The 54,890-nt window shown below is 74.6% G+C and carries 55 protein-coding genes and 1 riboswitch (1 of these 56 running past the window's edge); of the genes, 24 read left to right on the top strand and 31 right to left on the bottom strand.

The features are described from left to right. Positions 1–161: 161 nt before the first annotated feature. Positions 162–950, bottom strand: coding sequence for a S1 family peptidase (locus ACIGG8_RS10745; RefSeq protein WP_396547028.1), 789 nt, complete (start codon positions 948–950; stop codon positions 162–164). 231 nt (positions 951–1,181) lie between these two features. Here ACIGG8_RS10745 and ACIGG8_RS10750 point away from each other — a divergent pair, with 231 nt between their 5' ends. The 3 genes from ACIGG8_RS10750 (at position 1,182) to ACIGG8_RS10760 (ending at position 4,475) form a co-directional block, all read left to right on the top strand. After that, a complete protein-coding gene (locus ACIGG8_RS10750; RefSeq protein WP_396547029.1) occupies positions 1,182–2,042 on the top strand; it encodes an EI24 domain-containing protein in 861 nt (286 codons plus the stop codon). 541 nt (positions 2,043–2,583) lie between these two features. Beyond that, positions 2,584–3,243 (top strand): transglycosylase SLT domain-containing protein, encoded by a 660-nt coding sequence (locus tag ACIGG8_RS10755; protein WP_396547031.1) that lies wholly within the window; start codon positions 2,584–2,586, stop codon positions 3,241–3,243. 227 nt (positions 3,244–3,470) lie between these two features. Next, positions 3,471–4,475: a glycosyltransferase family 2 protein gene (locus ACIGG8_RS10760; protein WP_396547033.1), complete on the top strand. Its 1,005-nt coding sequence runs from the start codon at positions 3,471–3,473 to the stop codon at positions 4,473–4,475. Positions 4,476–4,481: 6 nt separating this feature from the next. On the opposite strand, the gene ACIGG8_RS10765 is transcribed toward ACIGG8_RS10760, so the two are convergent. Then, on the bottom strand, positions 4,482–5,168 hold the full coding sequence (locus ACIGG8_RS10765; RefSeq protein ID WP_396547035.1) for a hypothetical protein: 687 nt from the start codon (positions 5,166–5,168) through the stop codon (positions 4,482–4,484). Positions 5,169–5,290: 122 nt separating this feature from the next. Between ACIGG8_RS10765 and ACIGG8_RS10770 the strand changes: the two genes are divergently transcribed. After that, positions 5,291–8,212 carry an FAD-binding and (Fe-S)-binding domain-containing protein gene (locus ACIGG8_RS10770; RefSeq protein WP_396547037.1) on the top strand — a complete coding sequence of 974 codons (2,922 nt, stop codon included), beginning with the start codon at positions 5,291–5,293 and terminating at the stop codon, positions 8,210–8,212. Here ACIGG8_RS10770 and ACIGG8_RS10775 read toward each other — a convergent pair. Continuing rightward, complete coding sequence (locus tag ACIGG8_RS10775) at positions 8,204–8,764, bottom strand: hypothetical protein (RefSeq protein ID WP_396547039.1); 561 nt, start codon at positions 8,762–8,764, stop codon at positions 8,204–8,206. The two genes, ACIGG8_RS10770 and ACIGG8_RS10775, sit on opposite strands and share 9 nt — an antisense overlap. Before the next feature lie 127 nt (positions 8,765–8,891). Here ACIGG8_RS10775 and ACIGG8_RS10780 point away from each other — a divergent pair, with 127 nt between their 5' ends. Continuing rightward, positions 8,892–9,302 (top strand): PaaI family thioesterase, encoded by a 411-nt coding sequence (locus ACIGG8_RS10780; protein WP_350524973.1) that lies wholly within the window; start codon positions 8,892–8,894, stop codon positions 9,300–9,302. A 293-nt stretch (positions 9,303–9,595) separates the two neighbouring features. On the opposite strand, the gene ACIGG8_RS10785 is transcribed toward ACIGG8_RS10780, so the two are convergent. Both ACIGG8_RS10785 and ACIGG8_RS10790 read right to left on the bottom strand, forming a co-directional pair. Beyond that, positions 9,596–10,045 carry a CBS domain-containing protein gene (locus ACIGG8_RS10785; protein ID WP_396547042.1) on the bottom strand — a complete coding sequence of 150 codons (450 nt, stop codon included), beginning with the start codon at positions 10,043–10,045 and terminating at the stop codon, positions 9,596–9,598. Positions 10,046–10,121: 76 nt separating this feature from the next. Further along, on the bottom strand, positions 10,122–11,114 hold the full coding sequence (locus ACIGG8_RS10790) for a slipin family protein (RefSeq protein WP_396547044.1): 993 nt from the start codon (positions 11,112–11,114) through the stop codon (positions 10,122–10,124). Between the two features lie 190 nt (positions 11,115–11,304). Here ACIGG8_RS10790 and ACIGG8_RS10795 point away from each other — a divergent pair, with 190 nt between their 5' ends. Then, the gene (locus ACIGG8_RS10795) at positions 11,305–12,093 is read left to right on the top strand and encodes a uracil-DNA glycosylase (RefSeq protein ID WP_396547046.1); all 789 of its coding nucleotides are present in this window, start codon (positions 11,305–11,307) and stop codon (positions 12,091–12,093) included. Between the two features lie 34 nt (positions 12,094–12,127). Here the strand turns inward: ACIGG8_RS10795 and ACIGG8_RS10800 are convergent, their stop codons facing one another. Further along, complete coding sequence (locus ACIGG8_RS10800) at positions 12,128–13,006, bottom strand: CHAD domain-containing protein (protein ID WP_396547047.1); 879 nt, start codon at positions 13,004–13,006, stop codon at positions 12,128–12,130. Between the two features lie 176 nt (positions 13,007–13,182). On the opposite strand from ACIGG8_RS10800, the gene ACIGG8_RS10805 reads away from it, so the two are divergent. From ACIGG8_RS10805 to ACIGG8_RS10815, 3 genes are all read left to right on the top strand, one after another. Continuing rightward, the gene (locus ACIGG8_RS10805) at positions 13,183–13,857 is read left to right on the top strand and encodes a hypothetical protein (protein WP_350524978.1); all 675 of its coding nucleotides are present in this window, start codon (positions 13,183–13,185) and stop codon (positions 13,855–13,857) included. Between the two features lie 174 nt (positions 13,858–14,031). Further along, the gene (locus tag ACIGG8_RS10810; protein WP_396547050.1) at positions 14,032–14,847 is read left to right on the top strand and encodes a DsbA family protein; all 816 of its coding nucleotides are present in this window, start codon (positions 14,032–14,034) and stop codon (positions 14,845–14,847) included. A gap of 89 nt (positions 14,848–14,936) precedes the next feature. Then, complete coding sequence (locus ACIGG8_RS10815; RefSeq protein ID WP_396547052.1) at positions 14,937–15,587, top strand: vitamin K epoxide reductase family protein; 651 nt, start codon at positions 14,937–14,939, stop codon at positions 15,585–15,587. A 7-nt stretch (positions 15,588–15,594) separates the two neighbouring features. On the opposite strand, the gene ACIGG8_RS10820 is transcribed toward ACIGG8_RS10815, so the two are convergent. The 4 genes from ACIGG8_RS10820 to ACIGG8_RS10835 all read right to left on the bottom strand — a co-directional run bounded on the left by ACIGG8_RS10820 (position 15,595) and on the right by ACIGG8_RS10835 (position 18,004). Beyond that, complete coding sequence (locus ACIGG8_RS10820) at positions 15,595–15,795, bottom strand: hypothetical protein (protein ID WP_396547054.1); 201 nt, start codon at positions 15,793–15,795, stop codon at positions 15,595–15,597. A 103-nt stretch (positions 15,796–15,898) separates the two neighbouring features. Further along, complete coding sequence (locus ACIGG8_RS10825) at positions 15,899–16,987, bottom strand: serine hydrolase domain-containing protein (protein ID WP_396547056.1); 1,089 nt, start codon at positions 16,985–16,987, stop codon at positions 15,899–15,901. A gap of 57 nt (positions 16,988–17,044) precedes the next feature. Then, on the bottom strand, positions 17,045–17,563 hold the full coding sequence (locus ACIGG8_RS10830) for a GNAT family N-acetyltransferase (RefSeq protein ID WP_396547058.1): 519 nt from the start codon (positions 17,561–17,563) through the stop codon (positions 17,045–17,047). Positions 17,564–17,587: 24 nt separating this feature from the next. Further along, positions 17,588–18,004, bottom strand: a complete 417-nt coding sequence (locus ACIGG8_RS10835) for an ankyrin repeat domain-containing protein (protein WP_396547060.1) — start codon at positions 18,002–18,004, stop codon at positions 17,588–17,590. Between the two features lie 411 nt (positions 18,005–18,415). Between ACIGG8_RS10835 and ACIGG8_RS10840 the strand changes: the two genes are divergently transcribed. The 3 genes from ACIGG8_RS10840 to ACIGG8_RS10850 all read left to right on the top strand — a co-directional run bounded on the left by ACIGG8_RS10840 (position 18,416) and on the right by ACIGG8_RS10850 (position 20,996). Then, positions 18,416–18,610: a hypothetical protein gene (locus ACIGG8_RS10840; protein ID WP_188300502.1), complete on the top strand. Its 195-nt coding sequence runs from the start codon at positions 18,416–18,418 to the stop codon at positions 18,608–18,610. Positions 18,611–18,718: 108 nt separating this feature from the next. Continuing rightward, complete coding sequence (locus tag ACIGG8_RS10845; protein ID WP_396547062.1) at positions 18,719–20,338, top strand: hypothetical protein; 1,620 nt, start codon at positions 18,719–18,721, stop codon at positions 20,336–20,338. Positions 20,339–20,621: 283 nt separating this feature from the next. Then, positions 20,622–20,996: an RNA polymerase-binding protein RbpA gene (locus ACIGG8_RS10850; protein ID WP_196949106.1), complete on the top strand. Its 375-nt coding sequence runs from the start codon at positions 20,622–20,624 to the stop codon at positions 20,994–20,996. Positions 20,997–21,154: 158 nt separating this feature from the next. On the opposite strand, the gene fxsA is transcribed toward ACIGG8_RS10850, so the two are convergent. The 5 genes from fxsA to ACIGG8_RS10875 form a co-directional block, all read right to left on the bottom strand. Next, positions 21,155–21,733 carry an FxsA family membrane protein gene (fxsA, locus tag ACIGG8_RS10855; RefSeq protein WP_396547064.1) on the bottom strand — a complete coding sequence of 193 codons (579 nt, stop codon included), beginning with the start codon at positions 21,731–21,733 and terminating at the stop codon, positions 21,155–21,157. 55 nt (positions 21,734–21,788) lie between these two features. Further along, complete coding sequence (gene lnt / locus ACIGG8_RS10860; protein WP_350524986.1) at positions 21,789–23,435, bottom strand: apolipoprotein N-acyltransferase; 1,647 nt, start codon at positions 23,433–23,435, stop codon at positions 21,789–21,791. Positions 23,436–23,547: 112 nt separating this feature from the next. Then, positions 23,548–24,006: an N-acetyltransferase gene (locus ACIGG8_RS10865; protein WP_396547066.1), complete on the bottom strand. Its 459-nt coding sequence runs from the start codon at positions 24,004–24,006 to the stop codon at positions 23,548–23,550. Positions 24,007–24,137: 131 nt separating this feature from the next. Further along, complete coding sequence (locus ACIGG8_RS10870) at positions 24,138–25,778, bottom strand: amidohydrolase (RefSeq protein ID WP_396547068.1); 1,641 nt, start codon at positions 25,776–25,778, stop codon at positions 24,138–24,140. A gap of 31 nt (positions 25,779–25,809) precedes the next feature. Further along, positions 25,810–26,250, bottom strand: coding sequence for an Lrp/AsnC family transcriptional regulator (locus tag ACIGG8_RS10875; RefSeq protein WP_350524989.1), 441 nt, complete (start codon positions 26,248–26,250; stop codon positions 25,810–25,812). Positions 26,251–26,479: 229 nt separating this feature from the next. On the opposite strand from ACIGG8_RS10875, the gene ACIGG8_RS10880 reads away from it, so the two are divergent. Continuing rightward, the gene (locus ACIGG8_RS10880) at positions 26,480–26,974 is read left to right on the top strand and encodes a hypothetical protein (protein ID WP_350524990.1); all 495 of its coding nucleotides are present in this window, start codon (positions 26,480–26,482) and stop codon (positions 26,972–26,974) included. Between the two features lie 209 nt (positions 26,975–27,183). Here ACIGG8_RS10880 and ACIGG8_RS10885 read toward each other — a convergent pair whose 3' ends face one another. Then, positions 27,184–28,347, bottom strand: coding sequence for an acyl-CoA dehydrogenase family protein (locus tag ACIGG8_RS10885; protein ID WP_396547071.1), 1,164 nt, complete (start codon positions 28,345–28,347; stop codon positions 27,184–27,186). Between the two features lie 210 nt (positions 28,348–28,557). Here ACIGG8_RS10885 and ACIGG8_RS10890 point away from each other — a divergent pair, with 210 nt between their 5' ends. Further along, complete coding sequence (locus ACIGG8_RS10890) at positions 28,558–29,214, top strand: uridine kinase (RefSeq protein WP_396547073.1); 657 nt, start codon at positions 28,558–28,560, stop codon at positions 29,212–29,214. Between the two features lie 389 nt (positions 29,215–29,603). After that, on the top strand, positions 29,604–31,661 hold the full coding sequence (locus ACIGG8_RS10895) for an AAA family ATPase (RefSeq protein ID WP_396547286.1): 2,058 nt from the start codon (positions 29,604–29,606) through the stop codon (positions 31,659–31,661). Positions 31,662–31,729: 68 nt separating this feature from the next. Here ACIGG8_RS10895 and ACIGG8_RS10900 read toward each other — a convergent pair whose 3' ends face one another. The 10 genes from ACIGG8_RS10900 to ACIGG8_RS10945 form a co-directional block, all read right to left on the bottom strand. Further along, the gene (locus ACIGG8_RS10900; RefSeq protein ID WP_396547075.1) at positions 31,730–32,716 is read right to left on the bottom strand and encodes an NAD-dependent epimerase/dehydratase family protein; all 987 of its coding nucleotides are present in this window, start codon (positions 32,714–32,716) and stop codon (positions 31,730–31,732) included. 191 nt (positions 32,717–32,907) lie between these two features. Continuing rightward, positions 32,908–33,954, bottom strand: a complete 1,047-nt coding sequence (locus tag ACIGG8_RS10905) for a hemolysin family protein (protein WP_396547077.1) — start codon at positions 33,952–33,954, stop codon at positions 32,908–32,910. Beyond that, positions 33,951–35,294: a hemolysin family protein gene (locus ACIGG8_RS10910; RefSeq protein WP_396547079.1), complete on the bottom strand. Its 1,344-nt coding sequence runs from the start codon at positions 35,292–35,294 to the stop codon at positions 33,951–33,953. Before ACIGG8_RS10910 ends, ACIGG8_RS10905 begins: the two co-directional genes overlap by 4 nt. A gap of 264 nt (positions 35,295–35,558) precedes the next feature. Beyond that, the gene (locus tag ACIGG8_RS10915; RefSeq protein ID WP_350524995.1) at positions 35,559–35,999 is read right to left on the bottom strand and encodes a PH domain-containing protein; all 441 of its coding nucleotides are present in this window, start codon (positions 35,997–35,999) and stop codon (positions 35,559–35,561) included. Positions 36,000–36,204: 205 nt separating this feature from the next. Beyond that, positions 36,205–37,053, bottom strand: coding sequence for an ATP phosphoribosyltransferase (gene hisG / locus ACIGG8_RS10920; RefSeq protein ID WP_350524996.1), 849 nt, complete (start codon positions 37,051–37,053; stop codon positions 36,205–36,207). A gap of 97 nt (positions 37,054–37,150) precedes the next feature. Beyond that, entirely contained in the window at positions 37,151–37,423 is a 273-nt protein-coding gene (locus ACIGG8_RS10925) for a phosphoribosyl-ATP diphosphatase (protein WP_097238956.1), read from the bottom strand. A gap of 102 nt (positions 37,424–37,525) precedes the next feature. Further along, complete coding sequence (ribH, locus tag ACIGG8_RS10930; protein WP_396547082.1) at positions 37,526–37,999, bottom strand: 6,7-dimethyl-8-ribityllumazine synthase; 474 nt, start codon at positions 37,997–37,999, stop codon at positions 37,526–37,528. 58 nt (positions 38,000–38,057) lie between these two features. Next, positions 38,058–39,329, bottom strand: a complete 1,272-nt coding sequence (locus ACIGG8_RS10935) for a bifunctional 3,4-dihydroxy-2-butanone-4-phosphate synthase/GTP cyclohydrolase II (RefSeq protein WP_396547084.1) — start codon at positions 39,327–39,329, stop codon at positions 38,058–38,060. Further along, positions 39,326–39,973, bottom strand: coding sequence for a nicotinamide riboside transporter PnuC (locus ACIGG8_RS10940; protein WP_396547086.1), 648 nt, complete (start codon positions 39,971–39,973; stop codon positions 39,326–39,328). Before ACIGG8_RS10940 ends, ACIGG8_RS10935 begins: the two co-directional genes overlap by 4 nt. After that, a complete protein-coding gene (locus ACIGG8_RS10945) occupies positions 39,970–40,680 on the bottom strand; it encodes a riboflavin synthase (RefSeq protein WP_350525000.1) in 711 nt (236 codons plus the stop codon). The genes ACIGG8_RS10940 and ACIGG8_RS10945 overlap by 4 nt, the downstream gene beginning before the upstream one ends. A 215-nt stretch (positions 40,681–40,895) precedes the next feature. Beyond that, positions 40,896–41,023: riboswitch (FMN riboswitch) on the bottom strand. 243 nt (positions 41,024–41,266) lie between these two features. On the opposite strand from ACIGG8_RS10945, the gene ACIGG8_RS10950 reads away from it, so the two are divergent. Next, entirely contained in the window at positions 41,267–41,515 is a 249-nt protein-coding gene (locus ACIGG8_RS10950) for an SCO4226 family nickel-binding protein (RefSeq protein ID WP_350525001.1), read from the top strand. A gap of 40 nt (positions 41,516–41,555) precedes the next feature. Here the strand turns inward: ACIGG8_RS10950 and ACIGG8_RS10955 are convergent, their stop codons facing one another. Beyond that, positions 41,556–41,873 (bottom strand): antibiotic biosynthesis monooxygenase, encoded by a 318-nt coding sequence (locus ACIGG8_RS10955; protein WP_350525002.1) that lies wholly within the window; start codon positions 41,871–41,873, stop codon positions 41,556–41,558. Between the two features lie 144 nt (positions 41,874–42,017). On the opposite strand from ACIGG8_RS10955, the gene ACIGG8_RS10960 reads away from it, so the two are divergent. Continuing rightward, on the top strand, positions 42,018–42,713 hold the full coding sequence (locus ACIGG8_RS10960) for an MSMEG_1061 family FMN-dependent PPOX-type flavoprotein (protein ID WP_396547089.1): 696 nt from the start codon (positions 42,018–42,020) through the stop codon (positions 42,711–42,713). A 127-nt stretch (positions 42,714–42,840) separates the two neighbouring features. On the opposite strand, the gene ACIGG8_RS10965 is transcribed toward ACIGG8_RS10960, so the two are convergent. Then, on the bottom strand, positions 42,841–43,029 hold the full coding sequence (locus tag ACIGG8_RS10965) for a YegP family protein (protein WP_396547091.1): 189 nt from the start codon (positions 43,027–43,029) through the stop codon (positions 42,841–42,843). A 168-nt stretch (positions 43,030–43,197) separates the two neighbouring features. Between ACIGG8_RS10965 and ACIGG8_RS10970 the strand changes: the two genes are divergently transcribed. From ACIGG8_RS10970 to ACIGG8_RS11000, 7 genes are all read left to right on the top strand, one after another. Next, positions 43,198–43,620: an HIT family protein gene (locus ACIGG8_RS10970; protein ID WP_396547093.1), complete on the top strand. Its 423-nt coding sequence runs from the start codon at positions 43,198–43,200 to the stop codon at positions 43,618–43,620. A gap of 202 nt (positions 43,621–43,822) precedes the next feature. After that, positions 43,823–44,890 carry a serine hydrolase domain-containing protein gene (locus ACIGG8_RS10975; protein WP_396547094.1) on the top strand — a complete coding sequence of 356 codons (1,068 nt, stop codon included), beginning with the start codon at positions 43,823–43,825 and terminating at the stop codon, positions 44,888–44,890. Between the two features lie 374 nt (positions 44,891–45,264). Next, positions 45,265–46,071, top strand: coding sequence for a hypothetical protein (locus ACIGG8_RS10980; RefSeq protein WP_396547096.1), 807 nt, complete (start codon positions 45,265–45,267; stop codon positions 46,069–46,071). 85 nt (positions 46,072–46,156) lie between these two features. Next, positions 46,157–47,356 (top strand): alpha/beta hydrolase family protein, encoded by a 1,200-nt coding sequence (locus ACIGG8_RS10985; RefSeq protein WP_396547098.1) that lies wholly within the window; start codon positions 46,157–46,159, stop codon positions 47,354–47,356. A gap of 160 nt (positions 47,357–47,516) precedes the next feature. Continuing rightward, on the top strand, positions 47,517–48,005 hold the full coding sequence (locus ACIGG8_RS10990) for an Imm21 family immunity protein (RefSeq protein ID WP_396547100.1): 489 nt from the start codon (positions 47,517–47,519) through the stop codon (positions 48,003–48,005). Between the two features lie 38 nt (positions 48,006–48,043). Beyond that, positions 48,044–51,769 (top strand): SpoIIE family protein phosphatase, encoded by a 3,726-nt coding sequence (locus tag ACIGG8_RS10995; protein ID WP_396547102.1) that lies wholly within the window; start codon positions 48,044–48,046, stop codon positions 51,767–51,769. A gap of 112 nt (positions 51,770–51,881) precedes the next feature. After that, entirely contained in the window at positions 51,882–52,286 is a 405-nt protein-coding gene (locus ACIGG8_RS11000; RefSeq protein ID WP_396547104.1) for a nuclear transport factor 2 family protein, read from the top strand. 58 nt (positions 52,287–52,344) lie between these two features. Here the strand turns inward: ACIGG8_RS11000 and ACIGG8_RS11005 are convergent, their stop codons facing one another. The 3 genes from ACIGG8_RS11005 to ACIGG8_RS11015 form a co-directional block, all read right to left on the bottom strand. Continuing rightward, positions 52,345–53,454, bottom strand: coding sequence for an S-adenosylmethionine:tRNA ribosyltransferase-isomerase (locus ACIGG8_RS11005; RefSeq protein ID WP_396547106.1), 1,110 nt, complete (start codon positions 53,452–53,454; stop codon positions 52,345–52,347). Continuing rightward, the gene (locus tag ACIGG8_RS11010; protein ID WP_396547108.1) at positions 53,451–54,236 is read right to left on the bottom strand and encodes an SDR family NAD(P)-dependent oxidoreductase; all 786 of its coding nucleotides are present in this window, start codon (positions 54,234–54,236) and stop codon (positions 53,451–53,453) included. The genes ACIGG8_RS11005 and ACIGG8_RS11010 overlap by 4 nt, the downstream gene beginning before the upstream one ends. Before the next feature lie 89 nt (positions 54,237–54,325). Then, a protein-coding gene (locus tag ACIGG8_RS11015; RefSeq protein ID WP_396547109.1) for a pseudouridine synthase crosses the window boundary here: on the bottom strand, positions 54,326–54,890 show its 3' portion. It continues 491 nt past the right edge of the window; 565 of the gene's 1,056 nt are visible here — the last part of the coding sequence; its start codon lies off the right edge, out of view — the gene reads right to left on this strand; its stop codon occupies positions 54,326–54,328.

The raw sequence follows: 54,890 nt of genomic DNA on the forward strand, positions 1-54,890 counted from the left end.
CCGGGTCCGCCGCCCCCCCCCCCCCCCCCCCCCCGCGGGCCCCCCCCCCCCCCCGGGGGGGGGCGGGGGGGCCCCGGGGGGGCCGGGGGGGGGGGCCCCCCCCCGGGGGGGGGGGGGGGCCCCCCCCCCCCCGACCGGTCCGAGCGGCGCTACCGGCCGGCTCAGAGACCGGCAGCCGCGGCGGCGATGTCCGCCGCGTAGGTGCTCACCTGGGTGTAGACGCCCGGGTAGCCCGCGCGGGCACAGCCGTTGCCCCAGCTGACGATGCCGACCTGGACCCAGCGGCCCGCCGCGTCCTTGTGGACCATCGGGCCACCGGAGTCACCCTGACAGGTGTCGACGCCGCCCTGGGCGACGTACCCGGCGCAGAGCGAGCCGGCGGTGTTCAGGCCCGGGTAGGCGTCGGCGCAGGCCGCGTCGTCGACGAACGGCACGGTGGCCTTGAGCAGGTAGCGCTGCTGGGCGCCGCCCTCGCGCGCGGCGCCCCAGCCCATGATGGTGAAGGTGCCGCTGTCGTACGCGGCGGAGGTGGCGATCGGCAGGGTGGCGACCTGACCGCTGCTCACCGGCGAGGCCAGCTTGATCAGCGCCCAGTCGTTGCCGTTCTCCGCGCCCGTGAAGGCCGGCGCCTGGTAGACGTACGAGGAGCGGACCTTGACCGCGCTTCCGCTGCGCAGGTCGACCGCGCCGACGGTGGCGGTGATGCTGCTGTCGGCGCCGGTGCCGTCGACGCAGTGGGCGGCGGTGAGCACGATCTGCGAGGTGTAGAGCGCGCCGCCGCAGCCCATCGAGAGCCGCACCATGAACGGGAACTCGCCCTGCGCCGCACGCGTGCCGCCGACCACGGTCGGCGACGGCGCGGGCGAGGCGGCGGCCGGCAGCACGAGCGCGCCCGCGCCGAGCACCAGACCGGCCAGCAGGCTGAAAGCTCTGCCGAGTTGACGCTTCATCAGGTTCCTCCTTGCAGGTGGGGGAACACCGAGAGTGGCCCGGCCGGAGGCGCGGCAGGAGGGGGCCGACCTTGCCGAACGAATCTGGCAGGAACACGGCAACCCAAGGTTCCGGGTGCGGCAGGCGCGGGGCTCGGAGTGCGACGGGCGCGGCGCCCGGGGTGCGACGGGCGCGGGGGCTCCGGGTGCGACGGGCGCGGGGCCCGACCCGGGCCGATAGGGTGGTCGCCCATGCGTGATCTTGTGGCGGGGACGAAGTACCTGATCGAGGGCCAGAAGTGGGTCGCCCGGCGCGGCCGGTGGTGGGGTTTCGGCATGCTGCCGGCCCTGCTCGCCCTGATCGGCTACGTCGTCGCGCTCGCCTTCCTCGCCGCCCGGTCCGTGGACCTCGCGGACTGGGCCACCCCGTTCGCCGACCACTGGTCCTCGCCCTGGCAGGGCCTGCTGCGCGACGCGCTCGCCGCGATCGTCTTCGGCGGCGGCCTGCTGCTCTCCCTGCTCACCTTCACCGCCGTCACCCTGCTGGTCGGACAGCCCTTCTACGAGGCGCTCTGCGCCAAGGTCGACGAGACCGAGGGCGGGGCGCCCACGCCGCCGGACACCCCGCTCTGGCGCGAGCTGCTGATCGCGGTGCGCGACAGCGTGTACGTCCTCGTCCGGGTGGCCGCGTTCGGCGTGGTGCTGTTCGCCTGCGGGTTCATCCCGGTGCTCGGCCAGACGGTGGTCCCGGCGCTCGGTTTCCTGGTGTCCGGCTTCTTCCTGACCGTCGAGCTGACGGCCGTCGCCCTGCAGCGGCGCCGGGTGCCGCAGCCCGAGCGGATCCGGCTGCTGCGCTCCCGGCTCGGGCTCGCGCTGGGCTTCGGCACGCCGCTGGTGCTCGCCTTCCTGGTGCCGCTGGTGACGGTGCTCGCCATGCCGGGGGCCGTCGCCGGCGCCACCCTGCTGGCCCGGGACCTCGTCCCGCCCGCGGAGGAGGAGGCCGCCGCGGCGGAGGAGGACGCTGCGGAGGGGCCGGAGCCGGGCGCTCGCCCCGCCGCTCCTGCCGCTCCCGCAGCGCAGCCCGTCCCCGGGAACCCGTACGCGACCCCCTGAGCCGTGACCGTCCGGTCACCCTGCGCCGACCTCGCGCGGGCAAACGTGTGAGGCCGCCCACAGGGGGATCGGCGTCTACGACTCTCGATAGTGGACGGGTGCCCGGCGGGCTCCGGCCGGGCCTCGGCGCCCCGCACCTCCCGAGCCGGACCCGGCGGTTTCCGGCCTGAAGAACGCAGGCCACCGCGCGTGTCGCCCCTGCGTTCCTCTGATGTCACCCGTGCGCAACCCTCGGAAGCGCAATTCGGACAAATGCCATCAAATCCACCACTCGACCCCGCTGCGCCCTCTTCGTGGCCACTACAGTGCGTAGTAGCACGTGCCTTTGCCGCCCGTCGCGAGCCCTGCCAAGAATGGCCTGTCGCCAGGCAGCCCGGCCGGTCCGCACCGGATCCGCCGCGCAGCCCGCCCGCCCCGCCGCTTCCGCCGGGGCGCCACGGCCGTCCCGGACGGCCGCGCGGGCCCCGCTCACCCGGAGCCCGCGCGATGCCCCGTGTCCGGCACCACCGGCACGGCCCCCGACGGAGAAGGAACGCCCGCCTTGCAGCTCAGCCATGCCCGCCGAAACTCCCTGATCACCGGCGTCGCCACCCTCGTGGTCGCGAGCGCCGCCACCGCCGCGCTCGCCATCCCGCAGGCCGGGAACACCGTCGAGGCCGCCGCCCCCGCGGCCGCCGTCTCGGTGGACGGCAAGCCGGTCGCCGACCAGGCCCAGGCTGACACCGCTGCCGCTGCCCAGCAGGCCGCCCAGGCCAAGGCCGAGGCGGACGCCCAGGCGGCGGCCCAGGCGCAGGCGCAGGCGCAGGCGCAGGCCGAAGCCGACGCGAAGGCCCAGGCGGACGCCAAGGCCAAGGCCGACGCCGCGGCCGCCGCCTCCCGCTCCCAGGAGCGCCCGAACCTGGCCGCCACCTACTCCGGCACCCCGCAGCAGATCGCCGCGCAGATCGTCCCGGCCGGCCAGCTGCAGTGCTTCAGCAACATCGTGTTCCGCGAGAGCAGCTGGAACCCGCTGGCCGTCAACGCCTCCTCCGGCGCCTACGGCCTGGTGCAGGCCCTGCCGGGCTCCAAGATGGCCTCGGCGGGCGCCGACTGGCGCACCAACCCGGCCACCCAGATCAAGTGGGGCCTGAACTACATGAACACCCGCTACGGCAGCCCCTGCGCCGCCTGGTCGTTCTGGCAGGCGCACCACTGGTACTAGGCCGACCAGCCAGGGATCCGGGGCCCGCGACGCACCGCCGCGTCGCGGGCCCCGGCACGTTCCGGCCACGAACGACGCTGGCCCGCCGCTTCCGAACCTGACGTGGACGCGTCCGGAAGACGACGTGAAGATCTGGCGGACGGTCGTACGGTTTGCGGCCAATTGCTCGGAATTACGGACCGTCAGGGCTTTGCCACGGTTCGCGCGCCCTCTTACGCTCCGGCGTCATGCCCTCACCCTTGATCAGCGTCGTACTCCCCGCCTACGACCAGCACGAACAGCTCGCCGACTGCCTCGACTCGCTGCTCGCGCAGTCCCTGGCGGACGTCGAGGTGATCGTGGTCGCCGACCGCTCCCCCGAGACCGCGGGCGGACTCGCCGACGCGTACGCCGCGCGGCATCCGCGGGTCTCGACGCTGCACCTGAACGCGGCGGTCGGGGTCGGGGTGAGCCGGAACGCGGGGGCGGCGCGGGCGTCCGGCGAGTACCTGCTGTTCCTCGACGCCGACCACCTGCTGCCCCGGGACGCGCTCCAGACGCTCGCCGACCGGCTCAAGCAGACCGGCCCGGTGGACCTCCTGCTGTTCGGCCACTCCCGCCGGCACAAGGACCGGGACTGGCCGGGCGGGGCCGAGGCGCTGCTCGCCGAGGCCGGCCCCGAGGTGTCCGGCCCCTTCGACCGGCCCGAGCTGTTCGGCGCGCCGCCGCTGATCTGGGACCGGCTGATCCGCCGCGGCCACTGGGAGGAGCTGGGGCTCACCTTCCCGGACGGCCGCTACGAGGAGGTCCCCGTGGTGCACGCGGCCCTGCTCGGCGCGCAGAAGGTCGCCGTGCTGGCGCGCGAGTGCGTCCAGCTGCGCCGCCGGGAGACCGTCCACCCGGTCGGCGGCCCCGGCAGCAGCGTCTTCGACCTGTTCGACCAGTACGAGCGCAGCTTCGCGCTCCTGGAGGACCAGCCGCACCTGTACGCGGTGCGCGAGGCGCTGTTCATCCGGATGGTCCGGCACTACCTGTTCGTCTTCGACCTCGCCGGCTGCGTCTCCCGGTCCGAGCGCCCGCAGTTCTTCCACCGGGCCGCCGAGCACCACCGCCGCTTCCAGCCGCCGGGCCACCGCCGGCCGGGCGGCCGCGAGGGGATCAAGTTCTCGCTGCTGGCCGGCGGCGCCTACCCGGCGTTCGAGGTCGCCAAGCTGTCCCACATCGCGAAGGGCACGCTCACCGGGCGCAAGTGACCCGCCTCAGGCGTGCGCGGTGCCGCCGTCCGCGGCCATCGCGGCGGCGATCCGGCGGGCGCGCTCGGCCGTCACCCCGGCGGGCAGCGGCGGCAGCACGTCCATCCACAGCGGCAGAGTGGAGCCGCGCAGCTGCGGCATCCCCGCGGGCCGCCCGATCAGCCACAGGTGCAGGTGCGCGGCGCCGTCGCCCCAGCGGTTCACGTGGACCCGGCCGATGCCGCCGAGCGACAGCACGGCCCGCTCCACCCTCTGCAGGATCGGGCCGAGCCGCGCGGACAGCTCGGCCGGCAGGTCCAGCAGGTCGTGGTGGGCGCGGGGCTGGAGCAGCAGGACGGCGGGCAGCCCGGTCGGCTCGTCGGGGCCGCTGAGGCGCCAGTGCTCGTCGGTCCAGAGGAAGTCGGAGTCCGGGCGGGCGCACTGCTTGCAGCTCTCCGGGCCGTCCTCGCCCTGGCGGGGCGGCTCGGGCAGTTCGGGGGCGCGCAGCCGCCGGACGCTCAGCTCGCCCTCGTACGGGAAGATCTCCCAGGACGGCGCACCGTCCGCCGGGAAGGGCAGCGGCTCGCCGATCGGGAGGCGGGCGAGGTAGGCGGTGGCCCCGGCCGGGTCGTGGGCCTGCTCGTCGGCGCGCCCGCCGGCCGCGGGATCGGCCGGGGAGCCGTCCGGGAAGCCGGCGGTGGAGTCGGTGATCATGAGCGCCGAGACTGCCACATGACACCCCGTCGGCGGTACCCCCGTCGCGCCCGGTACCCGGGCGGCGCCCCGGCTGCGATCATCGGCGGAGCCGTGTCGCCGCACCGACCGGGAGGTCCCTGGTGAGCCGTCCGTCCGCAGCCCCCGGGGCCGAGCTGGCCCGCGAACTGGCCGCCGTACTGCGCGGGGAGGTCCGCTTCGGCGCCGCCGAGCGGACCGTGTACGGCCACGACGCCTCGAACTACCGGCAGTTGCCGCTCGGCGTGGTCAAGCCGGCCGACCCGGACGACGTGCGCACGACGCTGGCGCTGTGCCGCGAGCACCGCGTGCCGGTGGTGGCGCGCGGGGCCGGGACCAGCATCGGCGGGCAGGCGATCGGCCCGGGCGCGGTGGTGCTGGACTTCCGTCGCCACCTCGGGGAGGTGCTGGAGATCGACCCCGGGGCCCGCACCGCGCGCGTCCGCCCCGGCACCGTGCTGGACGACCTCCAGCGCGCCGCCCGGCCGTACGGGCTGCGCTTCGGCCCGGACCCGTCCACGCACAGCCGCTGCACCATCGGCGGCATGATCGGCAACGACTCCTGCGGCTCGCACTCGCTGGCCTGGGGGCGCACCGCCGACAACGTGGAGCGGCTGGAGCTGCTGCTCGCCGACGGCACCGAGCTGACCGTCGGCGGGCGGCTCGGCGGCCGGGAGCGCGCGGCACTGCGTGACCTGCCCGGGCGGCCCGGTGAACTCCACCGGCAGCTCCAGGAGTTCACCGACCGCAACCTCGCCACCATCCGGCAGGGGATGCCGCAGCTGCCGCGCCGCACCTCCGGCTACCCGCTGGACGCGCTGCTGCCCGAGCACGGCCACGACCTCGCCCGGGCGCTGACCGGCACCGAGGGCACCTGCGCGCTGCTGCTCGGCGCCACCGTCCGCCTCGTCGAGGACCCGCCCGCCCGCGCCCTGGTGGTGGCCGGCTACCCCGACGAGGGCGCCGCCGCCGACGCGATCCCCGCGCTGCTGCCGTTCGGCCCGCTGACCGCCGAGGGCATGGCGGCCGACCTGATCGCCGCGCTGCTCGCGGCCGGCCCGCGCCCGCCCGCGCTGGACCGGCTGCCCGCCGGCGAGTGCTGGCTGTTCCTGGAGACCGGCGGCGCCACCCCCCTGGAGGCCTACCAGGCCGCCCGCCGACTGGCCGACGCGGTGCGCCGCGAGCGCTCGGCCACCGTCGCGCTGGTCACCGACCCCGCGGAGCAGCGCGGGCTGTGGGCCGTACGGGAGGCCGGCGCCGGGATCGTCACCCGGCTGCCCGACGGAGGGGAGGCCTGGCCGGGCTGGGAGGACTCCGCCGTCCCGCCCGAGCGGCTCGGCGACTACCTGCGGGCCCTCCGCGCCCTGCTGCGCCGGCACGGCCTGCGCGGCGTCCCGTACGGGCACTTCGGCGAGGGCTGCGTGCACCTGCGGATCGACTTCCCGCTGGACGAGCCCTACGGGGTGCCGGCTTTCCGGGAGTTCCTGGAGCAGGCGGCGGACCTGGTGGTCTCGTACGGCGGCTCGCTCTCCGGCGAGCACGGCGACGGGCAGGCCCGCGCCGAACTGCTGCCGCGCATGTACCCGCCCGGGATCATCGACCTGTTCCGCGGGTTCAAGCGGATCTGGGACCCGGAGAACCTGCTCAACCCGGGCGCGCTGGTCGACCCCCGCCCGCTCGACGCCGACCTGCGCTTCGTCACCGCGCCGCTCCGCCCGCTGCCGCTTGCCCTGCCGTACGAGCAGGACGGCGGCAGCCTGGCCAGGGCGGTGCACCGCTGCGTGGGCGTCGCCAAGTGCGTGGACCCGACCACCGGGGTGATGTGCCCGAGCTACATGGCCACCGGCGAGGAGCGGCACTCCACCCGGGGGCGGGCGCGGCTGCTCGCCGAGATGCTGCGCGGGCTGGGCGCGCCCCCGGGCCGCCGGACCGACGGGGCGATCCCCGACGGCTGGCGGTCCGAGGAGGTCCGCGAGGCGCTGGACCTCTGCCTGAGCTGCAAGGGCTGCGCGAGCGACTGCCCGGTGCACGTCGACATGGCGACCTACAAGGCCGAGTTCCTGTACCAGCACTACCGGCACCGGCCGCGCCCGCGCTCGCACTACTCGATGGGCTGGCTGCCGCTCTGGCTGCGGGCCGTCGCGCTCACCCCCGGGGCCGCCAACACGCTGGCCCGCTCACCGTTCGGCGGCCTGCTCAAGCGGCTCGGCGGGATCGACCCGCGCCGGGTGCTGCCGGTGTTCCCGCCGGAGACCTTCACCGCCTGGTACCGGCGGCACCGCGCCGCGCACCCGGCCCAGGCCGGCGCCCGCCCGGTGCTGCTGTGGCCGGACACCTTCTCCGACCACCTGCAGCCGGGCGTGCTGCGCTCGGCCGTCGAGGTGCTGGAGCACCTGGGCTTCGACGTCCGGCTGCCCTCGGGCCCGGTCTGCTGCGGCCTCACCTGGCACTCCACCGGCCAACTCGGCACCGCCCGGAGGGTGTTGCGGCGCAGCCTGCGGACGCTGGCGGCCGACGAGCTCCCGGCCGACACCCCCGTGGTCGGCCTGGACCCGAGCTGCACCGCCACCCTGCGCGAGGACCTGCCCCGCCTGCTCGGCGCGGACGGCCGCCCGCTCGCCGAACGCACCCGCACCTTCGCCGAGTTCATCGACGAGTACGCCCCCGACGCCCCGCTCCCCCGGATTCCGCTGGAGGCCGTCACCCAGACCCACTGCCACCAGCACGCGGTGCTCGGCAGCGCCGCCGACCGCCGGGTGGAGGCCCGACTCGGCCTGGACAACCGGGTGCTGGACTCCGGGTGCTGCGGCCTGGCGGGCAACTTCGGCTTCGAGCAGGGCCACTTCGAGGTGTCCGAGGCGATCGCCGAACGCGTCCTGCTGCCCGAGCTCCGGGCCGCCGCGCCGGGGACGGTGGTCCTGGCCGACGGCTTCAGCTGCCGCACCCAGATCGCCCAACTCGCCGATGGGCGGCAGGCGTTGCACCTGGCGGAGCTGATCGCCACCCATCTGCGGCGCTCAGACTGACACCGTGTGCCCGCTGCGACGCTCAGACTGACACCGTGTGCCCGGCACCGCGTGCCCGGCGAGGAAGGCCCCGGCGTGCGCCGCCGCCTCCTCCCGGGTCGGGTAGCCGGCGGCCGCCTCCCCCACCGCGCCGTCGGCGCCGGTGGCCGTCCAGCGCCAGCCGTCCACCGCCTCGTCCAACTCCGCGGCACCGCCGAACAGTTCGAGCGATCCGGGCCGGGGCCCCGGGCGGCCCACCGCGTCCGGCCACTTCTTGCGGGCGCCCTGCCGGGTGATGCCCCAGGCCGCCCCGAGCTGCTCGTAACTGGCGCCGTAAGAACCGGCAGTGGCGGCCGCGAGCGCGGTGAGCCGCTTGACCTCGGCGTCCACCAGCTTCCAGGCGGACAGCACCGAGAGCGTGACCTCGACCGGCTCCGCGGCCCACATCCGCTCCTCGGGCAGGCCGCCGGACGCGCGCGAGCGTACGGCGGCGGCGGCGAGGGGGTCGAGCGCGTCGAGCAGGGCCTTGGCCAGCTCCGCCTGCTGCTCCGGGGTGATCTCCACGGTCGTCATGCCGACAACCCTAGTTGTCAAACTTGCGCTTGACAACCAAAGTTACCGACCGGATCGGCCCGAGCCCCACGGATCCCGGAACTCCGATCTCCTGACAGCGCGCCGACACCCCCGCCACAATGGCGCGATGACCCTCACCACCGCCGAGGCGGACAAGCTCCTGGCCGACCACTTCGCCCCCTGGGTGCAGGCCCTCGGCCTGTCCACCGCCGAGACCGGCGAGCGCCACGCCGTCCTGCGCCTCCCCTGGTCCGACCGGCTCGCCCGCGAGGGCGGCGGGATGTCCGGCCAGGCGCTGATGGCCGCCGCCGACACCGCGTGCGTGGTCGCGGTCTCGGCCGCGAACGGCGGCTTCGGCCCGATGACCACCGTCCAGCAGTCCACGAGTTTCCAGCGCGCGGTCGTCGGCCGGGACGTCCTGGTGCACGCCCGGATCACCAAGCTCGGCCGCCGGATCGCCTTCCTCGACATCACCCTCACCGCCGAGGGCACCGACGAACCCGCCGCCCACGCCACCGCCGTCTACGCCCTGGGCTGACCCACCCGGCTGTCACACCCGCGTGCCCACCGGTGTCCTGACGCCGGCATCACGTCATCACGGTCGTCGACGCCGAGAACCCGCCGCTGCGGGCGTTCTTCGGCACCCAGGGACACCCGATGCTCCAGCAGGTCCACGCCGGCTCAGGACCCGGGCGGACCGGGAGCACTCTCCCTGGAGGCCCACGGCCGCTCCGCCCCGACCCCGCGGCCTGACCCACCCGTCCACCGCGGCGTGGAGCGCCCCCACCCCGGCGGGGTGGGGGCCTCGGCAGCCCGCGTGCGTCGGCGGCGTCAGCCCAGCGCGGCCTTCGTCGGCGCCTCCTCCGCGCAGACCGCCGACACGAACTCGGCCACCCTCGCCTGCGGCATGCCGCGCGCGATGTCCGCCTCGCTGATCATGCCGACCAGCTTGTGCTCCGGGTGGTTGATCACCGGCAGGCGGCGCACCTGGTACTGCTCCATCACCCGCAGCACCTGCTCGCAGTCCTCGTCGGCCTCCACCGTCATGGGCCGCCCCTGCGCCAGCTCGCCCGCCGTCACCGACGCCGGGTCACGGCCCTCGGCGACGCAGCGCAGCACGATGTCGCGGTCGGTCACGATGCCCAGCAGCTTGTCGCCCGGGCCGCAGATGGGCAGCGCGCCCACGTCCCGTTCGCGCATGATCCGGGCGGCGGCCGCGAGCGTCTCGTGCTCGCGGATGCACTCCGCGCCCGGGTGCATGATGTCGCCGGCTCTGGTCATGGTCCGCCTCCTGACCTGGCTTCCTCCCCCCTCTCCATCGTGGTCCGGGCGCAGGACCGACGCCACCGGACGCGGCTCAGTGCTCCGGTTCCGCGTGAGCGCGGGCGTCGCGCTCGGTCCCCCCGTCCGGCGAGTTCGGCTCCTCCAGCGGCGAGCGCTCCAACAGTTCCTCCAGCGGCGGGATTTCGTGCTGAGGCGGTTCGGCTTCCACTTCCTCCTCGGGGACCTCCCCGCTCTCCACGGCCTGCTCCGCGGCCTTCGCCCCGGCGGCCGCCGCGGCCGCCGTCAGCAGGTTCCGCTGCTGGGCCTCGGTCGCGCTCTCCAGGAACCGCAGCAGCTCCACCGGGAAGGGCAGCACCAGCGTCGAGTTCTTCTCCGCCGCCACCTCCACCACGGTCTGCAGCAGCCGCAGTTGGAGCGCGGACGGGGTCGCGCTCATCACCGCGGCGGCGTCCGACAGCCGCTCCGACGCCTGGTACTCGCCGTCCGCCGTGATGATCCGCGCACGCCGTTCCCGCTCGGCCTCGGCCTGGCGGGCGATCGAGCGCTTCATCGACTCCGGCAGCGCGACGTCCTTGATCTCCACCCGGTCGATCTCGATGCCCCAGCCCAGGGCCGGGCTGTCGATCATCAACTCCAGCCCCTGGTTGATCGGTTCCCGGTTGGCCAGCAGGTCGTCCAGCTCGCTCTTGCCGATGATCGAGCGCAGCGAGGTCTGCGCGACCTGGGAGATCGCGAAGTTGTAGTCCTGCACGTTGACCGTCGCCTTCACCGGGTCCACCACCCGGTAGTAGACCACCGCGTCCACCCGTACGGTCACGTTGTCCCGGGTGATGCCCTCCTGCGCCGGGATCGGCATCGTCACGATCTGCACGTTCACCCGGCGCAGCCGGTCCGCGACCGGCATCAGCGCCACCAGCCCGGGTGCGCGCACCTCGTCGCGCACCTTCCCGAATCGGAACACCACGCCCTTCTGGAACTGCTGGACCACCCTGATGCTCATGGCCGCCCAGATCGTCCCCAGGGCCGCCAGCCCTCCGAGAGCCCCCAGCACCGCATCGACGATCATCGCGGCCTCCTCGCGGCCTGCGCCCACCGGCGCCTCCGACCACCGCCCGCCCGGACAGGCGGCGGCGCCGGAGCAACTGCTTCCACGCTACGTCTGCCCGGCCACGACCGGATCGAACCCGACCGGACCATGACGGAACCGGGCAAACCGCAAGCACCGGGGCGGGCGCTGCCCACCTAGGATCAGGGCCATGCCGATCACGGCCCCGCCGCCGTCCCCCGCCGACGACCCCGGCCACCCGCGCCACCCCGCCGAAGCCGCCGCCCGCGCCGACGGACTCGCCGCGCTGGACCGCGTGGTCACCGGCTGCCGGGCCTGCCCCCGCCTGGTCGAGTGGCGCGAGGAGACCGCCAGCACCAAGCGCCGCGCCTACCGGGACTGGGACTACTGGGCCCGCCCCGTCCCCGGCTTCGGCCCGCCCGACGCCCCGCTCGTCCTGGTCGGACTCGCCCCCGCCGCCCACGGTGCCAACCGCACCGGCCGGATCTTCACCGGCGACCCCTCCGGCGACCTGCTCTACGCGACCCTGCACGACCTCGGGCTCGCCAACCGCCCGCACTCCGTCCGGCACGGCGACGGCCTGGAGCTGTACGGCGTGCGGATCACCGACCCGGTCCGCTGCGCCCCGCCCGACAACAAGCCGAGCACCGCCGAACGCGACACCTGCCGCCCCTGGATCACCCGCGAACTGCAGCTGATGCGCCCGACCGTACGGACCGTGGTCGCCCTCGGCGGCTTCGCCTGGCAGGCCCTGCTCCCGGTGATCGCGGACGCCGGCTGGCAGGTCCCCCGCCCGCAGCCGGTCTTCGGCCACGCCGCGCTGGTCGACCTCCCCGCCCGTGACGGCGGCCCGCCGCTGCGCCTGCGGGGCTGCTACCACGTGAGCCCGCGCAACACGAACACCGGCCGTCTGACCACCACGATGCTCCGCGACCTGCTGCGCGACGCGGCCCGCTCGGCGGGGCTCGACCCGCGGTAGGGCCCGTCTTCAAGCCCCCGACGCCGCGGGACCGCTATCCGAACCGCGTCAGCTTCCGCTTGCCGGCCCGCTGCCACACGCCCGGCAGCCGCTCGCGGGCCGCGGACTCGGCGGCCAGCTGCCGGCCGTACAGGGCGCCGTAGCCGAAGGGCTCGGCGGCGCCCACCGGCTGGGCCGCGAGGGTGGCGGCGGCGACCACCGCGTCCTGGTGCTCGCCCAGGACCTCCTGGACGGCCTTCATCCGTGCCGTGAAGCGCTCGGCCCGTGCGCCGGCCGCCGGAGCGGCGGTCTCCCCGGCGTAGCGGGCGCGCTTGGCGGCCTTGCGGGCCTCGTGGAGGGCGTGGTCGCGTTCGTCGGCCGCCGCGGCCAGGGCCGTCCGGACGCGGCCGGCGGTGCGCTCCTGTTCGCGGGCGGCGATGCGGGACAGCTCGGGCAGGGCCGGCCGGCCGGCGCGGCGGCGCAGCGGCGGGTCGGCGAGCAGGGTGGCGAGGGCGTCGCCGAGGGCGCGGCGGCGGGGGCTGTCGAGGGCGGCGACCACCTCGGGCCGCACCCGCCGGTACTCACGCTCGCCCCACTGCTCCAGTGCGGCGGCGACCCGCTCCGGGCCGCACGCGGCCGGCAGCTCGCGGGCCTGGGCCGCCAGCCGCTCGGCCAGCACCTCAAGGTCGCGCGCGCCGCCGAGGGCGGCGCCCAGCCAGCGCAGTTCCGTGACCAGCTGGTCCGTCGCGCCGGGGGTGAACAGCCGGCGGAAGGTCCGCAGGGCGCTGCGCAGCCGCCGGCAGGCGACCCGCATCCGGTGCACCGCGTCCGGCTCGTCGGCCCGGACGGCGTCGTCCAGCCCGGCCAGTACGGCCGCCTGGGCCTCGACGCGGGCCAGCACCACCTGCCCCACCGTAGTCTCGGGTTTCGCCATGCGCCTTCATCCCCTCGTCGGGGTCCGTCCACTCGTCGGGGTCGCCGGGAACGATTCCAGGCTAGTCCGGCCGCGGCCGCTGTCGACCCCGCGTCCCGTTGAGGGCGCGTCAGGCGAAAGCGCAAGGGTCCATGCGCCCTCGTCCCGGGTGTGAGCCTCATGGCATACTCCGGAGCGTGACGACCTCGACCCATGCGACCAGGGCCCTGCGGGCCGCGGTGTTCACCGCGCTCGCCGTGCCGATGGCCGCGTTGGGCCAGGTGGTCATCACGGGCCGTCCGCTGCCGCTGTCGCTGGTGGCCTCCGCGTGCGCCGTCGTCTTCCTGGTCGCGGCCGCGCTGGCCGGCGGGGAGCGGCGGATGCTGCACATCTCCGCCGTGATGGTGCCGGTGGAGCTGCTGCTCAACACCACGTTCAACCTGGGCCAGACCGCTTGTGGGCCGGTGCTCTCCGGCCAGTCCCCCGCCCGCGGGGTGAACCTGCTGGTCTGCGGCGGCGGTTCGATGGACGGGTCGCTGCTCTCGGGCCCGCTGGGCCACGCCGGGCAGTTGGCGCCGGTGATGACCCAACTTCTGCTCCTGCTGGTGCACCTGGTGATCGCGCTGGCGGCCGCCGCCTGGCTGCGGCTGGGCGACTCGGCCCTGTCGGGCCTGGCCCGGGCGCTGCGCGCGCTGCGCCAGTCGGTGGCCCGGCCGCTGCGCGCCCTGCTCGTCCTGCTGGTCCCGGCCCCGGCTCGCCCGGTGCTGCGGGTGCCGCTGCCGGTGTCGGACCACGCGCGGCCGCGCCGCGAGGACGTGGTGCTCAGCCCGGCGCCCCGGCGCGGCCCGCCGGCCTTCGCGCCTGCCTGCTGATCGCTTCCGTACCGGGCACTCCCCGGACGCCGATCACCTTTCCGTGGCCCCGTCATGACGACGGACGCGGTACGCCCGCAGGCAGTGCGCACGACTCCCGCGTTCCCCGACCCCGCCGCACCCGGTGCGGTTCCCCGCGCGCACCCGCGCGCCGCGTACAGGAGTTGACTTCCCATGGCTCAGGCCCCCAGCAAGCAGCAGGCCAACCGCACCAGTGTCCGTGAGCGGATCCAGGAGGCGCAGCGCCGCGAGCAGCAGGCCGCCAAGCGCCGTCAGCGGATCGTCGTGACCGTTTCCGCGGTCGCCGTGCTCGCCCTCGCGGGCGGTGCCGCGGTCGCGATCGGCTCGGCCTCGAAGAAGGACGACAAGGCCGCCGCGGCCGCCACCTCCGCCCCGCTGGTCGTCCCGGCGAACGCCGGGGGCCCGGACGGCACGGTGATCACCTACGGCAAGGCCGACGCGCCGCACACCATGGAGGTCTACGAGGACTTCCGCTGCCCGGTCTGCAAGCACTTCGAGGCGGCGAACGGCGAGACCGTCAAGAAGCTGACGGAGGACGGCCAGATCAAGGTGGAGTTCCACCTGGCGGCCTTCCTGGACAAGAACCTCGGCGGCAAGGGCTCGCGCACCGCGCTGGCCGCCGCCGGCGCCGCGCTGAACGAGGGCGTGGACAAGTTCAAGCAGTTCCACGACGTGCTGTACGCCAACCAGCCGGACGAGCGCCAGGACGGCTTCGGCGACGTGAACCACCTCCTGGACCTGGCGGGCCAGGTGCCCGGGCTGAAGACCGACGCCTTCGTGAAGGCCGTCACCGACCGGACCTACGCGCCGTGGGCGGCGAAGGTGGCCGACGCGTTCAACGACAGCGGGGTGACCGGCACGCCGACCGTCAAGGTGGACGGCAAGCCGGTGACCCTGTTCGCGGGCAACGCCGTCGTCCCGCCGGAGCAGTTCACCGCCCAGGTCAAGCAGGCCGCCGGCCTGCAGTAGGCCGGCCCGCTCCTCCGCACGGCACCACCGGCCCGGCCGAAGTCCCGGCCGGGCCGGCTCCTCCCAGCCAGCCACCGGAGTGTGCTGCCATGTCCTCCGCCACCACCGTGCACCCGTCCCGTCCCGCTCCCGACGCCGCCGACCGGGCCCCGATCGGGGCGGGCCGGGCCTACGCGGTCCTGCTGTTCCTCGGCGGGCTGATCGGTCTGGCGGCCTCGGCCGTCCTGACCTTCGACAAGCTCCGCATCCTGGAGAACCCCTCCTACGTCCCCAGCTGCAACATCAATCCGGTGATCAGCTGCGGCTCGGTGATGCGCACCGAGCAGGCGGAGGTGTTCGGCTTCCCGAACCCGCTGCTCGGCCTGGCCGCCTTCGGTGCCCTGGCCGCGATCGGGGCGGGCTTGCTCTCCGGTGCCGCGTACCGGCGCTGGTTCTGGCTGGGCCTGCACGCGGGCACCGCGCTGGGCGTGGTGTTCGTGCACTGGCTGGTCGACCAGGCGCTGTACGACATCGGTGCGCTGTGCCCGTACTGCATGGTGGTGTGGGCGACGGTGGTGGTGCTGTTCTGGTACACCACGCTGCACAACGTGCGCACCGGGGTGATACCGGTGGGCCCGCGGCTGCAGGTGGTCGTGCGGGAGGCGGCCCGCTACCACTGGGCGCTGCCGGTGCTGTGGGCCGCGGTGATCGCGCTGCTGGTGCTCAACCGGTTCTGGTACTACTGGAGCACGCTCCTCTGACCGTTCGTCACCCCACGTACCCCGCCGAGTGCAGCAGCGCGGCGGCGCCGGTCCGCCGGGCCTCCAGGGCCGCGGTGAGCCGGCGGGCCGCGCCGGGCTGCAGCAGGACCCCGCCCGCCGTGTCGGTGATCAGCACGCTGCAGCCGACGTAGGCGCGCACCGGCCGGGCGAGCCACTCCTCCTCCGAGAGTGCCAGGGTGTCCGTCATCGCGCCTCCTCCGCCGGGTGCCGTCCTCGGGGAGAATCTGCCGCGATCCCGGCCCCGCAAACGGCGGTTCGCACTCGATCACCCGAACGAGTGCCGTCGGCCCTCAGCCGAACACCAGCCGCCGGTAGGCGTTGCGCAGGTCGGTCAGCGGCTGGGTGCCCCGGTCGTAGTGCACCTTGTTGGTGAGCAGCAGCGCCCAGCGGCCGAGCCGCCGGGAGACCCAGAAGCCGGTCCCGGTGAAGCCGTAGTGGACGAAGGTGGCGTCGGCGGGCTCGGTGCCGGGGGCGTACAGCCAGGACAGGCCCCGGGCGGGCCGCAGTCCGCCGGTCTGCTCGCGCAGCGACTCCTCGATCCACGCCCCGCCCCAGGCGAGTCCGGGCGGCGGGGCGAGCACCGCGGTGAGGAAGCGGGCGAGGTCGCGGGCGGTGGAGAAGGCGCCGGCGTTGCCGGAGACGCCGCCGAGCAGCCGGGCGGACGGGTCGTGGACGACGCCGCGCAGGTGGGTGCCGGTCCGCTCGTCGTACTCGGTGGGCGCCGCGCGCTCGGCGAGCGCGGCGTCGAGCGGCCCGTACCGGGTGTCGGCCATGCCGAGCGGCTGCCAGGCCCGGCGCGCGGCGAGGGCGTCCAGCGGTTCGCCGGCGAGGTCCTCGACCAGGTGGGTGAGCAGCACGGCCGCGCGGTCGGTGTACTCGACGGCGGTGCCGGGCGCGCGGTGCAGCGCCGCCGCGACCACCCCGGCTCGGACCGCCGCGCGGTCGCGCCCGTAGAGCTGCTCGAAGCGGGTGTACGGGAGCATCCCGGCGGTGTGGGCGAGGAGGTGCCGGGCCGTCACCGCGCCCGCGGGCCGGCCGGCGGCCGGCGGCCACCAGCGGCCGAGCGGCTCGTCCAGCGGCAGCAGCCCGGACTGCCACAGCGCGCCGGCACAGGGCCAGAGCGCGACGATCTTGGTGAGGCTGGCGAGGTCGTACAGCGTGTCCGGCCCGGGTGCGAGCCGCGCGTACGGGCCCTGCCCGAGCGGGCCGTGGCTGCCGCCGCCGAGCGTGCCCCCGGCGTCGCCGACGGCCCAGACGGCGCCCGCCCCGACGCTGCGCACGCCCGCGTGGACCAGCCGGTCCAGCTCCGCGCCGGGCGCGGCCAGGGCGGGGAGCCGGTCGGCTCCGGGTGCTCGGTGGCTCGTCCCTCGCTGGCTCATCCCGTCCCCCAGGGGCTGTCGTCAGGGCGACGGGAGCCTACCCGGCGGGGCGGCCGCTCAGACCGCCGCGACGAGCTCCTTGCCGAGGCAGACCGCCAGCGGGTGGTCCTTGTAGTACCCGAACTTGGTGATCGCGACGTAGCCCTCGGACTCGTAGAGCGCGATGGCCTCGGGCTGCTGGGTGCCGGTCTCCAGGATGAACCTGGTGCGGCCGGCCTCGACCGCGGTCCGCTCCAGGTGGCGCAGCACCGCCCGGGCCAGGCCGCGGCCGCGGGCGTCCGGGACCACGAACATCCGCTTCAGCTCGGCGTCGCCGTCGAGCAGCCGGTCCGGCCCGCCGGCCTCCTTGGCCCGCCAGCCGCCGCAGGCGACCGGGCGGCCGTCCAGGTAGGCGATCAGGAACAGTCCGGCCGGCGCGTCGAAGTCCTCGGCGTTCATCTCGGTGAAGTCGGGGTCGCCGTAGCGGCGGACGTACTCCTGCTGGACCTCGGCCGACAGGGCCTGGGCGTCGGGGTGCGCGTAGCCGGTGATGCGGAAGTCGACGGTTCCGGTGTCCTCGGTGGCGATGGTGTCCATGGTTGAAAAGCCTACGATCCCCGCTCAGCGGGCCTCGAACCGGGCGACCAGGTCCTCCTTGCCGAACATCCGGGCGGTGTCGAGGGCGCTCGGGGTGCCGGCGTGCGGGTCGGCGCCGCCGGCCAGCAGGGCGGCGAGCACGTCCTCGGCGCCCTTGAAGACGGCGCCGGCCAGCGGGGTCTGGCCGCGGTCGTTGGCGAGGTTCGGGTCGGCGCCGTGCCGGAGCAGGGCCTCGACGGTGGCGGCGTGGCCGTGGTACGCGGCGAGCATGACGAGGGTGTCGCCGCGGTCGTTGGTGAGGTCGGCCGGGGCGCCGGCGCCCAGGTAGGCGGCCAGGGTGTCGGCGTCCCCCGCGCGGGCGGCGTCGAAGAGCTTCCCGGCCAGCGCGATCACCTCGGCGTCGGGGGCGTCGGCGGGCTGCTGGCTGGCGGCGTCGGTCATGGCGGGCGGCCTTTCCGGTCTGGTCGTCGGGCGGTCACGCGGCTGCGCCCAGGGCACGGTAGCGGCTGGCGCCGGAGCGGACCAGCCGGTGTCCGTGATCCGGATGACGGCCCGGGCCGGCGCGGACGCGCGTCCGAGCGGGTGGCACAGCCATTCGAGCGAACTTTCCGGACCCCCCGGAAACTTCCCGACCGCCCCCCGGGAATGCCTGGGCGCACCGAATCCCCGGGGCTTCCCCGCGTCGACCGGCCCCACCCCGGCCGGTTCGCACACCGCCGTCCGGCTTCCGGAACGGCATTGAACGGCAGAACCACCCGTTTGCCCCGTTCCATCATCTATTACTTTTTGTCACGATTAATGCACTTTCCGTAACACCCACCCCCGCTTGTCCCCCCTCCCGAGGAGCGGAACGTGATCCTCTCGATTTCCGGAATCGTCCTGTTCGGCACCATCGCCTTTCTCTTCTTCCGCAGGGACGGGCTGAAGGTCTCCCACGCCATCGTCTGCGCCCTGCTCGGCTTCTACATCGCCGGCTCGTCGATCGCCCCCAGCATCACCGCGGGCGGCGCCAGCCTCGCGAGCCTGCTCAGCGGCATCAGGTTCTAGCCGCCACCACCCCGTAACGGCCCGGGCGCGGATCCCACCGCCCCGGGCCCCGTCGTACCCCACCTCCGCACCCCACCCGTTCGTCCCACCCGCCCGGGGAGTCAAGGAATGTTGCCGCTGCACCGCCACCTCAGCAAGGGCCGCGAGATCGCCCGGACCGCCGGGGACCACGCCTCCGACATGTTCGCCCCGCTCTCCGTCATCGGCCGCGGCATGCGCCACCACGCCGCCTGGGCCAAGGGGCGCTGGCAGACCACCCCCAAGGAGCGCCGCGGCCCGACGCTGTTCCTGACCGCCGCGATGCTGGTCGGCATCTACCTGCTGCCGCACGGCCTGCTGTTCGCCCTGGTCGGCCTGATGGCCAGCGCCGCCTGGGCCGGCCGGGCGCCCAAGGCGCCGTCCGCCCCGGCCGCGCCGGACGTCGCCGACGTCAAGCTCGGCGCCCTCTACGCCGCCCTCACCCCGTACCTGTGCGGCCCCGACGACGCCAACCCGATGTACCACTTCGAGGGCAGCTACAAGGACGTCTTCGGCTCCTGGGAGTTCGACGGCGAGGGCCGGCTCTCCCGGCTCGAACTCGGCTACCCCGCGTACTTCACCGACACCGAGCCGGCCGCCCGGGCCCGGATCGAGCAGGTCGTCCAGGGCAAGGCCGGCCGGGCCCGGGAGTACCGCTTCGACTGGGACGAGGAGTCCAACCGGCTGCGGATCACCGCGCTCGCCCCGCTGCCCACCGACATCGTCGCCCAGCGGTTCGTGGCCGCCCCCGGCGAGATCGTGCTGGGCTTCACCGACGAGGACGGCACCGCCCGGACGATCCCCGTCACCCGGGGCGGCACGACCGTCCAGCAGCCGCCGGTGGTCTGGCGCACCGGCCCGCGCTCCTCCGAGCCGCACCTGCTGGCGCTCGGCGTCGCCGGCTACGGCACCTCCAGCCTGCTCCGCTCGATCGCGCTGCAGGCCCTCCCGTACGCCGACCTGGTGGTGGTCGACGGCGCGGGCACCGGCGAGCACGCCTGCCTGGTGAACCGGCCCGGCGTGCACACCGTGGAGACCAGCCTGCACGGCGCCCTGGCCGCCCTGGAGTGGGCGGCCCAGGAGACCGAACGCCGGCTCACCGCGCTCAACGCCGCCCGGCGCGCCGGCTCCACCCCGCCCGAGGACGCCACCCGGCCGCTGTGGCTGCTGCTGGACCACCCGACCGAGCTGAGCGAGCTCGCCCAGGCCGAGGGCCGCCCCGACCCGCAGGACCTGCTGGAACTCCCGCTGCGGCACGGCCGGGCCGCCCGGGTCACCGTGGTGATCGCCGAGGACGTCGAGGCCCGGGACCGGATCACCCCGACCATCCGCTCCACCACCCGGGCCCGCGTGGTGCTCGGCCCGGCCGGGCCGGACGAGGCCCGGGCCGCGCTCGGCGCGCCGCTGGACATCGTGCCCGCCGCGCACGCCCCGGTCGGCCGCGGCTACGCCCGGGTCGGCAACGCCACCCCGGCCCGGCTGCAGGTGCCGGCGACCGTCGACCCGCTGGACGACGAGGCCCCGGCCGCGCTGCGGGACGCGGTGATCGCCCTGCTGCCGCACCGCGACACCCGCACCGAGGCGGCCGCCGGCGTGCCGCCCCGCCCGGAGCGCCCGCCGCTGGGCGCACCGTTCGACCCGGCCCCGCAGGCCCGGCCGGTCGACCTCGCCAAGGGCGAGCCGATGATCCGATCGCGCCCGATCTCCTGACCCCTCGCAGCGCCGGGACGGGGCCGACGGACGCTGTCGGAACCCGTCCCGGTACGCTCGACACAGAAAGTCCCCACGATCACCAGATGTGAAATAGGTGACACCTGGGGTGATATCACCGGCCAGATGTGACAAATCGGGCGCAGGTGGGTACAAACAGGGGCGGCACGACAGACGACGCATGTCCCGGGACGGGAATCTTCGTCGGAAGCCGAGCGTTGACCGAACGACGAAGAACAGCGACCACTAGTCCTGTGGGCCATAAGCCCGGGAGGCACGATTCATGAGCGAGCGAGCTCTCCGCGGCACGCGACTCGGGGCCACTAGCTACGAGACCGACCGTGGTATCGATCTGGCTCCCCGCCAGACCGTCGAGTACGCATGTCAGAACGGACACCGATTCGAGGTTCCTTTCTCGGTCGAGGCGGAGATCCCCCCGACCTGGGAATGTCGCTTCTGTGGCCAGGAGGCGGCGCTTCTCGACGGTGACGAGCCGGAGGAGAAGAAGACCAAGCCGACGCGCACCCATTGGGACATGCTGATGGAGCGCCGGACGCGCGAGGAGTTGGAGGAGGTGCTGGCCGAGCGGCTGGCCGTGCTCCGCTCCGGAGGGATGAACCTCGCGGTGCACCCGCGGGACACCCGTAAGAGCGCCTGACCTCGCTCCCGCCCCGTGCGGGAGGACGCGAAAAGGGACCCTGGTTTCCAGGGTCCCTTTCGCGCTGTCCGGGGCCGGTCGGGTCACGTCCTCCGGAGTCCCGGAGAGGCACGCGGCTCGGCCCGGGGCCTGCGGGCCCCGGGCCGGTGGTCGGGCGGTCAGCCCGTGATCGGCGGGCGGTAGGTGGTGTCCGGGCCCTGCGGGCCGCGCGGGCCCGCCTCGGGCTCGACGACCTCGCCCTGGATCACCTTGCCGTCCGGACGGTGGATGCGCAGCTGCTCCTGCAGCCGCATCGCGTCCGCGAACGGGTCGGCACCGACGGCGCCGGCGCTGCGCAGCGCCTTGTCGGCGAGCCGGCGCCCGGCCGCCCGCCACAGCGCCCGGGTCGGCGGGAACAGCAGGGTCAGGGCCAGCAGGTCCGACAGGAAGCCGGGGACGATCAGCAGGACGCCCGCCAGCACCGTCATGCTGGTGCCGGTCTGCGGCTGCTGGGACTGCGGGTTCTTGCTCTGCTCGACCGCCGCCGAGAACGCCTTCAGCCCGGCCCGCTTGATCAGCGAGCCGCCGATCAGGGCGCCCGCGACGAGCAGCAGCAGGACGGTGAACCCGCCCAGCCACGAGCCGACCTGGACCAGCAGCCAGATCTCCAGCACCAGCCAGACGGTGATCAGCAGCGGCAGCACCCGGCGGAGCCTGCCGCGCGGGGCCGGACGGGTGGGGGTAGCTTGCTGCGTCACGGTACGAATCCACTCCAAGCGGTGCTCTGCGCGCCGCACGGGAGATCCGGGCCGGCTACGGCACCACCTGGTCCAACGAATCCTGCCCGGCCGGTGTTCCGCCGGTGGCCTTCCGACGGCGTCCGACCAGCACCGCGGCACCGCAGGCCAGCAGGCCGCCGATGGCCAGCGTCCACTCCGGGGCGGCGCCGACCCGGTCGGCCACCGTGGTGCCGTCGCGCAGCGGGACGGTCGCCGACAGCTCGGCGGGTGTCAGCTCCTGGGTGCGCTGCTCGACGGTGCCGTCCGGGGAGATCACCGCGCTGATGCCGCTGGTGGCGGCGATCAGCACCGCCCGGCCGTGCTCGACGGCCCGCAGCCGGCTCATCGCGAGCTGCTGCTCGGGCTGGCCGGTCTTGGCGTACGTCGCGTTATTGGTCTGGACCACCAGGACGCGGGCACCGCTGTCCACGGTGTCTCGGACGATCTCGTCGTAGGCCACCTCGAAGCAGATGACGTCGCCGATCCGGGCCGGGCCGAGCTGCATCACGCCGTTGTGGTCGCCGGGGTAGAAGTCCCGGGCGACCCGCTGGAGACGGGTGATCACCTTCATCAGCTGGGCGCGGAAGGGCACGTACTCACCGAACGGCACGGGGTGCTGCTTGGTGTAGGAGGCACCGGGGCCGCTCCGCGGGTCCCAGACGATGCCCTCGTTCTGGACGTGCTGCGCGTCCGGGCCGTCCACCAGGGTGCCGACCAGGGTGGGCACGCCGATCGCCTTGACGGCCTCGTCGATGCGCTCGTAGGCCAGCGGGTCGCTGAACGGGTCGAGGTCGGAGGAGTTCTCCGGCCAGATCACGACGTCGGGGCGCTGCACCTTGCCGGCGGCGATGTCGGCGGCCAAGCGCTCGGTGGCCGAGGCGTGGTTGTTGAGTACCATCATCGGGCGGCCGAGGAAGTCCATGCCCGGGTTGGGCACGTTGCCCTGGACGATGGCGACCTTCACCGTGTCGGCCGCGGCGGTGGGCACCGGGACGACGTAGCCGGCGAGCAGCGCGGCGACCGCGCCGAGCGCCGCCAGCGCGGCCGCCCTCGGGGCCCTGCGCGGGCCGCGCAGGCGCAGCGCGGCCCAGGCGAGCAGGGCGCCGGAGAGGGCGACCGCGAAGGTCACCAGCGGCGCGCCCCCGAGCGCGGCGAGCGGGGTGTACGGGGTGGCGGTGTTGGCGAAGGCGAGCCGGCCCCAGGGGAAGCCGCCGAGCGGCAGCCGGTCACGGGCCCACTCCTGGGTGATCCACAGGCAGGCCGCCCAGAGCGGCCAGCCGGGCAGCCGGGAGGTGACAGCCAGGGCGCCGCCGAGGAGGGCCAGGAACAGCGCCTCGACGACGGACAGGCCGACCGTGGCGTCCCACCCGACCACCCGCAGCCAGCTGAGCAGCATCAGGAAGAACGGCAGGCCGAAGGCGAAGCCCGTCCACAGGCCCTGGCGGAAGGTGCGGCCCCGGGTGAGCAGCGACAGCGCGGCGACGCCGAGCAGGGACAGCGGCCAGAGGTCGTACGGCGGGAAGGCGAGGGCGAGCAGCAGGCCGGCCAGCGCCGCCAGGCCGGTCCGGGGCAGCCCGGCACGGACCTTGGCGAGCGCACGGGCACCGCGGCCCGGTCGGGGCGCCGGCTCCTCGGACGCGGGCGCGGTCCCGGACCGCTCCTGGGTGACGGGAATGGCCACCGGCGCACCATCTTCCTGGGGGCTTGCTGTTCGGACGCTGTGCGAAGAAGGTACCCCGGAACGTCGGTGCGACGTGAGGTGAGGGTGGTAGGGGCCCGGGGCTTCCCGGTGGTCAGCGCTCGGCGTAGCGGATCGGGCCCAGCGGCCAGTGCTCGGCGAGCCAGTCGGAGACGGCGCGGTGGAGCGGGGCGTCCAGCTCGGCGCGGTCGGCCCGGACCCAGGAGCTGACGGCGACCACCGACGGGTCCTCGCGGTCCGGGTAGATGTAGACGCAGCCGATCACCTCGCCGCCCGCCGGCTCCAGGACGGTGTAGGTGAAGCCGGTGCGGGCGGCGAAGTCGGCGGCGTGGCGGCGCAGGTCGGCCAGGTTCTCCTCCGGCGGCATCCCGTCCACGGGCGGCCAGTTGCGGCCGACGAAGCCGGGGGTGGCGCGGATGTGCCCGATGCTGCCGGTCCAGGCGGCGTGGTCGGAGGCGTTGTGCTGCTCGCCCAGGGGCTCCAGGCGGAACTCCGGGGCGAGCAGCTCGCGGGGGACGGCGAAGTCGGCGGGTACCAGCGGGTCGGTCGTCATGGTGGTCAACCTACGGGCCGGTGCGCCGCGTCCTCATCCGATCAAGCGCCGCATCCGGTCAGGCACCGCATCCGGTCGGGCGCCGGCGCCCGGTTCGGCGTCGGCGCCCGGTTCGGCGTCGGCGCCCGGGTTCAGCGCTGGTGGACGGTGCGGCCGCGGACCACCGTGCGCAGGCAGGTCGGCAGCGGGTGGCCCGGGGTGAGGTCGGGCAGGCCGGGGGTGCCGGATCGCGGGTCGGTGGACCAGCCGGCCACCCGGGAGTCGGGGGCCTGGACAACCAGGTCCCCGGCCGCCCAGATCGCGTAGCTGGCGACGGCCCCGGGCACCAGGACGCCGTCCTGGTCGCGGCCGATCGCGCGCCAGCCGCCGCGGGTGTGGGCGGTGAAGGCGGCGCGCACCGAGATCCGGTGCTCCGGGGTCCGGTGGAAGGCCGCCGCCCGTACGGTGCCCCAGGGGTCGAGCGGGGTGACCGGGGCGTCCGAGCCGAAGGCCAGCGGGACGCCTGCCCGCAGCAGGGCGGCGAAGGGGTTGAGCGCGGCGGCCCGCTCGGCGCCCAGGCGCTGGACGTACATGCCCTCCGGGCCGCCCCAGGCGGCGTCGAAGGCGGGCTGCACGGAGGCGGTGAGGCCGAGTTCACCGAAAGCCGCGATGGACTCGTCGTCCAGCGCCTCGGCGTGCTCGACGCGGTGGCGCAGGGCCCTGACCCGGTCGGCGCCGACCCGCTCGCCGGCCGCCCGGACGCCCTCGACGACCGCTGCCACGGCGGCGTCGCCGATCGCGTGGAAGCCGGCCTGCAGCCCGGCCTCGGTGCAGGCGGCGACGTGGTCGGCCACCTGACCGGCGGTCAGGTAGGCGGTGCCGGTGTGCTCGGCGTCGGCGTACGGGCTGTGCAGGCAGGCGGTGCGCGAGCCGAGCGCGCCGTCCACGAAGAGGTCGCCGCCGGCGCCCACCGCGCCGAGCCGGCGGGCCGTCTCGACCCCGCCCGACTCGCCCCAGTAGCCGAAGACCTCGGGCCCCTCGCCCTCGGCGGCCAGGGCCAGGAGGGCGGTCAGGTCCTGTTCGGAGGAGATCTCCGGGCCGGCGCACTCGTGCAGGGCGCCGATGCCGAGTTCGGCGGCGCGGGTCAGGGTGGCGTGCTGGGCGCGGCGGCGCTGCTCGGGGGTGAGGCGGGCGAGCGCGGTCTGCCGGACGGCGTGGTGGGCGTCCTTGGTCAGCGGGCCGTCGGGGGCGTACCCGGGCCGCTCGGCGAGGCCCTCGGTGAGGGTGCGCAGCGCGGTGGTGGCGAGCGCGGAGTGCACGTCGGTGCGGGAGAGGTAGAGCGCGGCGCCCCGGGCGGCGGCGTCGAGTTCGGCGAGCGTCGGCGGGCGGCCCTCGGGCCAGCCGGTCTCGTCCCAGCCGTGGCCGATCAGGACCCCCCCGGACTCGGCCCGGGCGTCGACGAAGGCGCTGACGGCCTCCAGGGTGGCGGCCAGCGAGGGGCTGCCGGTGAGGTCGAGGCCGGTGAGCGCCAGTCCGGTGGCGGTGGCGTGCACGTGCGCGTCGACGAAGGCGGGGGTGACCAGGGCACCGGCCAGCTCGACGATCTCGTCTGCGGTCGCGGCGTACGCCTCGGCGGCGCCGTCGCTGCCGACCCAGGCGATGTGCTCGCCCTCGACGAGCATCGCGGTGGCGAACGGGTCGGCGGGGCTGTAGACGGCGCCGCCGCGCAGCAGGACGGTTCGGGGGCCCCTCCTGCCCGAGGTCGGGCCAGGAGGGAGGGTGCGTTCGGTCATGCCGCCAAGTCTGCACCTCGCCTGTTCGGGCTCAGAGCTTCGGGGGTCGTGCCTCGTACGGCGTGGAGAGCACGACGGTGGTGCGGGTGGAGACCCCGGCGGCGCTGCGGATGCGGGCGAGCAGGTCCTCCAGGTCGCCGGGGGCGCCGACGCGCACCTTGAGGATGTAGTTTTCGTCGCCGGCGACGCTGTGGCAGGCCTCGATCTCGGGCAGGCCGGCGAGGCGTTCGGGGGTGTCGTCCGGGGCACTGGGGTCGAAGGGCTTGACCGAGATGAACGCGGTCAGCGCCAGGTCGACGGCGTCGGGGTCGACGATCGCGGTGTAGCCGCGGATCACCCCGCGCTGTTCGAGACGGCGCACGCGCTGGTGCACCGCCGAGGTGGACAGGCCGGTGGCCTTGCCCAGGTCCGTGTAGCTCATCCGGCCGTCCTCAAGGAGCAGCTGGACGATGCGTTGGTCTAGATCCTCCACAGTCGGCAAACCTACCCGGTCGGGTGCACGGGGGGCGCACGCGGTGGCACGGAGGGAGATCGCAGGTACTGCGCGGGCACGTGCCGGGTGCATGTGGCAGCCGGTGTGGCCAAGGACACACCCGGTGCATCGCGGTGCAGGGCACCGCAGGGTTATGAGTCCGTGTCACAGGGAAGTGCTGGTTGTGGCCCTGGATGACCACGCCGGGCCCGATCCTAGGGGGATCCTCATGCCTGCTACTGACCAGCGCGTGCTGGGCGCCGACGAGACCGACGATACGACCGGCCGCGACGACCTCGCGGTCGACCACGCGCCGGGCACCGATCCCGGCGAGGCCGAGACCTGGGAGATCTTCCGGGTCCACTGCCCCGAGTGCCGCCGTCCGATCGCCCTGGTGGCGGACGAGGAGCGGCTGCCGCAGCACGCCCTGCTGCCGACCGCCTGGAACCCCTTCGCCCCCGCGATCTGCCCGGGTTCGGGCGCGCCCACCGACGACCTGGCGGAGGTGGAGGCCCCGGAGGACACCGAACCGACCGGGTTCGACGCGCTCTTCAGCCTCCCGAACGGGCTGGACTGGCGCACCCAGCCGTTCTCGCACGCGGTGGCGCACTGCCCGGTGCGGATCGCGGCCATCGGCCAGTCCGTGCCGCCCGTGCCCTCGGCCCCGACCGTCGCCGCGCTCCGCTCGATCCCGGAGCAGCGCCGCCGTCTCGTCCGGCGCTGACCGCCCGCCCCGCGCAGGGGAGTTGATTCTCCGTCAGAACAGTCGAATGCCTCCGGTCGTCACTCCGCACCCTGGAGTGACGGCCGGAGGCCGTTGGGGGGAAGGCCCGGGCCGTCGCCGGCAGCGGGCCTTCGTCGGGCGTCGGCCCTCGACGGGTGTCGCCCTGCGGTCGGGCGACACCCCGCGGTCGGGCGTCCTGCGGCCGGGCGTCAGCCCTTGGTGAGGTGGCGGCCGATCACCAGGCGCTGGATCTGGTTGGTGCCCTCGACGATCTGCAGCACCTTGGCCTCGCGCATGAAGCGCTCGGCCGGGAAGTCCTGCGTGTAGCCGTAGCCGCCGAGCACCTGGACGGCGTCGGTGGTCACCCGCATCACCGTGTCGGTGCAGAACAGCTTGGCCATCGCCGCCTCCTTGGAGAACGGCCGGCCGGCGTCCTTCAGGCGCGCGGCGGACAGGTAGAGCGCGCGGCCCGCCTCGATCTGGGTGGCCATGTCGGCGAGCATGAAGGACAGGCCCTGGAACTCGGCGATCGGACGGCCGAACTGGCGGCGGGTGCGCGCGTAGTCGACGGCGAGGTCGAGCGCGGCCTGGGCGACGCCGATCGCGCAGGCGGCGATGCCGAGGCGGCCGGAGTCCAGCGCGGCGAGCGCGATCTGGAAGCCCTGGCCCTCCTCGCCGACCAGCCGCTCGCGGGGGACCCGGGCGCCGTCGAAGTGCAGCTGGGCGGTCGGCGAGGAGCGCATGCCCATCTTGTGCTCCGGCGGGGCCGACGACAGGCCCTGCTGGGCGCCCGGGACCAGCAGGCAGCTGATCCCCTTGGGGCCGTCGACGCCGGTGCGCACCAGGGCGCTGTAGAAGTCGGCCTGCCCGCCGTGGGTGATCCACGCCTTGGTGCCGTTCACCACGTACGCCTCGCCGTCGAGGTCGGCGCGGGTGCGCAGCGCGGCCGCGTCCGAGCCGGACTGCGGCTCGGAGAGGCAGTAGGCGCCGAGCTGCTCGCCGGAGAGCATGCCGGGCAGCCACTTGTCGCGCTGCTCGTCGGTGCCGAAGGTGGCCAGCGCGTGGCAGGAGAGGGTGTGCACGCTGACGCCGAGGCCGACGGCCAGCCAGCCGGCCGAGAGCTCCTCCAGGACCTGCAGGTACACCTCGTAGGGCTGCTCGCCGCCGCCGTACTTCTCGTCGTACGGGAGGGAGAGCAGGCCGGCCTCGCCGAGGGTGCGGAAGACCTCCCGCGGGAAGCGGCCGGCGGCCTCGTCCTCCGCCGCGCGCGGCTGCAGCTCGCGCTGCACCAGGTCCCGGGTGAGGCTCAGCAGCTCGCGCGCCTCGTCACTGGGCAGCTGGCGCTCCACGGCTTTCACTGGGGACGGGGTCATGGCGGCGGTCGCCTCCTCGATCGGGCGCCGGGCCGAGGTTTGGCGGGTCCGGCGCGGGTGGGGCAGGTCGGACCGACCGGCACCGGGTTGCGGTGAACGGCCGTTCACATTCATGGCGAAGGCGAGTATGCCCCAAACCCGCGCTGCCGTCACGACCTGCACAGATGAACTGTCCGCAGTGGTGGGCTACGGCACCGTAGGGTTGACGATGTGGCTGCTTCCGGAACCCTCCCCACCCATGCCCGGCGCACTCCCGGCGACGCGCTGAGCGCGCTCGCGGCAGAGCTGCGCGCGCTGCCGCCGTCCTGCGGGCCGGTGCGGCTGGTCGCGGTGGACGGGCACGCGGGCTCCGGCAAGACGACCTTCGCCGGGCGGCTGGCGGGGGCGCTCGGCGGGGCTCCGGTGGTCCACCTCGACGACCTGGCCACCCACGAGGAGCCCTTCGGGTGGACCGGGCGGCTGCGCGAGCAGGTGCTGGAGCCGCTGGCGGCCGGGCGGGACACCGCGTACCGGGTGTACGACTGGACGCTGCGGCGCTTCGCGGGCACGGCCGAGGTGCCGGCCGCCCCGGTGGTGCTGGTCGAGGGGGTCGGCGCGGGGCGGCGGGCGGTGCGGCCGTGGCTGGCCCGGGTGATCTGGATGGAGCTGGACGCCGACGCGGCCCGTCGGCGCGGCGAGGAGCGGGACGGGCCGGATCTGGCCGAGTTCTGGGCGGGCTGGGCGCGGGCCGAATCGGCGCATTTCGCCACCGACCCGAGCCGCCCGTACGCCGCGACGCGGGTCGACGGGGTGACCGGCCGGATCGCACCGGGCACCGTCGGTGAACCTTCAACAAGCGCCTTGACCTGCGACATCACCAGGATCTAGGTTCTCCTCAGCCGCCGGAACGAAAGCTTCCGGCCGCATCGGACCCGGCGTCCCCGGCTTGTTCCCCCGTGAGCCGGGGGCGCCGTCCGGTCCCCTTCCGAATCTCGCTCCCCCGCCGCCCGTTTCAGCGCCCGAGCGCTCAACGACCGCGCGCGCGATCGTATTTGACCCCGTGCGGCACCCTTCCGGATCAGCCCGGCGCCGGTACGATTCCTGGCAGGCGCATATGCGCCGCAGGGGCTCGACGACCACCGGCCAGGCTGTACGCACGCGACTCGCCGGCCGAGCCCCGGGCCACACCGCGGGGGGCGTGAGTGACGACGCTGGACAGTTCCGACAGCACGGCGGGCGGCCCGGACCGACTCGCCGACCGGGCCTGGCTGCGCGCTATGGACGCCTACACGGCCGGTGCGTACGCGCGGGCCGAGGAGGAGTTCCGGGCGGCCGTCCGGCTGGACCCCGGCATGGCCGACGCCTGGCTCGGCCTGCACGCGCTGCGCAGCGACACCTCGGCGGCCCTGCTGGCGATGTACCGCCACCAGAAGCGGTTCGGCGAGCAGCGGCGCCTGCACAGACGGCCGCTCAGCTCCTGGTACTGGCTGGGCTGGTGGGTGCAGCCCGTCCTGGAGGACGCCCGCGACCTCGCGCTGGCGCACGCCTCGCACTGGCTGGACGGCCGCCATCTCGCCGAACTGGACCGGGCGTTGGAGCAGTGCCCGGCCCCCAGCGAGGACCCGTCCGCCCGGTTCCTGTACGCCTGCCGCTCCTACCTGCTCAAGGACTGGGAGCAGCTGATCCGGGACACCGACCGGCTGCTGGACGACCCACTGCTCGGCATCGAGGCCGGGCTGTTCGCGGGCATGGCGCGGGTGCGCCTCGACATGTGCGCACAGGCCCAGGCGCCGCTGGCCGCCTCGCTGGCCCGCTGCCGCTCCGAACAGCCGCAGCGCAAGGAGCTGCGGTACTGGCTGGCCCGGGCGTACGAGGGCGCCGGGCGCAGCGCGGCAGCCCTGCCGCTCTACCGGGCGGTGCACCGGGCGGACCCGGCGTTCATGGACACCGCGACCCGGCTGGCCGCCATCGCGGCCGAGGACGCGCTCGCGGACGGGCTGCTGGCGGGCGGGAGCCCGGCCGGCGGCGGCGGCGAGGCGGGTGGCGACGGCGGGCCGGACGTCGAGGCGGGGTTCCTGGACGACGTCGGGTACGGGCCCGGTCCGGGGTACGGCGAGGAGCCCGGGGCCGGGCAGGGCGGCGCGACCGTCTCCGGCGACGGGGTGCTGAGCGGCGGGCCCCTCGTGGACGCCGGCCTGACGGACGCCGGCCTGACGGACGCCGGCCTGACGGAGGCCGGCCTGACGGACGCCGGCCTGACGGACGCCGGGCTGACGGGCGCCGGCGCCGGGTTGCTGCCCGGCGGAGCCCCGCTCGACGGCGGCCCGCTCGACGGGGCGTTGCCGGACAGCGCCCCGCAGGCCGCCGGGGAGCGGTCCGGTTCGGGCGCCCCGGCCGCCCCGGCCGCGCCGCCGCTGCCCGTCCGCGGCCAGGCGCAGCCCCGGACCGCCGCCGGGCCCGCACCCCGGCCGGACGGTGACGAGCGCGAGTTGGACGCCGCCCTGGCCGAGCTCTCGCTGATGGTCGGCATGGAGCCGGTCAAGCGCCAAGTGCGCGCACTGTCGGCCCAGTTGAGAATGTCCCGGCTCCGGGCCGAGCAGGGCCTGCCGGTCCAGCCGCCCAAGCGCCACTTCGTCTTCTCCGGCCCCTCCGGCACCGGCAAGACCACCGTGGCCCGCATCCTCGGTCGGGTCTTCCACGCCCTCGGCCTGCTCTCCGGCGACCACCTCGTGGAGGCCCAGCGCGCCGACCTGGTGGGCGAGTTCCTCGGCCAGACCGCGGTCAAGGCGAACGAACTGATCGACTCCGCGCTGGACGGCGTGCTGTTCATTGACGAGGCCTACAGCCTCTCCAACTCCGGCTACACCAAGGGCGACGCGTACGGCGACGAGGCGCTGCAGGTGCTGCTGAAGCGCGCCGAGGACAACCGGGACCGGCTGGTGGTGATCCTGGCCGGCTACCCCGAGGGCATGAACCGGCTGCTCGCCACCAACCCCGGCCTCAACTCCCGCTTCACCACCCGGGTCGACTTCCCTAGCTACCGCCCCGGCGAGCTGACCGCGATCGGCGCGGCGCTGGCCGGCCGGGACGGCGACGGCTGGGACGAGGACGCCGCCGAGGAGCTGGCCAGCATCTGCACCCACGTCGTCCGCGAGGGCTGGATCGACGAGCTGGGCAACGGCCGGTTCATCCGCACCCTGTACGAGAAGTCCTGCGCCTACCGGGACCTGCGGCTGTCGCTGCTGCGCGAGTCGCCGGGCCGGGAGGACCTGGCCACGCTGCGGCTGCCGGACCTCGTCCAGGCGTACGGGGAGCTGATCGACGGCCGGGGCTGATCGGATTCCGACTGGTTCCGGGCCGCCCGGACCCACCCGGAACCACCCCCGGCCGTCGGCCGTCGGCTTCAGCCCTTGAGCAGCGCCGCCTCCCGCTCCCGGTCGAGCCCCACCGTGACCCGGTCCGAGCGCTGCGGCGCGGTGCCGCCGATCGCCCGCAGCCAGGCCCAGGTGTCCCCGACCGTCTCCGCGACCGGGCGGCAGCGCAGACCGGCGCCGACGGCGCGGTCGACCGATCCGGTGTGCAGGAAGTCGTACAGCGGGCCGGGAGCCAGCCAGATCGGCAGTTCCGTCCACGGCTCGACGCCCGCCGCCAGGATCCGCTCGGGGTCCGTCCAGCGCAGCTCGGCCCCCGCGCCGGTGACGCGGACGCAGGCCTCCAGCAGTTCCCCCATGGTGGCGTGCCCGGACGGGCTGACCAGGTTGTACGGGCCGCCGAGGCGGGCCACCACCGCGTCCAGGGTCCAGCCGGCGAGGTCGCGGACGTCGATGTACTGCAGCGCCAGGTCGCGCGGCCCGGGGGCGAGCACCGGGCCGCCCTCGGCGATCCGGTTGAGCCACCAGGGCAGCCGGCCGATGTCCTCGTACGGCCCGAGGATCAGCCCGGCGCGGGCCAGCAGGGCCTGTCCGCCGTACTCCGCCTCCAGGGCCAGCTCGGCGCCCCGCTTGGCCTCGGCGTAGGGCACCTCGCCGGTGAGGTCCGGCGAGGAGGCCACCACGGGCGCCGACTCGCCGCCGCCGGCCACCAGCGGGTAGTCGTACACCGAGCGGCTGGAGACGTACGCGTAGTGGCCGACCCGGCCCTTCAGCGCCCGGGCGCTGTCGCGCACCGCGGCCGGGGCCCAGGACCAGGTGTCCACCACCGCGTCCCACTCCCCCGCGCCGAGCGCCGCGAGCCCGTCCTCGGCCGTGCGGTCGCCCTTCAGCACCCGGACGCCCTCGGGTGCGGGCTGCGTGCCGCGATTGAGGGCCGTCACCTCCCAGCCCCGGGCCAGCGCCTCCTCGGCGACGACCCGTCCGACGAACCTGGTTCCACCCAGCAGGAGAAGTCTCATGCCGACCACTCTCCCCCGGGGGTGGCCGGCACGGAACGGCTGCATGCTCTGGGCAGAATCGCCGGGAGCGGACACGCCCTCGGCGAACCCGGGAACGCCGGGGCCCCGGCTCCCGATGTCGGGAACCGGGGGCCGGGGGCCGGGCTGCGGGGGGCGGGGGGGGTGGCCGGGGGCCAGGAGCCGGGAAGTGGCTAGGCGGTGGCGCGGTGGTCCGGGTCGTGCATCTCGCCGATCAGCTCCTCCAGGACGTCCTCCAGCATGACCACACCGAGCGTGCGGCCGTCCTGGTCCAGCACCGCGGCCAGGTGGCAGGCCGCGCGGCGCATCGCGCCGAGGGCGTCGTCCAGCGGGAGGCCGCCGCGCAGCACCGTGATCGGCCGCCACAGGCGGGCCGGGACGGGCGCCGACGGGTCGTCCACGTCGAGGATGTCCTTGAGGTGCAGGTACCCGAGGTAGCCGTGGCCGGCCGGGTCGCCGTCGGTGACCGGGAAGCGCGAGAAGCCGGTGCGCAGGGCGAGCTCCTCGACCTCGGCGGCGGTCGCCTTGGTGTCCACGGTGACCAGCTGCTCGGGCTTGAGCAGCACCTCGGTGACCGGGCGGCGGCCCAGCTCCAGGGCGTCCTCCAGACGCTCCTGGCGCTCCTCGTCGAGCAGTCCGGCGTCCCGCGAGTCGGCCAGCAGGTACATCAGCTGCTCGGTGGTGAAGACCGACTCGACCTCGTCCTTGGCGTCGACCCGGAACAGCCTCAGGATGCCGTTGGCGAAGGCGTTCAGCATCCGGATCACCGGGGTGAGCCAGCGGGCCAGCCGGTCCAGCGGCGGTCCGAGCCACAGCGCGGCCTTCTCCGGGCCGGCCATGGCCATGTTCTTCGGCACCATCTCGCCCATCACCATGTGCAGGAACACCACGACGGCGAGCGAGATCCCGTACGAGAGCGGGTGCATCAGGCCGGCCGGCACGCCGAGCGCGTGGAAGGGGCCCTCCAACAGGGAGGCGATGGTCGGCTCGGCGAGCGCACCGAGGCCCAGCGAGCAGACGGTGATGCCGAGCTGGGCGGCGGCCAGCATCGCGGAGACGTTGGACAGCGCGTGCAGCACGGTGCGGGCGCGCTTGTGCCCGGCCTCCGCGAGCGGCTCGATCTGGCTGCGGCGCACGGACACCACGGCGAACTCGGCGCCGACGAAGAAGGCGTTGCCGAGCAGGAGCAGGAGTGCGACGGCCAGTTGGAGCACCGTCATCGGATGTCCTCCCCGTCCTCGCCGAACGACGCGGGCGCGACGGTGCGCTCCACCCGGACCCGGCTGGTGCGGTGGCGGTCGACACCGGTCACGGTGAACCGCCAGCCGGGCAGCTCGGCCTGCTCGCCCACCTCGGGGAGCTTGCCGAGCAGGTCGGCGACCAGGCCGGCCAGCGTCTCGTACGGGCCGTCCGGGGCGTTCAGGCCGATGCCCTCCAGCTGGTCGATCCGGGCGCGGCCGTCGGCCTCCCAGACCGGCAGGCCGTTGACGGGCGGCAGCGCGAACAGGTCGGGGTGGTCGTCGGGGTCGTGCTCGTCCTGCACCTCGCCGACGATCTCCTCCACGATGTCCTCGACGGTCACGACGCCGGCGGTGCCGCCGTACTCGTCGACCACGATGGCCATCGGCTGGAGCCGGCGCAGCCGCTCCAGCAGCGTCTCGGCGGGCAGGGTCTCGGGCACCAGCAGCGGCGGCGAGGACAGCTCGGCGACCCGCACCAGGCCGCGCTGGGCGGCCGGAACGGCGAGCGCGTCCTTGAGCGTCACGATGCCGGTGACCTCGTCCAGGCTGTCGGCGTAGACCGGGAAGCGGGACAGGCCGGTGGCCCGGGTGAGGTTGACGACGTCGGAGGCGGTGGCGTCGCGCTGGAGCGCGGACACGTCGACCCGCGGGGTCATCACGGACTCGGCGGTCAGCTCGCCCAGGCCCAGGGTGCGGACGAACAGCGTCGCCGACTCCTCGTCTATCGCCCCGGCCCTGGCCGAGTGCCGGGCCAGCGAGACCAGCTCGGCCGGGGTCCGGGCGTGGCCCAGCTCCTCCTGCGGCTCGACGCCGAAGGCGCGGACCGTACGGTCGGCGGCGCCGTTGAGGAAGCTGATCAGCGGGCGGCAGACGAAGGAGAAGGCCATGTGCGGGGCGGCCACCGCGCGGGCCACCTGCAGCGGGCGGGAGATCGCCCAGTTCTTCGGAACCAGCTCGCCGACCACCATCTGGACGACGGTGGCCAGCACCATGCCGACGACCACGGCGACGCCGCGGGCGGCCGCGTCGGGCACGCCGAGGCCGGACATCACGGGTGCGAGCAGCGTCGACAGGGCCGGCTCGGCGAGCATGCCGACCACCAGCGAGGTGACGGTGATGCCGAGCTGGGCGCCGGAGAGCTCGAAGGAGAGGTGCCGCAGAGCCCTGGAGACCCGGCGGGACTGGACGTCACCCGCCTTCGCGGAGCGTTCCACCGCCCCGCGCTCGACGGTCACGAAGGCGAACTCGGCGGCCACGAACAGGCCGTTGGCGAGGATCAGGAGAACGGCTGCGAACAACAGCAGCCAGGCGGTGATCACAGTGCCGCCTGCCTTCCGGCGATCGGAAGTGAGGCGGCGCAGGTACTACCGGACGGATCGTCCATCGAGGGGGAGTGTCACTCCTCAGGTCGGTACGGGCGGCGCTTCTCGCGCTCGCTTCAGCGCAGGGCGAACTTTGCCCTGCTTTTACCAGCGTAGACCATAGCCGGACGGGCGTAGGAAGGGTGTTCGGACCCGCCGAGCCCCGGAACCGCAGGTCGCAGGGCCACGGATTCCGGCGGGTGGCGGCGAGTGCCGGCGGGCTCAGACCGCGGCGTAGTGCTCGACGAGGTCGCGCAGCGCGCGGGCGTCCGCGATCGCCTGCGCCTTGCCGACACCGGGCTGGATGCCGACTGCGGCGAGCGAGGTGCCGTCGGCGAGGTCGAGGGTGGCCCACGGGTCGCCCTGGCGGAAGTTGACCCGGACGATCTCGGCCCAGGCGAGCCGGCGCGTGCGCACGAAGTTGACCACCGTCACGCCGTCCGCGTCGGCGCTCACCCGGGGGCGGGCCAGCATCAGGCCGACGGCGGCGAACAGCACACCGCTGGCCACCATCATGATCCGGTCGTTGAACTGCCAGTTCTCCGGGAGCAGCACGGCCAGCACCGCGAACAGCACCACCAGCAGGACGCAGACCGGCAGCAGCACGACGCGGGTGCGGCGCGGCGCCCAGGTGACGGGGAACTCGACGGGCGGCGTGGACACGTGGGTCTCCGGGGTGGTTCTGGTGGCGACAGCGCGAGGGGGCGGGGGCGCCGACCGGCGTCCCCGCCCCATTGAAGCGTTCTTTACCCGCGAGTGTGCGAGCGGGTCAATCGACACTGCCCGCGAGTGTGCGAGCGGGTCAATCGACACTGCCCGCGAGTGTGCGAGCGGGTCAATCGACACTGCCCGCGAGTGTGCGAGCGGGTCAGAGGCGGCAGGCGTGGATGTTGGTGACCAGGATGGCCCGGGCGCCGATGCCCCACAGGTCGTCCATGATCCGCTGGGCCTCCTTGCGGAGCACCATCGAGCGGACCGCGACCCAGCCCTCGGTGTGCAGCGGGGAGACGGTCGGCGACTCCAGACCGGGGGTGAGCGCCACGGCGGCGCTGACGTTCTCGGCGCGGATGTCGTAGTCCATCAGCACGTAGCGGCGGGCCACCAGCACGCCCTGGAGGCGGCGCAGGAACTGCTCCACCCGCGAGTCCTCGCCCGCGCCCTTGGGGCGGATCACCACGGCGTCCGAGATCAGGATCGGCTCGCCGAACACCTCCAGGCCCGCGTTGCGCAGGCTGGTGCCGGTCTCCACCACGTCGGCGATCACGTCGGCGACGCCCAGCTGCACCGCGGTCTCGACCGCGCCGTCCAGCTTGGTGACCGTCGCCTTCACGCCGTGGTCGGCGAGGTGCTGCTCGACCAGGCCGGTGTACGAGGTCGCGATCCGCAGGCCCTCCAGGCCCTTGACGTCCTCGACCGCCACGCCCTCGGGGCGCGCGAAGCGGAAGGTCGACCCGGCGAAGCCGAGGGCGAGCACCTCCTCGGCGTTGGAGTGCGAGTCCAGCAGCAGGTCGCGGCCGGTGATGCCGACGTCCAGGCGGCCGGAGCCGACGTAGACAGCGATGTCGCGCGGGCGGAGGAAGAAGAACTCGACCTCGTTGTTCGGGTCGACGAGGACGAGCTCCTTGGGATCCTTCCGCTGCCGGTAACCGGCCTCATGGAGCATCTCCGCCGCGGGACCCGAGAGAGAACCCTTGTTGGGGACGGCGATGCGCAGCATGGGAGGTTGCTTCCTTAACTGTTGGGAGGGGTGTGCGGTACGGACCGGTTCGGGGGGTACGTGTCGACGTCTTCGAGGGGTACGTGCAGACGGTCGTCTAGAGGTACTTGTAGACGTCGTCGAGCGTCAGCCCGCGGGCGATCATCATCACCTGAAGGTGGTAGAGGAGCTGGGAGATCTCCTCCGCCGTCTGCTCGTCCGACTGGAACTCGGCGGCCATCCAGACCTCGGCGGCCTCCTCGACGACCTTCTTGCCGATCGCATGGACGCCCTGCTGGACGAGCTGCGCGGTGCGGGAGGACGAGGGGTCGCCGGTGGCGGCCTTCTGCTGGAGCTCGGCGAAGAGCTCCTCGAATGTCTTCGAAGCCATGATGGGCCCACCATACGGCGTGCGGGCGAGCGGACGGTAAACGGTCCCGGACCGTGGACAGTCCGGTGGACGTCCACGGTCCGGGACCGTACGGGCGGGTACTCAGAGCGCGGCGCGCAGCACCGCGGCGGTGGCGACGGCGGCGGTGACGGCCTCGTGTCCCTTGTCCTCGGCGGAGCCCGGCAGCCCGGCGCGGTCGAGCGCCTGCTCCTCGTTGTCGCAGGTCAGCACGCCGAAGCCGACCGGGATTCCGGTGTCGACGCTGACCTGGGTCAGGCCGGTGGTGGCCGCCTGGCAGACGTAGTCGAAGTGCGGGGTGCCGCCGCGGACGACCACGCCGAGGGCGACGACGGCGTCGTAGCCGCGCTCGGCGAGGCGCTTGGCGGCGACCGGCAGTTCGAAGGTGCCGGGGACGCGCAGCACGGTCGGCTCGGCGATGCCCAGCTCCTTGAGCGCGCGGTGGGCGCCGTCCAGCAGGCCGTTCATCACCACGTCGTGCCACTGGGCGGCGACGACGGCGACCTTGAGGTCGGCGGCGCCTTCGATGGTCAGCTCGGGGGCTCCGTGGCCGCTCATGTTCTTCGTCCGATCTGTCGTGTGGGGCGTGCGGGTGGGGCGTTCGGGTGGGGTGGGTTCAGGAGCCGAGGCCGGGCAGGTCGTGGCCCATCCGGTCGCGCTTGGTCTGCAGGTAGCGCAGGTTGTGCTCGCCGGGCGCGATCTCGACCGCCTCGCGCCCCTTGACCTTCAGGCCGTGCTCGGTGAGCGCGGTCAGCTTCTGCGGGTTGTTGGTGAGCAGGGTGAGCGAGCGGACGCCGAGGTCCACCAGCATCTGTGCCGCGATGCTGTAGTCGCGGGCGTCGGCGGGCAGGCCGAGGTCCAGGTTGGCGTCGACGGTGTCGCGCCCCTGCTCCTGCAGCTCGTACGCGCGCAGCTTGTGGGCCAGGCCGATCCCCCGCCCCTCGTGCCCGCGCAGGTAGAGCACCACGCCGCGGCCGGCCTCGGCGACCCGCTGCAGCGAGGCCTCCAACTGCGGGCCGCAGTCGCAGCGCAGCGAGCCGAGCACGTCGCCGGTCAGGCACTCGGAGTGGACCCGCACCAGGACGTCCTCGCCGTCCGGCAGCCGTCCGTCGGCGTCCAGGCCGCCGGCCACCAGCGCGATGTGCTCGACGCCGTCGAGGGTGCCCTTGTAGCCGACGGCGGTGAACTCGCCGTGCACGGTGGGCAGGGCGGTTACGGCGGCCCGGTCGACGTGCAGCTCGGTGCGGCGGCGGTAGGCGATCAGGTCCTCGATGGAGATGATCGCGAGGCCGTGCTCGCGGGCGAAGGCGACCAGCTCGGGCAGCCGGGCCATGGTGCCGTCGTCGTTGACGACCTCGGCGATCGCGCCCGCCGGCGGCAGCCCGGCCAGCCGGGCCAGGTCGACGGCGGCCTCGGTGTGGCCGGGGCGGACCAGCACGCCGCCCTCGACGGCGCGCAGCGGGAAGACGTGCCCGGGGCGGGTGAGGTCGCCGGGCTCGGTGCCGGCGGAGGACAGCAGCCGGACGGTGCGGGCGCGGTCGGCGGCGGAGATCCCGGTGTCGACCCCGTCGCGGGCGTCCACCGAGACGGTGTACGCGGTGCCCTTGCGGTCCTCGTTGACGTGGGTCATCGGCGGGAGCTTGAGGCGGTCCAGCTCCTCGCCGGTCATCGGGGCGCAGATCACGCCGGAGCTGTAGCGGATGGTGAAGGCCATCAGCTCGGGGGTGGCCGCGGAGGCGGCGAAGACGATGTCGCCCTCGTTCTCGCGGTCCTCGTCGTCGACCACGATCACGGCACGGCCGAGGGCGATGTCGGCGATCGCCCGCTCGACCGGGTCGAGCACGAGCTCGACCCCGGCGGTGCCCTTGTCGGACTGGTTCTCGGTCATGCCGTGGCTCCCTGCGGGACGGTGGCGGACTCGGTGCGCGGCTCACGGGTGCTCAGCCACCAGGAGCGCAGGCCGAGCAGCACCAGGACGAAGTAGACGGAGTAGGTGAGGCCGGAGAAGGAGTAGCCGCTGTTGAAGGCGAGCGGGACGCCGACCACGTCGACCGCGATCCAGGCGAACCAGAACTCCAGCCAGCCGCGGGCCTGGGCGACCATCGCGGCCAGCGTGCCCACGAAGATGTAGGCGTCCGACCACGGGCTCCAGGACAGGCTGGGGAAGGAGGTGAACAGCAGGGCCAGCGCGATGGTCCCGGCCGCGGTGCCCGCCACCAGGGCGGCCCGCTCGGGCCAGGTGGCGAACCGTACGGCGATCGTGCCGGTGTCCCGGCGGCCCCGCCGCCACTGCGCCCAGCCCCAGGCGGCGGTGGCGATCACGATCAGCTGCTTGCCGATCAGGCCGGGGACGTGGCCCCCGAGGTAGGCGCTGATCAGCACCACGCCGGACAGCAGCTGGACCGGCCAGCTCCACACCGAACGGCGCCAGCCGAGCGCGAGGCCGCCGAAACCGAGCAGGTTGCCGATCATGTCGGCCCACTTCACGTGCTCACCGAGAACGGTGAACGCCTCTCCACTGAGCCAGCTCACCGGGACTCCTCCGGGGTCTCGTCGGTCGACGCGCCCTGCGGGCCGGACAGGCCGGGCAGGTTCGGCAGGTTGGGCAGGGTGCGGGACTCCAGCAGGCGCTCGACGTACTTGGCCAGCACGTCCACCTCCAGGTTGACGCTCTCGCCGACGGTCTTGGCGCCGAGCGTGGTCAGCGCGAGGGTGGCCGGGATGAGGCTCACGGTGAAGCTGTCCCGGGCGGCCTCCACCACGGTGAGGCTTACGCCGTCGACCGTGATCGAGCCCTTCTCCACCAGGTAGCGGGAGATGGTGTCGGGCAGCGAGAACCGCAGGACCTCCCAGCGCAGTTCGCCGTTCGCGTCGCGCTCGCCGGGCTCGCGGCTCAACAGCCGCCCGGTGGCGTCGACATGGCCCTGCACGAGGTGGCCGCCGAGGCGGGCACCGAGCGCCATGGCGCGCTCCAGGTTGACCCGGGAGCCGGGCTTCAGCTCGCCGAGGCTGGAGCGGTGCAGCGTCTCGGCCATCACGTCGGCGCTGAACTCACCGGTGCCCGCGGCCAGTTCCTCCGGGCTGTCGACGACCGTCAGGCAGACGCCGTTGACCGCGATGGAGTCACCGTGGCCCGCGTCCGCACAGACCACCGGGCCGCGCAGGCGGATCCGCGAGGAGTCGCCGATCTCCTCGATCGACACGACCTCGCCGAGCTCTTCGATGATGCCGGTGAACACCCGGGTTCTCCTCGCGCTTGGGGCGCGGACTCCGGGGCGGCATGGGAGATGACACGGACGGGCACCGGTGCGCGAACCCGCGGCACGACCCGTCGCCGGGATGCCGAGGCCGCCGGGAGATCGCTCGCCCGGCCCGGGAGACACCGCTCCCGCCGTACACCTGACCGCGGTCCGGTCCGGTAACGACGGACCACGGGTACTGCTCTTCGTCCGCCCGCGCACGCCTCCCATCCGGACTTTAACCGTCGGTCCAGGAATTTCACCTGGTCAACCGGCCGCTGGCTGCGGACGGGTCGCGGACTGTAACCGCCGGTTCGGATTTTCACCGACCCCGGAGTGCGCTGAACGTCACTGCTGTTGCGGTCATTCTGCCACGGCCGACGCAAGGCCAGGGAGTGCCTTCCGCTGTGGTCTGTTTCACGGACTTGCGGGGAATGCGCGTCGGGGTGCTACGCGCTGTGGGCGGGCCTCGTGGAGCGGGCCGCGTCGGGGCCGGGGCCGGTCTGGTGGCGGAGGCGGGCGGCGGGGGTGAGGCTTGAGGTGGGAGCCCTGCCGGTGACGCACCGAGGCAACGGAGGCGAGGGACATGGCGAAGTTCATGGATGTCCACCACGGGATGGCCGGGATCACGGCCGAGCAGCTCAGGCAGGCCCATGCGGCCGACCTGGCGGCCCAGGGCGACGAGGGCGTCCAGTTCGAGCAGGCGTGGGCGGACCCGGAGTCGGGCACGGTGTACTGCCTCTCCGACGCGCCCTCCAAGGAGGCCGTGCAGCGGGTGCACAGCCGTACCGGTCACCCGGCGGACGAGATCCACCCGGTGCCGTTGTCGGTGTGAGCCCGGGTCTCCGCTTCGGGCGGTTCGGGCTTCGCGCGGTTCAGAGCGTGGCGGGCGTGCCGATCTGCAGGAAGTGGGTGACCTCCGGAGGGTGGGCGAGGTAGCGCAGCTCGCCCTCCGACCACACCGGCCGGATCCGCCACATCGGCCCGGCGTACCCGCGCAGGGCGTCCTCGTCCCGCCAGCGACTGACCACCAGCACGCGGTGCCCGTTCTCCTCCGACACCGAGCGCAGCAGTTCGCCGCCGAGGCAGCCGTCCGTCCGCCCCAGCTGCGGGATCACCTGGGCGGTCAGGTGAGCGCAGAACTCCTCGATGCGACCGGCGAGCACCTGCCCGGCCCAGATTCTGACGATCACGACCACCACCTCCGGCTGGCTGGAGTCCCTGGCCCCATTATGGGCGTAAAACCGCTGGTGGCGAGGGGTGGAGCCGAGCTTCGGCCGGGGGTTCCGGAACGATCTGCCACTGGCGCGCCACAGGGCCTGCACTACATTCCCGGTATGACCACCACACCGGAAGCTGTCGTTCCGTCAAGCACCAGTCCGGACCGGCCGGGCGGCCTGTTCGAGGCCCTCCGCGCGGGGGCCCTCAGCGACGCCGCCCAGCTGCGCGAGATCTACGAGCAGCCCGGCGACCACGCGCGCCGCAAGCAGGTCGACCACCTGCACGAGGTCGCGCAGCGCCTGATCGCCTGCTCCCCGCTGGTCTTCGTCGCCAGCGCCGACGCCGCCGGGCGGTGCGACGTCTCCCCGCGCGGCGGGCCGGCCGGAGTGGTCTCGGTGCTCGACGAGTACACCCTGGCCATCCCGGACGCCACCGGCAACAAGCGGTTGGACACCCTGCACAACATCCTGGAGACCGGCCGGGTCGGCCTGCTCTTCGTCGTCCCGGGCCGGGACACCACGCTGCGGGTGAACGGTCGGGCCTGCGTCTCCACCGACCCGGAGCTGCTGCGCCAGCTGACCGCCGTCGGCAAGCCGCCGCGCAGCGCGATCGTCGTCGCGGTGGAGGAGGTGTACGCGCACTGCCCGAAGTCGCTCCTGCGCGCCTCGGCGTGGAAGCCGGAGAACTGGCTGGCCGAGGACGCCCAGCCGACCTCGGCGGAGATCACGCTCTCGCACCTGCGGGACGAGTCGCTGACCATCGCGATGATCGAGCAGAACGAGCGGGAGGCGTTGCTGTACCGGTACGAGTGAGGTCCGGCCGCGTTGCGGCGGGTGGGGGTGCCGGGAGCGTTGGGGGTGCCGGGGGGGCGACGTGCCCGGTGGGCGGGTGTGCCCGCGCCCGCCGGGCTCCGTGCGCCGCGCTCCGCGCTCCGTGCGCTCAGGCGGCCTTGGGGACGTCCACCACGGCCGCGCCGTCGGCGGCCCGTTGGACGGCGTCGACGCCCTTGTGGGCGGCCTCCTTGCTGGCGTAGCCCTGGCCGGTGGCGACGATCTCGCCGTTGCCCGCCTTGAGCCGGAACCGGTACTTGCCACCGGAGTCCTCGTAGACCTCGAACTTGCCCGACATCCGGGTACCTCCTCGTGGGGCGCGCGGGACGCGCGCTGATCGGCCCCCTGCAGCACCGTGCGCCCGGCCGCGGGGCGGGCGCACCCGGTCGGCACCCGGTCGGGTGAAGGCGCGGCCGCGGGGGTTTGCCGGGGTGCCGGGGGGACCGCCGGTGGCTTGAATGGACGGATGGACTGCGTCTTCTGTGCGGTGGTGGCGGGCGCGGAGCCCGCGCACCGGGTGCTGGACGACGAGGCGGCGGTCGCCTTCCTGGACCGCCGGCCGCTGTTCCCCGGCCACGTCCTGGTCGTGCCGCGCGCCCACCACCGGACCCTGGCGGACCTGCCGGCGGACGAGGTGGGGCCGTTCTTCCTGCGCGTCCAGCGGGTGGCCGCGGCCGTCGAGCGCGGGCTGGGCGCGGCGGGCAGCTTCGTGGCGGCGAACAACCGGATCAGCCAGTCGGTGCCCCACCTGCACGTCCACGTGGTGCCGCGCAATCCGAAGGACGGGCTGCGCGGGTTCTTCTGGCCGCGGGGGAAGTACCCGGACGAGGCGGGGGCGGCGGAGGTCGCGGCCCGGTTGCGGGCGGCTCTGGCGGCACCGGCCGGATGAGCGCCGTGCGGAGGTGCGCCGTGAGGTGCCGCGGTGTGCGGTGAGGTGCCGTCAGGTGCCGAGGCGCGCCGCACGGGTCCCGCCGCGCGGGCTCCTAGCGTGCGGAACGCGGCCGGACGTACACCCGGAGGATCATCGGGGGCGGCCGAAATCGTTTCCGGGGCTGACGATCCGGCAGGTCGGCCCGCCTAGGCTCACTGCCATGAACGAACTCGCGCGCGTCGTGCAGCAGACGGTCGATCGGCTCGCGGACCGGCACGTCGGCGCGGTGGTCGCCGGGCTGGCCGGCGGTGACACGGAGATCCGCGGTGCCGGGCGGACGGGGCCCGGTGGAAGCACGCCGGGGCCGGACACCGTCTTCGAAATCGGCTCCGTCACCAAGGTGTTCACCTCGCTCGTGCTCGCGCGGCTGGCGCTCGACGACGCGGTGCGGCTCGACGAACCGCTCGCCGAGGTGCTCGCCGACGCGCGCGGCGGCAGCCGGGTCGTCGTCCCCGGCCGGGGCGGCCGCCCGATCACCCTGCGGCACCTGGCCACCCACACCGCGGGGCTCCCCCGGCTGCCCCGGGGCATGCTGTCGAAGGCCCTGCTCAGGCCCAACGAGCCGGATCCGTACGCCGGTTGCACGGCCGAGTACGTGCTGGACGGACTCGCCCGGACCCGCCTGCGGGCCGCACCCGGACACAGCTTCCGCTACTCCAACCTCGGCGCCGGGCTACTCGGCCTGGCCCTCGCGCACCGGGCCGGCACCGGGTACGAGGAGCTGGTGGCGCGCGAGGTCTGCGAACCGCTGGGACTGACGGACACCCACGTGCGGTCGGACGCCGAGCGCTCCGGGCGGCTCGCGCACGGGCACACGACGGGCGGACGGCCGGTGCCGTACTGGGATCTGGCGGCCGTGCCGGGCATGGGCGGGCTGCGGTCGACCGCCGCCGACCTCGCGGTGCTGCTGCGGGCCCAGCTGACCGCCGAGCGCGAGCCCGACGCGCCGCTGGCGCCCGCGATCACGCTCACCCGGGAGACCAGGCACCGGGTCAACCCGTTCGCCTGGATGCACCTGGGCTGGCTCGGCCACCGGCTGCACTCCCAGCAGGGCGGCCACCTGCAGATCTGGCACAACGGCGGTACGGGCGGCTTCCGTTCGTTCGTGGCCTTCGACCCGGAGAAGCAGGTGGGGGTGGTGGTGCTGGCCAACACCCGCCGGTCGGCCGACCCGGCGGGCACGGCGCTGCTGCGCAGGCTGCAGCAGGACTTCGCGACGACGGGGTGACGGGGGCGGGCGGGCGCGGGCCGCTCGGGAGCGTGGACGGCGGCCCGGGATCAGCGGGGCGGACGACGAACGGCCGCGTCGCTCCCGCCGGCCGGTCCGCCTGACCCCGGTGTCCGGCCCGCGGGGCCCGACCGCCGGATGGACGGCCCGTCCCGATCCGGCGCCGCCCACGGAGGTTCACCCGGCGCCGGACGGAGACCCCTGCCGATGTGCACCCCCGGTCGCGGTGGGCTCCGGGCGGGAGGCGATGATGACGGGGTCGTTTCAGGCCAAAACCTGCTGATTGGCACTGTTGCCGGGTACGGCGGACGGTCGATGCTGGTGATCCGGCAGATGCGGTTCCGACGGGAGGCCGCCGAGAGAAAGGGGCCGACGTGGCGGTGGTGTGGTCGCCCACGCGGGGGCGGGCGGTCCGCCCGGTCGTGCAGGCCGGAGCGGCCGAGCCGACCGGGCTCGGCGGGCCGGGCGACCGGCTCGGCCCGGTGGTGCGGGTGCACCGGCGTTTCCGGCCGGTCCCTCGGCGGGCGCGGGCATGGGTGGACGTCTGCGCGGCCGTCGGCGCGGTGGTGGCCTGCCTGGCGCTCGGGCAGTGGTGGCCCGCGCCCGTGGTGGGGGCCGTCGCGGTGGTGGCGGCGAGCGCCTTCGGATGGCTGCGGCCGGTGGCCGGGCCGCGGGCGGTGCGCGTCCACGAGGGCGGGCTGGTGCTCGTCGCGGCGGACGGCGGCGAGCGCACGCTGCCGTGGAACGCGGTGGAGGCCACCGAGTACACCCCCGGCGCGCGGCGCGGGGTCCGCGAGCAGGGGCGAATATGGCCGGCCGGCGCGGACGAGCCGGTGGTGCTGGAGCACCTGCGCGGGCTGGGCCGGTTGTTCCGGGAACTGGAGGTGCGCCTCTCCCCCGGGCTGCGGGCCGTGCTGCACGAGTCGCTGGGCACCGAGGGGAGCGTCCGGTTCGCGCGAGGGCGACTGACGGTGACGGCCGGCGGCCTGGTGCACCGGCCGCCGCACCCGCTCGCGGCGACGGAGGCCTACCGCTGGGCGGAGGTGGAGTCGGCCCGCGCGTCCGACCTCGGAGAGCTGGAGATCCGGACGCACTCGGCCGGCCTGCCGCTCACCTTCCCGGCACCCAACGCCCGAGCGGCGGCGGACTTCCTGGAGGAACTCCGGGCTGCGGCCCCCTAGGGGACGCGAAGGGCTCCTCCCGGAGGGGATCAGTACGCCGCTGAGTGGACGTCAATTCCCTTGCCGGCAGCCTACCGTCGCCGACATGAGCCGACTTCGCACCACTGCCGCCGCGGCAGCCCTGCTGCTCGCGCTGCCGCTGTCCGTGGCCGCCGCCGTGCCGGCCCTGGCCGCGCCCACCGCCCCGGCCCCAGCCGGGACCGCCACCGCTCCGACCACCACCCCGGCCGCCGTCCACATCGAGCTCCCGCGCCCGACCGGGCCGTACGCGGTCGGGCAGGAGGTCCTGCACCTGGTGGACCAGAACCGTCCGGACCCGTGGGTGCCCTCCGCCGGTCCGCGCCAGCTGATGGTCTCGCTGTACTACCCCGCACACGCCGGGACGGGCAGCCCGACGCCGTACATGACCGACGGTGCCGCCCGTGCCCTGCTGGACACCAAGGTGCCGGGCAACACCATCCCGACCGAGGCGCTCACCGGCGCCCGGACGTGGGCGGAGTCCGGCGCGCGTCCGCAGGGCGGTCACTACCCGCTCATCGTGCTGTCGCCCGGCTTCACCATGCCGCGGACCTCGCTGACCGGCCTCGCCGAGGACCTGACCAGCCGCGGGTACGTCGTCGCGCTGATCGACCACACCTACGAGAACACCGGCACGACCTTCCCGGACGGGCAGACACTGCCCTGCGTGATGTGCGGCCGCCCCAAGGACTGGTCGAAGGTCGACGAGAGCCGCGCGAAGGACGTGTCCTTCGTCCTCGACCGCCTGACCGACCGCCCGCACCCGGCCTGGCGCTACGCCCGCATGATCGACCGCGACCGGATCGGCATGGCCGGGCACTCGGCGGGCGGCGCGGCCACCGTCCCGGCCCTGCTCACCGACGACCGGATCCAGGCCGGGGCGGACCTGGACGGCAGCATGGACGTCCTGGTGCCCGCCTCCGGGATCGGCGGCAAGCCGTACCTGATGATGGGGCACCCGTTGCCCGGCGGCGCCGAGGACAGCAGCTGGGTCCAGAGCTGGCCCAACCTGGACGGCTGGAAGCGCTGGCTGACCGTCGACGGCTCCAACCACGGCAGCTTCACCGACTTCCCGCTGTTCATGGAGAAGCTGGGCCTCCCCCAGGACCCGGGCACCACGCTGTCCGGCCTGCGCGCCATCGAGCTGACCCGCCGGTACGTCGGCGCCTTCTTCGACCTGCAGCTGAAGGGTATCGAGCAGCCGCTTCTCGACGGGCCGACCGCCGCCGACCCGGAGGTGCGGTTCGACGGCTCCGGGCACTCCTGAGGGCTCCCGGGCACCCGCCCGTGAGCGGGGCCGCCGACACCCGGTCGGCGGCCCCGTCGGCGGCCCGGTCGGCGCGGCGGCCGGTTCGAACCCCGCGGCGGGACCGCCGGAGCGCCCCCGCGGGACCCCCGCACCCCCTCCGACGTGCGAGGATTCCCGCATGATCACCGCGGCGCAGGGCTGGCTGGACGGAACCGACTCGGGGCTCTTCGTGCTGCTCGCCGAGGAGGCCGTCGAGGGCTGGGAGGGTTGCCAGGAGGCCGTGGTGGAGACCGCCGGGGACTACGCCGCCGCCCACCCGGTGCCCGGGCGGGAGGCCGTGCTGGTGCTGGGCGGGGAGCCGCTGCCGATCGGCTGGCTGCCGGAGGAGCGGGTGTTCGTCCGGCCTCTCCTCTTCGACTGCTCGGACGACGTCCGGCCGCTGGTGCGCGAGGCGCTGCGGTCGGGGACGTGGGAGGACGGGCCGGTCCTGGAGCTGACCGCCGGGCGGTACCTGCTCACCGACGTGTTCCACGACGGCCCGGACGCCCTGGAGAACGGCGAGTACCTGACCGTCGACCTGCCGCCCGGGCGGTACCTGGTCCGGTCGCTGAAGGCCGAGCCCGAGCGCTGGGAGGAGTTCCACCTGGAGCGCCTGCTGCCACGGTGAGCGGCCGCCCGGGGCCGCGTGCGAAGATGGCAGGGCTGGTGGGAACGATCTCCGGACGGTTCTGGGACGGTTCTCTGGCCATGGTGAACGACAACGCGCAGCGCGGGGCGGAGCCGCGGCAGGACGCCCTGCTGATGGTTCCGATCGCCACGGCGCTGATCGCCGCCGACGGGCGGATCCTGCACTGGAGCAGCGACGCGGAGGCGCTGCTCGGTCACCCCGTGGAAGAGGCGGTCGGGACGAAGGCGGCCAAGCTGCTGACCACCGACGAGGAGCGGCCCGAGGTCCTCCGGCTGTTCCAGCGGATCCTCGCGGGCCGGGCCTGGACCGGCGTGTTCCCGGTGCGCCACCGCGACGGGCACATGGTGAACCTGGAGTTCCGCACCCACCCGATCCGCGGGCCCGGCGGTGAGCCGCTGGTGCTGGCGGTGGCCTCCGAGGTGACCACGCTGCGCCGGATCCAGGCGGACCTCGCCGTGCTGGACGGTTTCTTCACGCAGGCCCCGGTCGGCATGGCCGTGTACGACACCGAGCTGCGGTTCATCCGGCTGAACGAGGCCCTGGCCCGGGCCAACGGCCTGTCCCCCGAGGAGCACGTGGGGCACCGGCTCAGCGAGGTACTGCCCGGGATCAACGGCGCGGAGTCCGAGGCGGTGATGCGCCGGGTGCTGGAGAGCGGCGAGCCGGTGGTGGACGCCCGCTCGCACGGCCGGACCCCGGGCGACCCGCAGCACGACCACGCCTGGTCGGCCTCCTACTTCCGCCTGGAGGACCGCAGCGGGCGGGTGCTCGGCGTGAGTTCGACCGTCATCGACGTCACCGAGCGGTTCCGGGCCGACGCCCGGGCGGCCCGCGCCCAGGAACGGCTGGCCCTGCTGGTCGACGCGACCGCGTCCATCGGCACCACCCTCGACCTGCGGCAGACCGCGCGGGAGCTGGCCGACGCGATGGTGCCCAGGCTCTCCGACATCAGCGGGGTGTTCGCCCTGGAGGCGCTGGTGGCCGGCCGCAACGTCGAGCCGCCCGCCCTGGACGCTCCGCAGTTGGTGCGCCGGCTGGCGCTGGCCACCGCGGACCCGCTCTACCCGTCGGACGCGCTGCCGGTGGACACCGTCTACGAGGTGCCGGCCGACTCCCCGTACGCCCGCGCGCTGACCACCGGGCGGACGGTGGTCATCCCGTCCTGGGAACTGCCGATGCTGAGCGAGGGCATCAACGAGAGCCGTCGGCAGGCCTTCCTCGGCGACCGGCCGCGCACGGTGCGGATCACCCCGCTGGTGGCGCGCGGCACCACCCTCGGCATGGTCGTGTACTCGCGGCGCGGTGAGCGCGAGTCCTTCGCGGAGGCCGACATCACGCTCGGCGACGAGCTGGCCTCGCGGGCCGCCGTCGCGATCGACAACGCCCGGCTGTACCTGCGCCAGCACCAGACGGTGCTGGCCCGCCAGCAGGCGCTGCGCGAGGCCAAGGCCGCGCAGGAACGCCTCGCGCTGGTCAACGTGGCCTCCACCCGGATCGGCACCACGCTCGATCTCGCCCAGACCGCGCAGGAGTTGGCCGAGGTGGCGACGCCCAGGCTGGCCGACACGGTGGTGGTGGAGGTTTTGGACGACCTGGTGCGCGGCGAGCGCGAGGCCCGCGCCCCGGCGGACGGTTCAGCGCTGCTGCGGCGGATGGCCTTCCACTCGGTGCACGGCTCGACCCTGCAGCCGATCGCCCGCACCGGCAACGTGCACCGCTTCCCGTCCGGCTCGCCGTACGCCTGGAGCCTGGCGCACCGCGAACCGGTGCTGGTGCCGCGGATGGACGAGGAGGGCCTGGCCTGGTTCGCCGAGGACCCGGTGCGCACCGCGGCCATCCGGGAGCAGAACGTGCGCTCGCTGATGGTGGTCCCGCTGATCGCGCGCGGCACCCCGGTCGGTGTCGCGGGCTTCTACCGGACCCTCGTCGAGCGGCCGTACGGGGACGACGACCTCGCGCTGGCCGGGGAGTTGGCGGTACGGGCCGCCGTCTCCATCGACAACGCGCTGCTGTTCACCCGCGAGCGCGACGCGGCGGCCGCCCGGCAGCGGGCCCTGGACGAGGCGTGGGCCGCCCAGCAGCGGCTGTCGCTGCTGAACGAGGCCAGCAACCGGATCGGCACCACGCTCGATCTGCACCGCACCGCCCAGGAGTTGGTGGAGGTGGTGATCCCGCGCTTCGCCGACTTCGTCACCGTGGACCTGCGCGACGCCGTGCTCAGCGGCGAGGAGCCCGGGGCCGTCCCGCCGGAGGGGCGGGTGCTGATGCGCGCGGTGGCGGTCGGCGAGGTGACCGACGAGGGCAACATGACGGAGGCCGCCGACCAGGTGGGCGAGACCTCCCAGTCCGCCAAGCTGTACGCGCAGAGCCTGCGCACCCGCCGCTCGATCCTGGTGTCCGAGGTGACCGAGGACGAGCTGCGCCGGATCGTCGCCTCCCCCGACCGGGTGCAGCCGGGGCTGGACGCCGGGTTGCACTCGTACCTGATGGTGCCGCTGGTGGCGCGCGGGCACGTGCTGGGCGGCGCGGAGTTCGTCCGGACCCGCAACCCGGCGCCGTTCGGCCCGGCGGACCGCTCGCTGGCCGAGGAGCTGGCCGCGCGCACCGCGCTCGCGATCGACAACAGCCGGCTCTACCGCCGGGAGCGGGACACCGCGCTGATGCTGCAGCGCAGTCTGCTGCCGCAGGAGGTGCACCGCACCCTCGGCCTGGAGATCGCCTACCGCTACCTGCCCAGCAGCGTGGTCAGCGAGGTCGGCGGCGACTGGTTCGACGTGGTGCCGCTCTCCTCCGGACGGGTCGCCCTGATCGTCGGCGACGTCATGGGCCACGGCATCAGGGCCGCCGCGACCATGGGCCAACTGCGGACGGCGGCACGGACGTTGATCACGCTCGACCTGGACCCGGCGCGGGTGCTGCACCGGCTGGACGAGGCCACCACGGCCGTCGGCGAAGGGCAGTTCGCCACCTGCGTCTGCGTGGTCTACGACCCGGTGGACCGCCGCTGCACCGCGGCCAGCGCCGGGCACCTGCCGCCCGTGGTCGCCGACACCGAGGGCCGGGCGCAGCTGATCGAGCTGCCCACCGGCACCCCGTTGGGCGTCGGCGGAGTCCCTTTCGAGAGCGCCGAGTTCACCCTCCCCGAGGAGGGCATCCTGGTGCTCTACACCGACGGCCTGGTCGAGCGCCGGGGCCGCGACCTCGACGAGGGCCTGCAGTTGCTCCGCCGCACGGTCGCCGACCGGCAGCGTTCGCTGGAGCAGACCTGCGACGCCGTGCTGAACCGGCTCACCGGCCGCACCAGCGAGGACGACATCGCCGTCATCATGGCGCAGGTCCGCCCGCACGGCGCTGACCGGATCGCCACCCTGCCGCTCACCGGCGACCGCGCGATGGTCGCGCACTCGCGCCGCTTCACCCGCGAGACGCTGGAGGCCTGGGGGCTCGGCGCGCTCGCCGACTGGGCCGAACTGCTCACCAGCGAGCTGATCACCAACGCCCTGGTGCACGCCGGGTCCCCCACCCAGCTGCGGCTGTTCTGCAACCGGGTGCTCACCGTCGAGGTCGCCGACCAGGAGGCCGAGACGCCCCGGATCCGCCGCGCCCGCTCCGAGGACGAGGGCGGCCGGGGCATCCACCTGGTCAACGAGCTCGCGCACCGCTGGGGCAGCCGCCGGACCGCCGACGGCAAGGTGGTCTGGTTCGAGCTGGAGCTGCCTCCGGGGGCCTCGTTGGCTGCATGAACAACGGACGGTTGTCGGGCCGCCGCCACGGTTGTTGGCCCGTCGGCGGGCCCGGGCGGTTACCTGGTGCCACGGCGGGACAGCCCCGACCGGACCGACCAGAGGAGCCACCGTGCAGCACCCCGACGCCCGCACCGTCGTCACCGACTACGTCACCCTCATCGCGGCCGGCGACCGCGAGGCCGCGATCGCCCTGTTCGCCGAGGACGCCACCTGGACCTACCCGGGCCGGCTCGCCATCTCCCGTACCTGGCGCGGCAAGCAGGAGATCTTCGGCGACTTCCTCGGCCGGATCGGCGACTACTTCGCCGCCGACGGCCTGCCCGTCATCACCCTCACCCACGTCCTCGCCGACGGCCCGCAGGCGGTCGCCGAGTGGACCACCGTCGGCACGGCCGCGAACGGCGAGCCGTACGAGAACCACTGCCTGGGCGTCTTCACCGTCGAGGACGGCCGGATCACCGCCGTCCGCGAGTACCTGGACACCGACCACGTCGCCCGCACCCTGCTGGCGTGACGTGGCATGACGTGGCGTTACGTGGCATAGCGAGGCCCGGGCCGGGTCCGGGCCGGGCTCAGTCCGGCAGCAGGAGGTTGACGTCGCCGAACTCGTGCCACAGGTAGCGGTGCCGGACGGCCTCCCGGTAGCAGGCGGCGAGGAGGGGGCGGCCGGCGACGGCGGCGAGCATCAGGAGGTGGGAGGCGCGCGGTTCGTGCCAGCCGGTGAGCAGGCCGTCGACGGCGCGCACACCGCGCTCGGGGGTGATCACCAACTCCGTCCAGCCGTCGGCCTCCCGGAGCGAGCCGTCCGCTGCCGCGGCGGACTCCAGGGCGCGGACCACGGTGGTCCCGACGGCGATCACCCGGCCCCCGCCGGCCCGGACGTGGCCGGCCAGGCGGGCGGTGGCGGCGGGGACGTGGAAGCGTTCGGCGTACGGTGCCTCGTGCGCCTCGGGCGAGGCCACCCCGGTGTGCAGGGTGACCGGCGCGACCAGCACCCCCCGGGCGGCCAGCCGGGCCACCACCTCGGCGGTGAACGGGCGGGCCGCGCTGGGCATCTCGCTGCTGCCGGGGACGGTCGCGAAGACCGTCTGGTAGGCGTCGATCGGCCACTCGCGGTCCACGTAGCCGTAGCGGATCGCCCGACCGTGCGCCGCCAGATACGGCAACAGCGGGGCAGGAAGGGCGAGTTCGGCGTACCAGAGGCGGGCGGTGAGGGCCCGGGTCAGCGCCGCCGCACCACCCGCGGGCAGGGCGACCCGCAGGCCCGCGCGGGCCGGGGACTCCTCCGGCGGGTAGTACGCCGCCGCCTGCCCGGGCACGACGCGGCGCAGCTCGACCAGGTGGGCGCCGTGCCGGTCCGGCTGGGCGGAGGAGAGGTGCACCGCGACGGGTGTGCCGTCGGGCAGCCGCCCGGGCAGCGCGGCCGGCAGGGTCGCCGAGTTGTTGACCACCAGGAGGTCCCCCGGGCGCAGCACCTCGGGCAGGTCGGTGAAGAGGTGGTGCTCGACGGCGCCGGTGGTACGCCGGCCGACCAGCATCCGCACGCCGTCCCGGGCCGTGCCGCGTGCCTCCGCCGGCGCCCGGGCGGACAACTCGGGCGGGACGGTGAGGCCGGAGTCGAACCCGTCGAGCCCGTCGAACCCGGAGCCGGACCCGGAGCCGAAGTCGGTGGTCGCGGTCATCGCCCACCCCGGTCGGCTGCCGGGACGGCCGGGTCCGCCACCGGGACGGCCAGGTCCTCGGCCCGGTAGCGACCGGACGGGGCGCGGTCGCGGAGCAGGCCGAGCAGGAGCGGCACCACCTGCTCGGGCAGCGGCTCACCGGAGATGTCGTCGCCCGGGCTCGCCTCCTGGAGCATCCGGGTGCGCATGCTGCCCGGGTCGACCGCCCAGACCCGCAGCTCCGGCTCCTCCCGGGCGAGGACGGCGGTGGCGAGGTCGAGCGCGGCCTTGCTGGCGCCGTAGCCGCCCCAGCCGGCGTAGGCCTCCACCGCGGCGTCGGAGCTGATGTTGAGGACGGCGCCGGCGTGCCCGCGCAGCTGGGGCAGGACGAGCTGGGTGAGGGCGATCGGGGCGAGCGCGTTCACCTCGAAGGTCTCCAGCAGGTCCGGCAGCGGGTGGTCGGCCAGCCGAGGCAGCGGCTCGGATCCGGGGGCGGCGGCGCCGTTGAGCGTGCCGGCGTTGTTGACCAGCAGGCTCGCGCCGCCGAGGCGCTCGGCGGCCTCGGCGAGGCGGGCGCGGTGGTCGTCGTCGACGACGCTGCCGGGCAGCGCGACGACCTTGGTGACGGCGGCCAGGTCCGCCTCGGCGGCGGCGAGTCCGGCCGCGCCCCTGGCGGTGATCACCAGCTGCCAGCCGTCGGCGGCGAGGGCGCGCGCGAGGGCCAGGCCGAGGCCCCGGGAGGCGCCGGTGACCAGGGCGACGGGGGCGGTGTGCGGTGCGGCGGTGCGCTGTGCGGCATTCATGCGGCAACCATCCCGCCGCCGGGCGGGCGGCGGATCGGCCACCGGGACCGGGACCGGGTCGGACGTTGGGACTAGTCCGCCGGACGGTCCTAGGACTCCCCGACGGGCTCCCGGACGGCCTTCCGGACGGGCTCCCGGGACGGCTCTCCGACGGACCGCCCGGCGGGCTCCCCGACCGGCTCGCCGGCGGGCCCGACGCCGGCGCCTTCGGCCCACGCCTGCGGGTCGGTCCAGGCGGCCAGGGTGCGGCGGCTCTCGAAGCGGCGTTCGCGGCCGGTCAGCGGGTCGGTGAACTCGACCGCCGAGGCGAGCAGTTGCAGCGGGCGGCGGAAGTCGTCCGGGGCCGTCTCCGGCAGCACCACCGGGTACACCGGGTCACCGAGGATCGGCAGTCCGAGGCCGCTCATGTGCAGCCGCAGCTGGTGCGTGCGTCCGCTGAGCGGGCGCAGCCGGTAGCGGGCCAGGCCGTCGCGGCGCTCCAGCAGGTCGATCCGGCTCTCGCTGTTCGGCGGCGCGTCGATCTCCCGTGCGGCGATCACCCCGCGCTCCTTGACGATGTGGCTGCGCACGGTGCGCGGCAGGCTCAGCTCCGGGTCGTACGGGGCGATCGCCCGGTACTCCTTGCGCACCAGGCGGTCGCGGAACAACGTCTGG

Origin of the sequence: Kitasatospora sp. NPDC085464 (assembly GCF_044541955.1) — a bacterium.
In the GTDB taxonomy this organism is placed as follows: Bacteria; Actinomycetota; Actinomycetes; order Streptomycetales; family Streptomycetaceae; genus Kitasatospora.

Excerpts from the sequence above, each read along its gene's own strand:
- ACIGG8_RS10780 (WP_350524973.1), top strand. The coding sequence starts at position 8,892 with ATGACCCTCACCACCGCCGAGGCGGACAAGCTCCTGGCCGACCACTTC.
- ACIGG8_RS10865 (WP_396547066.1), bottom strand. The coding sequence starts at position 24,006 with ATGACGACCGACCCGCTGGTACCCGCCGACTTCGCCGTCCCCCGCGAG.
- ACIGG8_RS10810 (WP_396547050.1), top strand. The coding sequence starts at position 14,032 with ATGGCTCAGGCCCCCAGCAAGCAGCAGGCCAACCGCACCAGTGTCCGT.
- ACIGG8_RS10950 (WP_350525001.1), top strand. The coding sequence starts at position 41,267 with ATGGCGAAGTTCATGGATGTCCACCACGGGATGGCCGGGATCACGGCC.
- ACIGG8_RS10970 (WP_396547093.1), top strand. The coding sequence starts at position 43,198 with ATGGACTGCGTCTTCTGTGCGGTGGTGGCGGGCGCGGAGCCCGCGCAC.
- ACIGG8_RS10835 (WP_396547060.1), bottom strand. The coding sequence starts at position 18,004 with ATGACCGACGCCGCCAGCCAGCAGCCCGCCGACGCCCCCGACGCCGAG.
- ACIGG8_RS10760 (WP_396547033.1), top strand. The coding sequence starts at position 3,471 with ATGCCCTCACCCTTGATCAGCGTCGTACTCCCCGCCTACGACCAGCAC.
- ACIGG8_RS11010 (WP_396547108.1), bottom strand. The coding sequence starts at position 54,236 with ATGAATGCCGCACAGCGCACCGCCGCACCGCACACCGCCCCCGTCGCC.
- ACIGG8_RS10845 (WP_396547062.1), top strand. The coding sequence starts at position 18,719 with ATGTTGCCGCTGCACCGCCACCTCAGCAAGGGCCGCGAGATCGCCCGG.
- hisG (WP_350524996.1), bottom strand. The coding sequence starts at position 37,053 with ATGCTGCGCATCGCCGTCCCCAACAAGGGTTCTCTCTCGGGTCCCGCG.
- ACIGG8_RS10900 (WP_396547075.1), bottom strand. The coding sequence starts at position 32,716 with ATGAGACTTCTCCTGCTGGGTGGAACCAGGTTCGTCGGACGGGTCGTC.
- ACIGG8_RS10815 (WP_396547052.1), top strand. The coding sequence starts at position 14,937 with ATGTCCTCCGCCACCACCGTGCACCCGTCCCGTCCCGCTCCCGACGCC.
- ACIGG8_RS10935 (WP_396547084.1), bottom strand. The coding sequence starts at position 39,329 with ATGACCGAGAACCAGTCCGACAAGGGCACCGCCGGGGTCGAGCTCGTG.
- ACIGG8_RS10925 (WP_097238956.1), bottom strand. The coding sequence starts at position 37,423 with ATGGCTTCGAAGACATTCGAGGAGCTCTTCGCCGAGCTCCAGCAGAAG.
- ACIGG8_RS10885 (WP_396547071.1), bottom strand. The coding sequence starts at position 28,347 with ATGACCCCGTCCCCAGTGAAAGCCGTGGAGCGCCAGCTGCCCAGTGAC.
- ACIGG8_RS10785 (WP_396547042.1), bottom strand. The coding sequence starts at position 10,045 with ATGACCAGAGCCGGCGACATCATGCACCCGGGCGCGGAGTGCATCCGC.
- ACIGG8_RS10750 (WP_396547029.1), top strand. The coding sequence starts at position 1,182 with ATGCGTGATCTTGTGGCGGGGACGAAGTACCTGATCGAGGGCCAGAAG.
- ACIGG8_RS10800 (WP_396547047.1), bottom strand. The coding sequence starts at position 13,006 with ATGGCGAAACCCGAGACTACGGTGGGGCAGGTGGTGCTGGCCCGCGTC.
- ACIGG8_RS10990 (WP_396547100.1), top strand. The coding sequence starts at position 47,517 with ATGATCACCGCGGCGCAGGGCTGGCTGGACGGAACCGACTCGGGGCTC.
- ribH (WP_396547082.1), bottom strand. The coding sequence starts at position 37,999 with ATGAGCGGCCACGGAGCCCCCGAGCTGACCATCGAAGGCGCCGCCGAC.
- ACIGG8_RS10850 (WP_196949106.1), top strand. The coding sequence starts at position 20,622 with ATGAGCGAGCGAGCTCTCCGCGGCACGCGACTCGGGGCCACTAGCTAC.
- ACIGG8_RS10965 (WP_396547091.1), bottom strand. The coding sequence starts at position 43,029 with ATGTCGGGCAAGTTCGAGGTCTACGAGGACTCCGGTGGCAAGTACCGG.
- ACIGG8_RS10745 (WP_396547028.1), bottom strand. The coding sequence starts at position 950 with ATGAAGCGTCAACTCGGCAGAGCTTTCAGCCTGCTGGCCGGTCTGGTG.
- ACIGG8_RS10975 (WP_396547094.1), top strand. The coding sequence starts at position 43,823 with ATGAACGAACTCGCGCGCGTCGTGCAGCAGACGGTCGATCGGCTCGCG.
- ACIGG8_RS10960 (WP_396547089.1), top strand. The coding sequence starts at position 42,018 with ATGACCACCACACCGGAAGCTGTCGTTCCGTCAAGCACCAGTCCGGAC.
- ACIGG8_RS11005 (WP_396547106.1), bottom strand. The coding sequence starts at position 53,454 with ATGACCGCGACCACCGACTTCGGCTCCGGGTCCGGCTCCGGGTTCGAC.
- ACIGG8_RS10765 (WP_396547035.1), bottom strand. The coding sequence starts at position 5,168 with ATGATCACCGACTCCACCGCCGGCTTCCCGGACGGCTCCCCGGCCGAT.
- ACIGG8_RS10790 (WP_396547044.1), bottom strand. The coding sequence starts at position 11,114 with ATGATCGTCGATGCGGTGCTGGGGGCTCTCGGAGGGCTGGCGGCCCTG.
- ACIGG8_RS10880 (WP_350524990.1), top strand. The coding sequence starts at position 26,480 with ATGCCTGCTACTGACCAGCGCGTGCTGGGCGCCGACGAGACCGACGAT.
- ACIGG8_RS10870 (WP_396547068.1), bottom strand. The coding sequence starts at position 25,778 with ATGACCGAACGCACCCTCCCTCCTGGCCCGACCTCGGGCAGGAGGGGC.
- ACIGG8_RS10895 (WP_396547286.1), top strand. The coding sequence starts at position 29,604 with ATGGACGCCTACACGGCCGGTGCGTACGCGCGGGCCGAGGAGGAGTTC.
- ACIGG8_RS10775 (WP_396547039.1), bottom strand. The coding sequence starts at position 8,764 with ATGACGACCGTGGAGATCACCCCGGAGCAGCAGGCGGAGCTGGCCAAG.
- ACIGG8_RS10985 (WP_396547098.1), top strand. The coding sequence starts at position 46,157 with ATGAGCCGACTTCGCACCACTGCCGCCGCGGCAGCCCTGCTGCTCGCG.
- ACIGG8_RS10825 (WP_396547056.1), bottom strand. The coding sequence starts at position 16,987 with ATGAGCCAGCGAGGGACGAGCCACCGAGCACCCGGAGCCGACCGGCTC.
- ACIGG8_RS10820 (WP_396547054.1), bottom strand. The coding sequence starts at position 15,795 with ATGACGGACACCCTGGCACTCTCGGAGGAGGAGTGGCTCGCCCGGCCG.
- ACIGG8_RS10795 (WP_396547046.1), top strand. The coding sequence starts at position 11,305 with ATGCCGATCACGGCCCCGCCGCCGTCCCCCGCCGACGACCCCGGCCAC.
- ACIGG8_RS10905 (WP_396547077.1), bottom strand. The coding sequence starts at position 33,954 with ATGACGGTGCTCCAACTGGCCGTCGCACTCCTGCTCCTGCTCGGCAAC.
- ACIGG8_RS10830 (WP_396547058.1), bottom strand. The coding sequence starts at position 17,563 with ATGGACACCATCGCCACCGAGGACACCGGAACCGTCGACTTCCGCATC.